Source organism: Brevundimonas sp. DS20 (genome assembly GCF_001310255.1).
Lineage (GTDB): Bacteria > Pseudomonadota > Alphaproteobacteria > Caulobacterales > Caulobacteraceae > Brevundimonas > Brevundimonas aurantiaca.
On record NZ_CP012897.1, the window covers coordinates 2272593 to 2326777 of the forward strand.

Here is a 54185-nt window from a genome sequence, read left to right on the forward strand (position 1 = left end):
TCTGGTCGATCGCGGCGTAGCCGAAATGTCCGGCGGCGAGCGGGCGCGGGTGCTGCTGGCGCGCGCTCTGACGACCGACGCCCCCATGCTGCTGGCGGATGAACCGATCGCGGGGCTCGATCCGGACGCGCAGCGGCTGGTGCTGGAGCGGCTGCGCGCCCGCGCGGACGGCGGCGCCGCCGTGTTGGTCAGCCTGCACGACCTGACCCTGGCGGCGGCCTTCGCCGACCAGGTGATGGTCATGCATCAGGGACAGGTCGTCGCCGCCGCCCCGCCGATGGAGGCGCTGGAGCCGGGCGTGCTCAAAAGCGTCTTCGGCTTGGACGGGCGCTGGGTCGAAACGCCGGACGGGCCGCTGCTGGCGGCCCGTCGGGCTCAGTAGGCGACGTAGGGACGCGGACCCGCAGCGGCGCCGCGCGCAATGTCGGCCGAGGGCGTCAGGGGCGCCGAGCCGCCGTTCAGCCGGGCCTTGTAGACCGCCATATTCTCCATCACCCGCATCATATAGTTGCGCGTCTCGGTGAAGGGGGCGCATTCGATGAAGTCGATGGCGGCGTTGGCGTCGCCGCGCGGGTCGCCGCAGCGGGCGATCCACTGGTTCGGCCGCGCTGGGCCGGCGTTGTAGCCGACCGTGGCCAGCAGCATGGAGCCGTTGTTGGCCGCCATCAGCTCGCCCAGGTGATAGCTGCCCAGGGTCATGTTGTAGTCCGGGTCCCACAGCTGTTCGGCCGAGAAGCTCATGCCCAGGCGACGGGCCACGCCGGAGCCGGTAGAGGGCAGGAACTGCATCATTCCGCGCGCATCGGCCCCGGAGCGGGCCCGGGGGTCGAAACTGGATTCCTGACGTGTGATGGCCTGGGTGAACTCCAGAGGCGCCGCGCCGGCGACCTGTGGCGGTATGCGGACCGGATACATCCGCTCTGGCAGGACAAAGCCCCTCTGGCTGGCCGCACGGCCGACCATCATGGCCGCGAAACCGTCGCCGTAGCTGCGGCTCAAATCCATCAGCAGGGCCAGATCCTCGATCGTGGGGAGGTCGTTGTCGAGTTGATAGGCGAAGACCCGCAGCAGGCTGGTCTCTCCGGTCTCGCCGAGAATCCGAGTGGCGCGAACCCGTTCGTCGGCTTCAAATCGGGCGATGTCCGCAGGGGTAGGCGCCGGATCGCCGGGCAGGGTCAGGGTGGTCATCCCGGCCTTTTCGGCGGCGAGCTGGCCATAGAAGGTCTGCCAGTGCTGGGCGCCGTTGCGATAATAGGCGAGGGTGGCGTCGCGCTCGCCCCGGGCCTCGGCGGCCCGGCCCAGCCAGTAAATAGGCGCGGCCCTGGGTGATCGGAGTTGAGGAGGCGGTGCGCAGGGCCTCGAAATGACGGGCGGCGACTTCGGGCTGGTTCAGCTTGGTCAGGGCGACCCATCCGGCGAAGAACTCGGCGTCCACCATCCGGTCTCCGGAGGTGAAGCCATGGCCGTTCATGGCGTCATAGGCCGCGCGCCAGTTTCCCTGCTGCAGGGCGTCCAGATAATAGTTGCGGCGCTCGGTCCACAGGGTGTTGTCGCCCGCCGTGTGACCCGGCGCCGGCGGCAGATAGGCCAGAAGCGGGAAGGCTTCGGACTGACGGTTCTGAGACCGCAGGATACGAACCCGTTCCAGGACCACGACGGGATCGACGGCCTGTGTCGGGGTCAGGGAAGCGACGACGGCGTCGGGGCTGTAGGCGGTGCGCAGGCTCATGACGGCGTTGGCGACGGCCGCCCGTTCCGGCGAGACGAGGCCCATCATCGCGCGGGTGGCCGGGCCGTGAGGGCCCATCAGCAGCAGATTGAGGCGGGTCTCATGATCCGCCGGGGTCAACCATCCGCCCCAGGCGGCCAGAATGCGCGATTGCGGCGCCTCGTCGAAGGATCGCGTGCGCCACCATTCGCGGATCAGGGCGCGGGCCTCGTCGCGTCGCCCCCTCTGTTCCAGGGCGGTCGCATAGGCGATGGCGCCATCGACCGTGCGGGGCGGTTCCTGCGCGAACAGGGCCAGGGCGGCGTCCGGGCCGACGCCGGACCGGGCCAGCACCTTTTCTGTCGCTTCGCGGCGTGATTCGGCCCTCGGCCAGCCGGCCAGCTCCGTCTGGGCGCGGGCGAGGTCGGCGTAGGACAGCTGTTCGCCCGAGGTGTCGATCAGGGCCCACTGGACCAGTTTGCGCGCTGCGGGATCGCCGATCTGTGAGAGGGCCGACTGGGCGCCCAGCACGTCGCGCGCCCGCGCGGCGGCCAGTCCTTGACGAAACAGCGCCGTGTCCTGATCGTTCAGGACGCGGGTTTGGCCATAGGCGACGCCGGTTTGAGTGACGGAACCATAGGGGACGGCCTGCGCCGGCGCCGCGTCTTGAGGGCTCGGCGCAATCAAGGCGAGCACCGCCGCCAGACTCGTCGCAATCATGATCTTTCCTGTTCTCATTCATCCCGGTTGCGGCGAAGCCGCTGGCGACCTAACGTCTCGCGCTCTCAAGACAGAGGTCCTGGACGTCCGTCCATCGCCCCTCCCCAATTAGGCTAGCTAGTCCCATGACCGCCCCCTTGTTCAAGGGCGTGATCACCGCCCTGATCACACCACTTCATGACGGAAACGTGGACGAAGCCGCATTCGCCACGCTGATCGAGCGTCAGATCGCCGCAGGCGTCAGCGGTCTGGTGCCCGTCGGCACGACAGGCGAGGGCGCCAGTATGGATCTGGACGAGCACAAGCATGTGATCGAACTGTGCGTGCGGCTGGTCGCCGGCCGCGTTCGCGTCATCGCCGGAACCGGTTCGCCCTACACCAAGGAAGCCATCGACCTGACCCGCCACGCCAAGACGGTCGGGGCGGACGGCGCCTTGGTCGTGACGCCCTATTACATCCGCCCGTCCCAAGCCGGGATGGCGGCGCATTTCGAGGCCATAGCGGACGCCGTCCAACTGCCCATCCTGCTTTACAACGTGCCCGCGCGAACCGGCGCGGACCTGGCGAATGAGACGGTGGCGCGATTGGCGGCTCATCCGAACATCGTCGGCATCAAGGACGCCACCGGCGACATGAGCCGGGTCAGCTGGATGCGGGCCGAGATCCAAGAGCCGTTCGACCTGATCTCCGGCGATGACTCCAGCTATTTGGGCTATCACGCCCATGGCGGGGTCGGACTGATTTCGGTGGCGTCGAATGTGGCGCCCGAAGCCATGGTCGCTTTGCACAATGCGGCGGCGGCCGGCGACTATGCCGCAGCGCGGGATTGGCAGGACCGTCTGATCGGCCTGTGTAAGGCGCTGTTCCTCGATAATTCTCCCGCCCCGACCAAATACGCCCTGGCCCGGCTGGGCCTGTGCCGGGAAGAGGCGCGCTTGCCGCTGTCGCCGACCGCCGACGCGGTCAAGCCGGCCATCGACAAGGCCATGGTCGAGGCGGGCGTGATCTGATGGCGCCCAAGCCGCAGCCCAAGTCCAAGGTCATCGCCGAGAACCGCCGCGCGCGCTTCGACTATTTCCTGGAGGACAATATAGAGGCGGGGATTCAGCTGCTGGGCACCGAGATCAAGGCTCTGCGCGACGGTCGGGCCAATATCGCCGAAAGCTATGCGGCGGTTGAGGGGCGAGAGATCGTCCTGATCAACGCCGACATTCCGCCCTACAAACAGGCCAACCGCTTCAATCACGAGCCCCGCCGGCCGCGCAAATTGTTGCTGCATCGCAAGCAGATCGACAAGCTGATGGGGGCGGTGCAACGCGACGGTCAGACCATCATCCCGCTGAGGCTCTATCTGAACGAAGCGGGCAAGGCGAAGTTGGAGATCGCCCTGGCCAAGGGCAAGAAGCTGCACGACAAGCGCGAGGCCTCGGCCGAACGGGACTGGCAGCGCGACAAGGCGCGGCTGATGCGGGACAAGGGCTGAGCCCCGTCGCCGTCGCCTAGCTGAGAGGGCGGGCGTCCATCACGCCGGGCAGGTCGGAGACTCCTCGGCTCATCTGGCCGCCGGCGGAGGGGGCGACCAGACCCCCTGTCAACAGCGTCAGCACCGTGAAGGCGACCACGACCACGGCTGCGATCAAGGCCAGCCTGCGCTCGGCTGGGGTGAAGAGTCGATCGGTCGTGCGTTGCATGGTTCAGCCTCCCTCCCCTCGAGAACGCAGCGGCGGGGCCTCAGTTCCGCCTCAATTGGATCCTGCCGGATTGGTGCGACACCTCCGCGACAGCACGGTCAGGCTTCTATGATCGACCGGGCGCGATTGAACACCGCTTCGAACATGTCCGGGGTCAGGCGACCCGTGTTCGTGTTCAATCGGGAGCAGTGATAGGAGTTCAGGATCACATAGCCTCCGGCCTCGCCCTCGGCCCCATGCCCCGCCGGCATGGCCGAGGCGGGGCGGCCGAACGCCTTGAGGATGTTGCGGCGAGAGACGTCGCCCAGGGTGATGATGACCTTAAGATTGGGCAGAAGCGCAAGTCGGTCGATCAGGAAAGGACGACAGGTCGTCTCTTCGACCGGCAGGGGCTTGTTGCCGGGCGGGGCGCAGCGGACGGCGTTGGTGATCATGCAATCGACCAAGGTCAGATCATCGTCGCCGTTCGGCTCATAGGTTCCGGTCGCGAAGCCGGTCTTCTTCAGCGTGTCGTACAGCAGCCATCCGGCGTGGTCGCCCGTGAATGGACGGCCGGTGCGGTTGGCTCCCGTGCGGCCCGGCGCCAGGCCGGCGACCAGAAGCCGCGCCTGAGGGTCGCCGAAGGAGGGGGCGGGGCCGTTCCACCAATCCGGATTCTGGCGGGCGTTTTCCTGGCGATAGGCCACCAGTCGCGGGCAGAGCGGACAGTCGCGGGGCGGCTCGGGCGTTAGGCTCATTGCGCCGTCGCCGACTTGGGTCGGCCGAAGTCGGCCATCAGATCGTTCAGGTCCAGGAAGGCGTCCGCCTGACGGCGCAGTTCGTCGGCGATGTGGGGCGGCTGAGTCTTCTGGGTGGAGATGACCGCCACCCGCACGCCCTTGGCCTGGACGGCCTGGACCAGCCGTCGGAAGTCGCCGTCGCCCGAAAACAGCACGACATGATCCAGCGCCGGCGCCAGCTCCAGCATGTCCACCGCGATCTCCATGTCCATATTGCCCTTGATCCGGCTATGGCCGGCCGTGTCCGTGAACCGCTTCACCGGCTTGGTGACGACGGAAAAGCCGTTGTAGTCCAGCCAGTCCACCAGGGGTTTTACCGGTGAGAACTCTTCGCCCTCCACCACCGCGGTGTAATAGTAGGCGCGGATCAGGATGGATTTCTCGCGAAACCAGTCCAGCATCCGCCGGAAGTCCATATCGTGTTGCAAGGCGCGGGCGGCGGAATACAGGTTGGACCCGTCGATGAAGATCGCCAGGCGGTCGGTGGGATGAAACATGGTCGAGGCCGTCGAAAGAGATGAAATGAGGGACGAAAGGCGAGGGGCGCCGGTCGATATGAGAATCGACGCCGCACTCGACCTGAACGCCGCAGTCATCGTGGCGCTGGGCTGTAATGACAAGGGGGCCTGGTCGTCTTGCCGCGAGGCCCTGGAGGCGGCTCTGGCGCGGTTTCGCACGGAAGGGATCGACATCATCGCCCGGTCGTCCTGGTGGTCGTCGCTGGCATGGCCCGATCCGCAGGATCCGCCGTTCCTGAACGGCGTCGTGATCGTGAGCACCGCCCATGATCCCCATGATCTGATGGCGGCCCTGGGCCGGATCGAAGACGCCTTCGGGCGGCGTCGGTCGGCGCGCAACGCGCCGCGCACCTTGGATCTGGACCTGATCGCCTACGGGCGACTGATCGGCGACCTGAACGGCCTGATCCTGCCGCATCCCAGGGCGGCCGAGCGCAGATTCGTCATGGGGCCGATTGCGGAGATTGCGCCGGACTGGGTGCATCCCGCCGGCGGCGACGCCGCAGCCCTTGCCGGGGCCGCAGGGGTCGGCAAGGACGCTCATCCCATCTGACGCCGTAGTTTCGCCGCTCTGGCGTTGCAAAACAGCGACCATATCTGTATTTGACGCGGTTCTCCCCCGCGTTCGAGGAATTTCATGGCCCGCGTCACCGTCGAAGACTGCATCGAGAAGGTTCCGAACCGCTTTGGTCTGGTGCTGATGGCGGGTCACCGCGCCCGCAGCATCGCCAACGGCGCCGCCCTGACGATCGACCGCGACAATGACAAGAACCCCGTGGTCGCCCTGCGCGAGATCGCCGATGACACGGTGGCGCCCGATGAACTGCGCGAGACCATCATCACGACGCTGCAACGCGTCGATGAGCGCACGGAGGCCGAGGACGAGGCGGAAACCGTCGCCCTGCTGGCCGAGCCGCAGCACATGAACATGGCCGAGGCCGAGCTGATCCGCGCCCTGCAAAGCGACCGGGACGGCGGTCAGGAGGAGCGCTACTGACGCCCGAGGGAGCCCCAGGCGTCACTATCCTGCCGGCGCGGACCGAGACGGTTCCGCCGGCGCCCCAAGCTGCAGACAAAATCGAGCCGGCGAAAGACATGGCGCCGCTCAAGCGCGCGCCGATCCTGCGTCAGTTCGAACTGATCGAGGCCGTCAAGGCTTATGATCCGACCGCTGACGAGGCGCTTCTCAATCGCGCCTATGTTTATGCGATGAAGATGCACGGCTCGCAGCTGCGGGCTTCAGGCGATCCCTATTTCGCCCATCCGATCCAGGTCGCGGGCATATTGACCGACTATCGGCTGGACACGGCGACGATCGTCACGGCCCTGCTGCATGACGTCGTCGAGGACACCTCGGCCACACGCGAAGACATCGCCCAGATGTTCGGGGAAGAGGTGGCCGTCCTGGTCGAGGGCGTGACCAAGCTGAGCCGGCTTGAGCTTCAGGCCGAGCATACGCGCCAGGCCGAAAACCTCCGCAAATTCATTCTTGCGATCAGCCGGGACGTGCGGGTCCTGTTGGTCAAGCTGGCGGACCGCCTGCACAACATGCGGACCCTTCAGTACGTCAAGCCGGAGAAGCGTGAGCGCATCAGCCGCGAGACGCTTGAGGTCTATGCACCCCTGGGGCGGTCGATCGGCATTCACTCCATTGCTTCCGAGTTGGAAGAACTGGCCTTCACCCATCTGAATCCGACGGCCAAGACGGCCATCGAACGTCGGCTTGAGGCGTTGAAGCTGGAGCATGGTCACGCCATCGAGGGCGTGTCGGACGAGGTGGAGCGGGTGCTGTCGGAAGCCGGGGTGCCGGCGCGGGTTTTCGGTCGGCAGAAGACGCCTTATTCCATCTGGCGCAAGCTGCAACGCAAGTCCGTCGGGTTTTCGTCCCTCTCCGACATCTATGGATTCCGCGTCATTCTGGAGGCGGAGGACGACTGTTACCGCGCGCTTGGCGTGATCCACCGGGCCTGGCCGATGGTGCCGGAACGGTTCAAGGACTTCATCTCCACGCCCAAGTCGAACAACTACCGCTCGCTGCACACCACGGTCGTGGGGCCGCGCGGCTTGCGAATCGAAATGCAGCTCCGCACCGAGGCTATGGACCGCGTCGCTGAGGACGGGGTGGCGGCCCACTGGCGCTACAAGAACCATTCCTACGGTTTCGATCATGAAGCCATGGCGACGGGAGGCGGCCGCGATCCCTTGCAGAACCTGCGCCACCTGGTTCAGGTGATCGAACATGGCGAGGGCGGAGAGGACTGGGTCGAGCACGCCAAGCTCGAAATGTACCTGGATCAGGTCTTCGTTTTTACGCCCAAGGGCCGGCTGGTGACCCTGCCGCGGGGCGGCATGCCGCTGGACTTCGCCTATGCGGTTCATACAGAGGTCGGCGACACGGCCGTTGGGGTAAAGGTCAACGGCGAGCTCAAGCCGATGCGGACGCCCTTGCAGAACGGCGACGTGGTCGAGATCATTCGCGGGGCCAAGCGGGAGGTGCCGGCGGACTGGCGTAGTCTGACGGTGACCGGGCGGGCCCGTTCCGCCATTCGTCGTCATATCCGAACCTCCGAGCGTGAAGAGTTCATCAAGCTGGGCCGTGTGGCGCTGGAGCAGACGCTGGCCCGGGTGGAGAAGTCTCTGGCTGACGTCTCGCTGAAGCCGGTTCTGGAAACCCTGGCGGTCGCCTCGGACGACGATGTGTTCGAAAATCTGGGCCGCGGTCGGTTCTCGCCCACGACCGTGGCCGAGACCCTGTTCCCGTCCTTGAAGGGGCGGTTGAAGGCCGGGCCGGAAAAACAGAGGATCGAGGGCGATACGGCGCGGCTGTTCGTTCGCGGGGGCGGACTGACGCCCGGCGTCAGCGTCCATTTTGGCCGTTGCTGCACGCCTGTGCCCGGCGATCGCATCGTGGGCATTCTCGAGCCGGAAACCGGGCTCACCGTCCATACTATCGACTGTCAGGCCCTGGCGGCCTTCGCCGATGACGATTCGGTCTGGCACGATCTGCAATGGACGCCCCAGGCCGAGACGGACGCCGTCGCCGCGGTGCGGTTGAACGCCACCATCCGCAATGCGCCGGGCGTGCTGGGGCAGGTGACCACCCTGATCGGCGAGGCGGGCGGCAACATCATCAATCTGTCGATGGCCTATCGTCAGCAGGACTTCTTTGACGTGACGATTGATGTGGAGGTGGAGGACGCCAAACACGCCACCACCATCATGGCGGCTCTGCGGGCCAATCCTTCGGTCGACAACGTCGATCGCGGGCGCGGCTGAGTCTTTCGCCGGACAGGGCGAGGCGCTAAGACGCCCCGCATGAACACCCAAGACGTCCTCAACGAGTTTCGCGACGCCGGCGCCCTGCGCGAAGGCCATTTCGTCCTGTCCTCCGGTCTGCACAGCCCGGTCTTTCTGCAGAAGAACCTGGTCTTCATGCAGACGGACCGCTGCGAGCGGCTGTGCAAGGCTTTGGCGGACAAGATCGTCGCGACGGTCGGGCCGGTGGATGTGGCCATTTCGCCGGCCGTGGGCGGGATCATTCCCGGCTATGAGACGGCGCGTCACCTGGGCGTCCCGTCGATGTATGTCGAGCGCGAAGGCGGCCAGTTCAAACTGAGGCGCGGGTTTTCCGTCGAGCCGGGCCAGAAGGTTGTGATGGTGGAGGATATCGTCACCACCGGATTGTCGTCTCGTGAATGCATCGCCGCCATCCAGGCGGCGGGAGGCGAGGTGGTCGCTGCAGCCTGTATCGTCGATCGGTCAGGCGGAAAGGCCGATGTGGGCGTGCCCCTCATCGCCCTGGCGTCGCTGGAGGTGCCGGCCTATCCAGCCGACGCCCTGCCGCCGGAACTTGCGGCCGTGCCGGTCGAAGACCCCGGCAGCCGCAGACTTGCGAAATAATGTCCGGCGAAGCGACGTCGGGGCCGGCGAGGAGCTGAAGATGCGCGAACGGGTGAGGCTGGGCGTCAATATTGATCATGTCGCGACGGTTCGGAACGCCCGCGGCGGCGCCCATCCGGATCCGGCCAGAGCGGCGGAGACGGCCCTGGCGGCGGGAGCGGACGGAATCACCGCCCACCTGCGCGAGGACCGGCGCCACATTACGGATGCCGACATCGGCGTGCTGAGCGCGCTCTGCGCTCGCGCAGGCAAGCCGCTCAACTTTGAGATGGCCGTAACCGACGAGATGCTGAGCATCGCCCTGCGCCACCGCCCCCACGCCGCCTGCCTTGTGCCCGAGCGGCGCGAGGAGGTGACGACGGAAGGCGGCTTGGCGGTGGCGGGACAGGAGGCGCGGATCAAGCCTGTCGCCCAGGCCCTGACGGAAGCTGGGATACGGGTCTCGCTGTTCATCGAACCGTCCGAGGCTCAGGTCGAGGCCGCCGCGGCGGTCGGCGCCCAGGTGGTGGAGTTTCACACCGGCCGCTATTGCCACCTGACCGATCCCGGCGAGCGGGAGGTCGAGTTCGAGCGGCTGGCCGCCGCCGCCGCCCAGGCCGACATCCTGGGGCTGGAGGTCCATGCCGGTCACGGGCTCGACTATGAGACCGCCCCAAGGATGTTGGCCATTCCCGAGATTCGGGAGCTGAACATCGGCCATTTCCTGATCGGCGAATCCATATTTGTGGGCCTGGATACAGCGATCCGGCGCATGCGGGCGGCGATGGATTCGGTGAAGTGATCATCGGCGTCGGCGCGGACCTGTCGGACATCCGGCGTATCCAGGCCTCGCTCGACCGGTTCGGCGAGCGGTTCAAACAGCGGTGTTTCACCGACATCGAACGGGCGCGGTCGGATAGGAAGCCGGACCCGGCCTGGAGCTACGCCAAGCGGTTCGCGGCCAAGGAGGCCTGCGCCAAGGCCCTGGGCACCGGCATGAGGGCGGACGTCTATTGGCGCGACATGGGGGTGGTGAACCTGAGGTCCGGGCAGCCGACCCTGGCCCTGACCGGCCACGCGGCCGATCACCTGGCGCGGCTGACGCCGGCCGGACATGAGGCGAAGATCCACCTGACCCTCAGCGACGAACACCCCTATGCGCTCGCCTTCGTGGTGATCGAAGCCTTGCCGCTGTCGTAATCGCGATATACCCGTCACTGGACGACCGCGCGGACGCGGCAAGGGGATGCTTGATCGCATGAGCGAAGATCAAAAGCCGCAGGGCGACGACGTGAACACGAGCGATGCTGCGGGTGCGGCCTCGGCGGGCGACGTCTATGTCTGGACTGAGGGCGACAAGGCGGAGAAGCCTGCGGAGGCGCCTGTCGAGCCGATGACCTCGACGACGCCGGTCGCCGCAAAGCGGCCGGTTTGGAGCGACGACGGCGACGCCCCCTTCGAGGACGCGCCGGCGCCTGCGGCTCAAAAGGCGGACAAGTCTTCCAAGGCCAAACAGGGCGGCGGGGCCGGGGACGAGACGATGGAAATCGTCAAGACGGTCGTCTTCGCCCTGCTGATCGCCATGGTGCTGCGGATCTTCCTGTTCCAGCCCTTCACCATTCCATCGGCCTCGATGGAGCCGAACCTGTATGAGGGCGACTATATCGTCGTGTCGAAATGGTCCTACGGCTATTCGAGACATTCGATCCCGTTCAGCCCGCCGCTGTTCGACGGCAGGATCTTGGGGTCGGCGCCCAAGCGGGGCGACATCGTCGTGTTCAAACTGCCGCGCGACGACAAGACCGACTTCATCAAGCGCGTGATCGGCTTGCCGGGCGATCGGATCCAGATGATCGCCAACAAGCTGTATATCAACGATAAACCTGTTCAGGACGTCGTGGTCAGCCAGCAGGAGATCAACGACATCTTCGGCCCGCGCCCCGTCACCGAGGTTCGCGAGACCCTGCCCAACGGCAAGAGCTTCATGACCCAGGACTTCGGCCCGGGCAACGATCTGGACGACACCCCCGTCTATGAGGTGCCGGCCGGTCACTATTTCATGATGGGCGACAACCGCGACAACTCGATCGACAGCCGCGTCGAACAGTCCAGCGGCGTGGGCATGGTCCCGGCCGAGAACCTGGTCGGCAAGGCGCAGATCATCCTGTTCTCGTGGAAGCCGGGCGCCTCGCTGTTCAAGCCCTGGACCTGGGGCAATGTGCGGCTCGATCGGTTCTTCGACGTTCTGCACTGATGGCGAATACGCGGGCCGAGGCGGTCGCGGCGCTTGAGGCGCAGCTCGGCCATCATTTCCGGGACAAGGCCCTGCTGGATCGCGCCCTGACCCACGCCAGCGTGGGCGAGGGCGCGCCGGTCGGCGTCCATGGGCCCAAGCACAACGAGCGGCTGGAGTTCCTGGGCGACCGGGTTCTGGGCCTGCTGGTGGCGGACAAGCTGTCGCGGGATTATCCGACCGCGGACGAAGGGCAGCTGTCGTCCAGCCTGCACGCCCTGGTCGACAAGACCGCCTGCGCCCGTGTGGGCGAAGCCCTGGGCGTCGGCCCGGCGATGCGGCTCTCGCCGGGCGAGACCAAGACGGGCGGCCGCCGCAAGGCCGGGGTCATCGCCGATGCGGTCGAGGCCATTCTGGCGGCCGTCTATCTGGACGGCGGTCTCGAGGCGGCCCGGACGGTGTTCGACAAGGCTTGGGCGTCGGAATTTGCAGCGCCCCCGTCGCGAACCGTGACCAATCCCAAGTCGGCCTTGCAGGAATGGGCCCAGGGGCTGGGTCGCCCCCTGCCGACCTATCGCATCGCAGATCGGACGGGTTCGGATCATGCACCGACTTTCACCGTCGAGGTGTCCGTTGAAGGCGTGGAGCCCTTGACCGCGCAGGGGCGTTCGCGTCAGGAGGCGGAGAAGGCGGCCGCAACGGCCCTTTTGAAACGTGAAGGCGTCATTTGACCGATATTGAAAACCAGCGGGCGGGCTTCGCCGCCATCATCGGCGCCCCGAACGCGGGCAAGTCCACGCTGGTCAACCGGCTGACCGGGTCCAAGGTCTCCATCGTCACCCAGAAGGTGCAGACCACGCGGTTCCCGGTGCGCGGCATCGCCATGGAAGGCGACGCCCAGATCGTGCTGGTGGACACCCCCGGCATCTTCACCCCGCGCCGACGTCTGGATCGGGCCATGGTCGCCTCGGCCTGGGGCGGCGCCGAGGATGCGGACGTGGTGGTGCATCTGATCGACGCCCAGTCCCACATCAACGCCGAAGGTCGCGAAGGCACGGCGGCGGATCGGCGCTCGGCCGAGGACACCGAGACCATCATCGCCAATCTCAAGGCGACCGGAACCAAGGTCATCCTGGCCCTGAACAAGATCGACGGCATGCGGCGCGACACCCTGCTGGGCCTGTCGCAGAAGCTCTTCGAGAGCGGCGTCTATGAGGAAGTCTATATGATCTCCGCCGCCAACGGCGACGGGGTCGAGGACCTGAAGCAAAGGCTGGCGCGGTCAATGCCCAAGGGGCCGTGGCTCTATCCCGAGGACCAGGCGGCGGACGTGCCGGTGCGGGTTCTGGCGGCCGAGATCACGCGCGAGAAGGTCTATCTGCGGGTCCATGAGGAACTGCCCTATTCGGCGGCGGTGGAGACGACCAGTTTCGAGGAGCGGGCCGACGGCTCGGCCCGCATCGAACAGACCATCTATGTCGAGCGCGAGAGCCAGCGCCCCATCGTTTTGGGCAAGGGCGGCCAGACCCTGAAATGGATCGGCCAGAAGGCGCGTGAGGAGCTGAACGAGATTCTGGGCCGCCAGGTCCACCTGTTCCTGACGGTGAAGGTCGATCCGAAGTGGCAGGATTCGCGGGCGCTCTACGCCCAGTTCGGTCTGGATTTCGACGTCTGAGCGCCCGTGTTTGAAGTGCCGCGTACCCCGGGGGGGCATCCCCGGCTCGTTCTGGGCGTCCTGGGGGCGCTGATCCTCGGCGGCGCCGTCTGGGCCGGATTCTCCACAGCGGTAAGGCCCGTCAGCGACGCAGCGCGCGCCGCCGCTGCGCCCGATACGCCGCCGCGCCCGCCGCTGGTCGTGGTCGAGGACCTGCCTCAGCTGGCCGCGCGGCTGGATCGCGAGGCCGCCGCCGGTCGGTTCATGGGCGGGGTCCTGGTAGCCAGGGGCGACCGGGTTCTGTTCCGTCAGGTCTACGGCAAGGCGAACTATGGGCAGGACCAGGCGCTGAAACTGGACTCGCGGTTCCGGCTGGCCTCGATCTCCAAACAGTTCACGGCGGCGGCTATTCTGCATCTGCAGGGCGAGGGACGGCTGAGCGTCTCGGACCCCGTCTGCAAATGGATCCAGCCCTGTCCCAAGGCGTGGGAGCCGGTGCGGATCAGCCACCTGCTGTCGCACACCTCGGGCATACCGGACCTGATGGCGCGGCCGGGCTGGGGCATGAGGCGCACGACTCCGGCGACCCTGGACGAGCTGACCGAGGATTCGAAGCGGTTCGGCCTGCAGTTCACGCCAGGGACCAAGGTCCGGTACGACAATGCAGGCTTCAACCTGGCGGCGGCGATTGTCGAGAAGGCCAGCGGACGGCCGTATGAAGCCTATATGCACGACACCTTCTTCGGCCCCCTGGGCATGAAGGACAGCGGGCTGGACCTGGACGGCGGCGACCATGGGCTGATTATGGGGTACGCCAACTTCCCCGGCGGGCTGGCGGCCCAGCCGAACGCCAACACCTCCATCGTCGCGGGGGCGGGGGCGGTCTATTCGACGCTGGACGATCTGCTGGTCTGGCAGAGGGCGTTGCACCGCGGCGGTCTGCTGAAGCCGTCCAGCTATCAGCAGATGCTCGCCGACCACGCCCCTGCCGATACGCCGATGGAGCGGGGCCATCCACGCCGCGACTGGGGCTACGGGATTTTCGCGAACCGGCTGGGCGATCAGGTTCGGCCAAGCTTCCAGGATCGCCAAATCTACCACACCGGCAGCTGGGGCGGATTCCGCAACCTGATGCTGTACCAACCCGACGCCGATGTGACGGTGATCGTGCTGTCGAACAACTATCACCTTCGGGATCAGGTCTTCCTGATCAGCCAGCAGGCGATGGCCGAAGCCCTGGGCCGTGACTTCCCCACGACCCTGCACCGCTAGCCTCATCTGAGGCCGTCCTAAAAGCGTCCGCTCCCGTCAAACGGACCGGCGCGGGGCGCAAAGGCTTGCGCCGCCGTATTCAGGAGCGGACGGAAGTGATCCGACCCGCTTCCTCAGGCCGGAAGCATGGACCCAGTGTCGATATAGCGCTGATGCCAGGACAGGGCCTCGTTCAGCAGATGCGGCGACTGGAGACCGTAGGAGCCCTTCAGCGCGCGCTCGAAATAGTCGGTCAGTCCGTCGCGGTATCTGGGGTGGGCGCACTGGGCGATGATCAGCCGGGCGCGCTGTTTCGGCGACAGGCCGCGCAGGTCCGCCAGGCCCTGTTCGGTGACGATGACCTGGACGTCCTGGGTGATGTGGTCGACGTGGCTCGCCATGGGGACGATGGCCGAGATGGCGCCGCCCTTGGCCGTCGAGGGGGTCACAAAACACGAGATGAAGGCGTTGCGCGAAAAGTCGCCCGAACCGCCGATGCCGTTCTGGATGCGCGAGCCCATGACCTGGGTCGAGTTGACGTTGCCGTAGATGTCGGCCTCGATCAGGCCGTTCATGGCGATACAGCCCAGGCGGCGGATCAGCTCGGGGTGGTTGGAGATTTCCTGGGGGCGCAGGATGATCTTGCCGCGGAACTGCTCCATCCGGCTGTTGAGATCGGCCGCCGCCTCAGGGCTGAGGGAGAAGGCGGTGGCGGAGGCGACGGTCAGCTTTCCGGCGTCCAGCAGGTCCAGCATGCCGTCCTGGATGACCTCCGTATAGGCGGCCATCCGCTCGAACGGACTGTCCATCAGGCCCGCCAGGACGGCGTTGGCGACATTTCCGACGCCCGACTGGAGCGGCAACAGGCCGGCGGGCAGGCGGCCCACCCTCACCTCATGTTTGAGGAATTCGATCAGATGGCCGGCGATGGCGCGGGCGTTGGCGTCCGGGGCGGCGAAGGGCAGATTGCGGTCCGGCGCCTCGGTCTCGACGATGGCGACGATCTTGTCCGGGTCGCAGCGCAGGGTCGGCTGGCCGATCAGCTGGTCGGGGCGGGTCAGGGGGATGGGCACCCGATTGGGCGGCAGGGCGGTGCCGTAATAGATGTCGTGCATCCCCTCCAGGGCGGGGTTCTGCCAGGCGTTGACCTCGAGGATCACGCGCTCGGCCCGGTCCAGCCAGGTCTTGTTGTTGCCGATCGACGAGGAGGGGACCAGGGAGCCGTCCTCCTTGATGGCCGAAACCTCGATCACGGCCGTGTCGAGGCTGCCCAGCACGCCTTGCCAGACCATGGGGGCCAGGTGGCTGAGGTGCATGTCCAGATAGTCCATCTGGCCGGAGTTGATCTTCTCGCGGGCGATGGGGTCGGAGTTGTAGGGCAGACGCCGTTCGATGCCGTCGGCCTTGGCCAGGGCGCCGTCCAGCTCGGGTCCGGTAGAGGCGCCGGTCCACAGGTTCAGCCGGAAGGGGGAGCCCGCGTCATGCGCCGCCTCGATCCGCCGGGCCAGGGCCGGGGGGACAAGCTTGGGATAGCCGGAGCCGGTGAAGCCGCTCATGCCCACCGTGGAGCCTGGAGGGATCAGGGCGGCGGCGTCTTCGGCCGACATAAGCTTGGAACGCAGGGACGAACAACGGATGCGCGACATGAACTCTTCAGGGTTACGGCCGGGGAGGGCCTTCAGCGTCTCGGTTAGGCGGCGCCTTGAAGGCGATCCATTCGACCTTGGTCTAGATCGGCCCAGGCGTCCCTGATCTTCGTCAAACCCGCCACGCCTCGATGGAACGCCTCAAGGCCCCGCCGGTTTGCCAGAAAACGACGGAAAGGATCCCCATGAGAGCGCTCGTTCTGAACTGCACCCTGAAACCTTCGCCCCAGACGTCCAGCACCGAGGCCCTCGCCCGGGTGGTGATCGCGGAGCTGGAAAAGGGCGGCGCCGAGGTCGAGCTGGTCCGGCTGGTGGATCTGAACCTCAAGCCGGGCGTGAGGACGGACGAGGGCGAAGGCGACGACTGGCCCTCGGTTCACGCCAAGATTATGGCGGCCGACATCGTCGTCTTCGCCACCCCGACCTGGGTCGGCCAGATGTCGAGCGTCTGTATGAGGGCCCTGGAGCGGATGGATGCCCTGTTCGGGGAAACGGACGACAGCGGCCGGCCCGTCGCCTTCGGCAAGGTGGGCGGCATCGTCATCACCGGCAATGAGGACGGCGCGCACCATATCGTCGCCACCGTGTCCCAGGCCCTGATCGACATGGGCTTCACCATGCCGGCGCAGAGCTGGACCTACTGGCACCTGGGGCCGGGCGCCGGTCCCGACTATGTCGAGACGGATCAGGGCCATGACTATTCCGATCGGGTGGGCCGGAACGCCGCGCGCAATCTGCTGGCCCTGGCCCGTGTTCTGAGGCCCGACACCTACCCCGTTCCCGAAAGCTGAGAACAGGACTAGAACGGGCGGCATGATCATCGCCCTGTTCGCCGTCCTCGCCCTTCAAGCCGCGCCGCCCCCGCCGACGGCGCCGTCGGCGGGGAGCGACAGTATCGGCGCGACCACGAAAGGGGATGCGGACGCAGCGGCCGCGCCCCTGGACCGGATGCACCAGGCTGCGGCGCAGGCGGACGGGGCGACCTACTTCGCCCAGTTCAGCGACACCGCCCGGTTCGTGGGGACCGACGCTTTGGAACATTGGGATATTGCCGCGTTCAAAGCCTACGCCGAGCCGGTGTTCGCCCGCGGCCAGGGCTGGACCTATCGGCCCTCTGACCGCACTCTGATCGTGTCGGGCGACGTGGCCTGGTTCGACGAGAAGCTGGACAACGACAGCTACGGCGCCCTGCGGGGATCCGGCCTGCTGCGGCGGACCAGTCCTGAAGGCGAGTGGAAGATCGAGCAATATGTGCTCAGCTTCACCGTGCCGAACGACCGTGCGCGGGCGGTGGTCGCGCTCATCAAGTCCGACGCCGCCGACTGATGGATTTCCACGAAGAGGCCTTCGTCCTGTCGGCGCGCAGCCATGGCGACACCGGCGCCGTGGTGGATCTGCTGACCGAGACCCATGGGCGGCGCGCGGCCTATGTGGCGGGCGGGGCGTCGCGGAAGATGCGGCCGTTTCTGCAAGCGGGAGCGCGGGTTGTGGCCGACTATCGGGCCCGAACCTCGGATCATCTGGGCGCAGCGCGGCTAGAGCCGGTGGGAGAGGGGCCGAGCGCCCTGTTCGACGACGCCCTGGCCCTGACCGGCCTGGCGGCGGCGGCGGGCGTGGCCCAGGGCGCCCTGCCGGAGCGCGAGCCGCATCCGGGCGTCTTCCTGGCCTTTGAGGCCCTGATGGCGGCCTTCGCCTGGCCCGAGGTCTGGCCGGCGGTCTTCGTCCGGTTCGAGGCGGGGCTGCTGGAGGACCTGGGCTTCGGGCTGGATCTGTCGAAATGTGCGGCGACCGGCGTCACGGACGACCTGATCTATGTCAGCCCCCGCACAGGCCGCGCCGTCAGCCGCGCGGCCGGCGCCCCCTATGCCGACAAGATGCTGGCCCTGCCGCCCTTCATGCTGGGCGCCCAGGCCGGCGTGGACGAGGGCGACGTCAAGGCGGGCTTCGATCTGACCGGGCATTTCCTGGAGCAGTTCGTCTTCCACCCGCAGAACCGGCCCCTGCCGCCGGCGCGGGTGTGGATGCTGGACAAGCTGGGCGAGGCGGGCCGGCTGTAGGATCTGGAGCGTCGCTCCAGATCCCAGGCTTGACGCGGTTCAGGCGACGAGGAAGGCGATGCCGATCTCGCGATGGGGCGTGTAGCGGATCTCATATCCGGTCAGCATGGCGAGCTGCTCTTCCGATTCCGGAGAGAAAAACAGGCCGAGCGAGATCTTCCTGGCGCCCCCCAGCCCCAGCCGCATCGGACCGTTCAGCTTCCAGGTGTCGTACCGCAGGCCGTCGATGAAGCCGGCCCAGTTGCGGAGCGACTCGCACTTCATCTCGACCACAATCTCGTCCGAGGACGGGTTTTCGAAAGGGTTGTTGACCAGGAAGTCGGCGCGCGCCCGGTCGGGATAGACATAGGCTTCGCGCTCGATCCAGGCGTCCTGGACATTGGCGTTGATGTGGCCGGCGATTTCGGCCTGGGCCCAGGCCTCCCAACCGCCGGCGAGCGGCCAGACCAGGCGGATTCGATTGACGTTGGCGCTGGCCCATTGGGTGACCAGATCCATGAAGTTGGCGGTGGAGATCGGCATAGGTGTCGCTTCCGCATTGGCGCTCGCCGGTCGGGCGACGCCGGAGAAGGGCGCGGTGGCTGAGGGACGGACCGAACGGCCTTCGACCATACGACCGAGCAACAACAGGTTGAGCGCTCTCGACATGATGGGATGCTCCCGGTCCCGATTGCACGGTCTGGCCCACCACTCCCGCGTCAGAGCCGCGCCCCGGAAGACTGCGACGCGAGCGGTGGCGTCCCGCACACCCGACGTGGCCGACGGCGTCCTGTGAAACTTGGGCGGGTATTTTCAATCGGCCAGCCTCAGGGCGAGAAAATCAACTGAAGGTGGTTCACGACTTGAGCGCTCAATCGTCAAGGCCGTGAGGTCGCGCTTCAGCGGGGCAAGGCGACCTTCCTCAAAACGGGCCTCGATCCAACGGGTAAGGAGAGAACTGATGGCTATTCCAACTCCGGTGAACGGTCAGATCACCGACGCTGTAACCCAGGCCAATGTGAAGGTCCTGGGCGACGCCCCGGCCATGGCCATGGGCGCGATCTACCAGTCGCTGGCCCATTCCACGGGCATTCTGTACGAAAACGCCGCTTCGTCGCAGCAGCAGCTGGCGATCGCGGCGCAGGCCGCCACCAACCAGGGCGTCATCCAGATCTACAGCGTGGACACCATGGCCGGGGCCGTGGCGACCTCGAAGATCGCCCAGTCCGACACCCCCGACAATATGCTGTCCCTGCTGACCGCCCTGCGCGCCGTCGGCCCCGGCGCCGGCGTCTCCTGACGCTTCACCCTCGCACTGAAAGAAGGATTTGAGACATGGCGCTTCCCACTCCCGTCAACGGCATGATCACCGACGCCGTCACCCAGGCCAACGTCAAGGTTCTGGGCGACGCCCCGGCCATGGCCATGGGCGCGATCTACCAGTCGCTCGCCCACTCGACCGGCATTCTCTACGAGAACTCCGCCTCCTCGCAGCAGCAGCTGGCGATCGCCGGACAGGCCGCGACCAACCAGGGCGTGATCCAGATCTACAGCGTGGACACCATGGCCGGCGCCGTGGCGGCCAGCAAGATCAGCCAGTCGGACACCCCCGACAACCTGCTGTCGCTGCTCACGGCCCTGCGCGCCACCCAGGTCTGAGATCGGCTGACGGGCGACGCGGCCGGCGAGCGTCGACTGTCGTAATCCGCCATCGTTGCGGTCGGGCCCCGGCGCCCGCCGCGCCACCCTTGGGAGGACGACGTGTCCGAGGCCAGCAACAAGAGCGGCGGCGCCGACAAGGGCTCGCCCAACCTCGGCGACTATGAGGACATCCTCAAGCTCGCCCTGGAGCTCAGCCGCAATCCGGCCACCGCGCCGATCGCCGATTCGGTGGCCAGCACCTTGCTGACGGTTATCGGCTCGGGACCCAGCTTTGCGGCGATGCAGAGTTTGGTCGCCGCCAATCAGGCCAGCGGGCTGATGTACCACAACGCCGTGGCCCATCAGCAGACGACCAACATCCTGGGCATGGTGGCGACGATGAACTGCGTCAACGCCCTGATGGACAAGCCGTCCTTCGTGCCCTGGCCAGACATCAATCCGCGTCGAGAGGAGCCGTTCGAATGACGCAGGAGGAGACGCGATCGCCGGACCTGCGGGGTTCGGCCGCCTGCCGGGATGACCTTCTGGTGCTGTGCGGCGGGGCGGGGGTCTGCAACGCCAGCCTGATCACCATCATGGCCTCGGCCGACGCCTTCGCCGCGCGCCTGGCGGCGTCCAGCCAACACGCGGCCGAACTGTCGACCCTGCAACTGCGGCAGCTGGCGACCAGCCTGGCCGAGATGCAGCCGATGCGCGCCGCCCGCGCGGCGGACATGGGCGTCCGCGCCGTTTCGCAGACCCATGCTCAGGCGCCGTCGCCCATGTATGGCGCGCCCGTCGTCACCTGAGCATCTGAAAGAGGGGGAAGGCTTATGACCGACACCGTCAATGCGCAGATCACCGATGCCGTGACCCAAACCAACGTCAAGGTTCTGGGCGAAGGTCCGGCGGAGGCTGTGGCGATCGCCGTTCAGGCGGTGGCCCACGCCACCAGCTTGTCGGTGGAGAACGCCAGCCAGGCCCAGGGCGGCATGCAGCAGATCAACAATGCGGCGGTCGGCGCCCTGATCGCCAAGATTCTCGAAATCCCGGTGGCCTGAGGCATGGCCTATTCACTCGCCGTCAACAGCCGAATCACCGATGCGGTGACGCAACAGAACATGATGGTTCTGGGCTCCGCTTCGACGGTGGCCATGGGCTCGATCTACCAGAGCGCCGCCCATTCGACGGCCATCGTCTTCCAAAATGCGGTTCAAGCCCAGCGCCAGGCCTCCATCTGCGCCCAGGCGGCGACCAACCAGGGGGTGATGCAGGTCTATGAGATGGGCGGCCTCGTCTCGGCGGCGGCCACCGCTCGCGTTGCGGCGCGCCCGCCGGCTTCGAACACTTTGGAGACCGCCGTGATGCTGCTCGTCGCTCTGAAAATGCTGAAACTCTAGATTTGTCAGGATCTGAACCATGGCCGCCGATACGCCCGTCAATTCTCAGGTCACCGACGCCGTCACCCAGACCAACGTCAAGGTGCTGGGCGAGGCGCCCGCCCAGTCCATGGCCCTGGTCTATCAGAGCATGGCTCACTCCATTTCCCTGGCCATGCAGAACGCTCAGCAGGCGCAGGGCGGGCTGCAGCAGATCGGCAACGCCGTCACCTCAAGCGCCGTCACCATGATCATGAACGCCGCGCACAAATAGCGCCGGGCCCTCCTGAAACGAAAGCAGCCGCGCCGTGAGCGAACCCGCCGTCAACAGCCAGATCAAGGACGCCGTCCAGACCTCGACCAACTGGGCCATGGGCTTTGCGCCCCTGGACGCCGGCACGCCGTCCAGCGCCAGCCGCGTCTCTGCCGGCGGGGCCATAGCCTATGACAAGGCGACCCAAGCCGCAGCCTTGGCGGTTCAGGACGCGGCCGATTACCAGCGCAATGTGATGTCGATCAGCACCACCGTCCAAGGCAAGGCGATGGCGATGATGCTGGCCTCCGGCGGCCTGAACGAACCGGCCCTGGTCGCCTACGCCATGGCCCTGGTCAGCGCGTTCGCCGCCCCCATCGCAGCCGGTCTGGCGGCGGAGTCCGTCACCAAGGCCGTCGAGAGCTTCCCCAAGAACTGAAGCCAAACAAAGGAGACTATCGTGAGCCGACTGACCCTGTCCGCAAAGAGCGACGCCCAGGCCGTGATTCAGGAAGCGGAAGCCCTGGAATGGGAGACGCAGCGCGCAATGGAAGACTGGAGCGAGGAGGCCGGAGACGGCTTGTCGCGACCCTCCTTCGCCGCCAGCCAGGAACGCTACCTGGACCTGCGCCGCGCGTCGGAAACGGTTGTGGCCATCCTCTATCAGATGCAGGAGCCGCTTCTCGACGACCCCTACGCCTCATGGGCCGCCAAGCTGATGGTCAAGGCCAAGGGCCTGCTGACCGATATTGAGGAAGGCGAACTGGTCGCCAAGACCACCTTCGTCCCGGCGTCCGGCGACAAGGACTGAGGCGCCCCATGACGAACGATGACGCCGGCGTCGAGCCGGACGCCCCCCCGGCGCCGGCGCGCGATCCCATTGTTCTGGCGGCGCAACAGATGGTGATCGAAATGTTCAACCTGGCCGGCACTCAGCTGCCGGATCTTCTGAAGCTGCAAGATCCGGCGGCCGGTCAGGTGGCCAAGTTCAGCGACGAGATGATCAACCAGCTGAAGGGACAGGTCGAGCGCGCCCTGGGCCTGCCCGCCGCCGATAAGGACAAGACCTCGTGACGGAAGGGGCGGGCCAGCATCTGTATGACGCCATCTCGGCGCAGAAGCACCAAGCCGTCGACAGTTTCGCCGATCAACGCGAACAGTTGAGGAAGGCCGTGGCGGACCAGCGCTTGGCGGCCATGCCGGAGGAGATGCGCCGCGCGGCGCTTGGGCCGTCCGCCCAGGTCAGTCGCGAGATCGTCGATGCCCTGCGGGCGATCATTGCGCAGGAGGTGACGCGACAGCTGGATCTCGCCATCTGCGCGATGCTGGCGCGCGCGGCCGAGACAGAAGAGGGGGCGGCTCTATCGGCCGAGGCGACGCACAGCTGATCTGATTTCCCTCGAATTCGGATCGCACGCTTCACAAAACTCCGGGAAACCCGTTTAAGTTGTATCGCGGGGGTGATGGGGCGGCGACGTCGCATAGACGGCGGGCGGCGCGCTTCTCCGCCAAGGTCGGATCGGTGCGTCGGCGGCCGACTTCAGCCCGATGGGACAGAGGGGTCGGGAAGATGAATGTTGTCCGCCTGTTTCCAGAAAAGGAAACCCAGGAGATCGAACAGATCGCCAAGTCGCCGGCCCGAACCGAACGAGGCTTGCGTCGGGGATTACAGCCGGCCCAGCCTTCGCCGGTCGATGTTCTGGCCAGGGCGGCCGGAGGGCGGCGCGCCGCTTCGCCGCTGACGCCGACGGAGGTCATCGCTCGATCCCTGGAGCGGCCGGCCTCCATGGATCGGTTCTGGGCCATCTGGATGGCGCATCAGACAGCCCTGCGGCAGAGAAGTCTTCGTCTGTCCGGCGGAAATCGCGCCGACGCCGAGGATGCGCTGAGCGCCGCCATGGTGCGGGCCGCCCAGGCTTTTCAGCGGCAACCGGTGGAGAATCCCCGAGCTTGGCTGGTGCGTATACTGCACAACACCTGCATGGACCTGCATCGCCAGAACGCCAACCGAATCCCTATACAGACAGGGGACGCCGATCTGCCGCCGCCGACTGCGGCGGCCTGGGTCAGGGCGGCGCCGTCGCCGGAAGAGGCCCTGTCGCAACAAGAGCGAGACGCCGCCTGGGGCAAGGCCATGAACGCCCTGCCGGCCGCACTGGTCGAACCCTTGCGGCTTCACCTGGACGATTGGGGGGATGATCGGATCGCCGCCCATCTGAACATCAGTCGCGAACTGGTTCGAAAACGACGACAACTTGCCAAGAACCGTCTGCGCCTGTTGCTGGACCTCTAGGCGGGCGTATCGACCAGCACCGCCGGCGACAGGGGGGCGCCTGTGGCCTCTGCCACCAGCTCGGCCGTGCGCGCTTCGATCACGGCTTCCAGGCGCGCCAGGAACTCGTCCTTGTCCAGGCCGACTGGAATGGGGTCCAGAAACTCGAGCGTGGCCGTGCCTGGATGCTTCTCGTACTTCTCTTCGGGCCAGAAGAGGCCGAGGTTGGTGGCCAGCGGCACGACCGGCATGTCGAAGTCGCGATACATATGCCAGACACCTGAGCGATAGCGGTATTTCTGTCCGACCGGGGCGAGGTGACCTTCAGGATAGATCAGGATCTTGCGGTTTTCAGCCCTGGCCTGGGCGGCGCGGGTTGCGAGCGCCTGACGCGCTTCGTGGCCGCCGCAACTGTTGACCACGATCGCCCCAAGCTTTTTCAGAACGCCGCCGAGCAGGGGAAATTTTTCCAGGTGGTCGCCGGTGACGAAAGCCAGATCGTCGAACTGATCATAGGTCGCGAAGCCGTCGCCCCAGCTCTGGTGCTTGGAGGCGATGATGAAGGCGCCTTCTGGCAGCCGTTCCTTGCCCCGCACGTCCAGGCGGATGCCGGCGAAGAGGGCCATGGCCTGCACCATGCGTCGGACGTAGCGGCGGATGACCCAGCCAGTCGGGCCCCGCCCGGGGGCAAGCGCCGCGAAGGCGGCGGCCAAGCCATAGGCGATCGAGAGAATCCAGTAGGCGACGTTGAATGAAAAGCTGCGCATGGATCGATTATTGCGCAGCTGGCCGCGATGTCATGCCCTCAAGCCGCGTTTTCGAGGGCGGGCGCCCGCGTGACGCGATTGCGACCCCCGCGCTTGGAGGCGTAAAGCGCCGCGTCCGCGCGCTCCAGAAGGGCGGCGGGGCTTTCTCCCGGCCGATAGTCGGCAAAGCCGGCCGAAAGCGTCACCTTGCCCAGATCGTCGTTGGTCGAGCGACGCCGCAAGGCTCGGGACGCAACCTCTTCGCGGATGGTCTCCAGCGCCGCCAGAACCGTCCCCGCACCCTCGCCGGGGAAAAGGATGGCGAACTCTTCACCGCCGAAGCGGGCGACGAAGCGATTTCCGCCGCTGAAGCGAGACAGGACGGTCGAGACATAGCGCAAAACCTGGTCGCCCGTCTGATGGCCCCAAGTGTCGTTGAACCGTTTGAAGTGGTCGATGTCGATGATCGCCAGGATCAGCGGCGCATCGCCAGACGCACAGGACTGTTCCAACCGCTCGTCGAAGGCCTTGCGGTTGGCCAGGCTGGTCAGGGCGTCGGTCATCGCTTCGCGCCGGACCTCTTCCAGATGCTCGCGTAGTCGCGCGATTTCCTTGTTGGAGGTCTCCAGCCGCTTTTCCAGGACGGCGGTTTCGCGCCGCGCGCGTTTGGTCGCCGTCGACAGGCCGCCGACCAGCGCTTTCAGCGGCGAGGCGGCGCCGGCGGCTTCAATAGTGTTGGACGCATCCGCCAGGGTGTCGCCATAGTCCGCCTGGGTCTTATGGGCCTTGGCGATGGCGTTGGCGACGCTGGCCAGTTCCCGGTCCAGCACGGCGCCGGCGTCGCGAATCTGCTCCGACAAGCGGCCGCGCGGCAGGAATTCTGCGGCGAGCCGCTCGGACACCTCGTCCGATATGATTGCCGACGCGGCCAGGAGCCGGTCGATCTCGCAGGCGAGCGGGCTCTCGCGGTCGTCAAGGTAATGAAGCCAGAGCTCGAAGTTCAGTCGGGTAGGCCAGACGCCGGCCTTTTCCATCTCGTCGATGACATGGTGCGCGAAGGCGTAAGCCTGAGGCCCTCTGACCGTCGTCTCCAGCTCGGCCGTCATTCTACGCTCCAACCCCCTTCTAGAGTTTCGCAGGACATTAGATGTCTATCCGTAACACCGGGTAAACAGCAGACGGGGAGAGGGCGTAAATCAGCGGGGATCAGCCGTGAATGATCACCGGTCGGCGTAGGAAGGCGGGTATGTCGTCGCCGAAACCCTTGACCCCGGTCCGCTCGCGCTCCTCCGGCCGGCGTTCGCCGCGGCGATCGGACTGGCGCAGTTGAGGCTCGAGTTCCGCACGGGCGGGACGATCCGAATCGACAGAAACCGGCTCGGAGAGGGTCGCCTCGACCGCTGGCGGAGGCGCGGCCTCCGGCTTGGTCTTGCGGCGGCTGCGAGAGCGGGCCGGAGCCTCGGCGGTCTGCGCTTCGGTCGGGATTTCCGCAGACGCCACGACGGCCTGTTCCGTCTTGTCCGTTGATCGCGTCCCACCGCGGCCGGTTCTTTCGCGTCCGCCCTTGTCATCGCGCTGGGCGGGCTTCTTGGTCGTGTCGAAATCGACGCCGTCCAGGACCAACTCCTCCGGCTCCTTCTTGATCAGCTTGAGCACCTTATCCAGCGACTTGTCGTCGGCCGGGGTCACGATCATGAAGGCCTGTCCCAGACGGCCGGCCCGGCCCGTGCGGCCGATGCGGTGCACATAGTCGTCGGCGTGGTGCGAGACGTCGTAGTTGAAGACGTGGCTGACGTCGGGAATGTCCAGACCGCGCGCGGCGACGTCGGACGCCACCAGAATCTTCAGCGCCCCCGAACGGAAGTCGGCCAGGGTCTTCATCCGGTGCGACTGATCCAGGTCGCCATGGATGGGGGCGGCGTCGAAGCCATGAGTCTTCAGCGACTTGGCGACGATATCGACTTCCGACTTGCGGTTGCAGAAGACGATGCCGTTCTTGACGTCCGACCGCTCGATCATGGCCCGCAGAGCGGTGCGCTTGGCCTTGGGGTCGCTGGTGGGGATGCGAACCAGATATTGGGTGATGGTGTCGGCGGTCTGGGCGGGACGCGAGACCTCGATCCGGGTCGGATCCTTGAGGAAGGCGGTCGTCAGGCGGGTGATCTCCGGCGGCATGGTGGCCGAGAAGAACAGGGTCTGGCGACGCGGCGGCGTCAGTTTGAAGATCCGTTCGATGTCGGGGATGAAGCCCATGTCGAGCATCCGGTCGGCTTCATCGACGACCATGATCTCGACGCCCGTCAGCAGCATCTTGCCGCGTTCGAACAGGTCGAGCAGGCGGCCCGGAGTGGCGATCAGGACGTCGACGCCCTTGTTCAGCGCCGCCACCTGGTCGCCCATGGAGACGCCGCCGATCAGCAGCACCCAGCTCAGCTTGGTGCCCTTGGCGTATTTGGCGAAGCTCTCGGCGACCTGGTCGGCCAGTTCGCGGGTCGGGGCCAGCACGATGGCGCGCGGCATCCGGGCACGGGCGCGGCCCGAGGCCAGGCGCTCGACCAGGGGCAGGGTGAAGGCGGCGGTCTTGCCCGTCCCGGTCTGGGCGATGCCCAGGACGTCGCGGCCGGCGAGGGCGACGGGGATCGCCTGTTCCTGAATGGGGGTGGCGGTCGTATAGCCGGTGTCGGCGACCGCTTGCAGGGTCGTGGGCGAAAGGCCCAGTTGGGAAAATTCTGTCATGAATCCTTGGGACGAAAAGCGTCTGCGTGCATAGCAGCGACGGAACCGCCCCTCTTTGGGCGAGCGGGCGGCGCGGATCGCAGACCTGTCCCGAGGCTGGGGGCGATATAGAAGCCCCTCCGACAAAGTCAAGTATTCTCGCTATTTCGGCCTGCTGAAGCGGAATAAATTCCCATGGTCAAGTTGGAGGTCGCTTGACTCCTCGTGGCCTGAAAGAGGCATATAAGAGAACAAAAGGAGAACTGTTGTGCGGTCCGACCGCAAGATCGAAGCCCTGCGCCAACATCTGAAAACCCTGGAGGCAGCCGGTCATCCAGTGGACGACGCACGCTTCGATCTCGGACTGGAGGCGGCTGACCGGCATCTAGGCGGGCTGGCGACCCATGGGCTGCACGAGGTTTACGCCGCGACTACGCCTGATGCGACAGCGGCCCTGGGGTTCGCTCTGGGACTGGTCCGCCGGACGGCGGGCGATCGACCTGTGGTCTGGGGGGTCCAGGCCATGGCCGAACTGGAGACGGGGCGGATCTATGGGACGGGCCTGCGCGAACTGGGGCTGGATCCCGGCCGGCTGGTGCTGGTGCGGGTCAAGGAGACGAAGGATCTGCTGGCGGCGGGAGAGGAAGCCCTGGCCGGTGGAGCCGTGGGAGCGGTGCTGCTGACAGCCTGGGGCGAGAGCAAGGTGCTGAGCCTGACCGCCACGCGTCGCCTGTCGATGGCGGCAGGGCAGGGACGGGCGACTGCACTCCTGACCCGGTTGGCGGCCCAGCCCCAGCCCAGTGCAGCCGAAACGCGGTGGCGGATCAGGGGGGCTTTGTCGCGGGCGCTGGAAGCGGAGGCCCCTGGCCATCCGACCTATGCGGTCGAACTGTTGCGACATCGGCTGGGCGCGCAGCCGAGAAGCTGGATCATGGAGTGGGATCGTGAGCGCGGAATCTTCGAACAGGGCGGGCAGAATGCCGGACATGAACAGCCGCAACGACCGGCGCTATCTGGCGGTCTGGTTTCCCCTGCTGCCGACAGATCGGCTGAGGCGCGAGGAGAGGGGCTCAGACGCTACGGCTGAACCGGCCACCGTGTTGGTGGAAAAGGTGAAGGGCGCGCTCCGTTTGGCCGCTGCAAATGGTTCCGCCCTGGCTCTGGGTCTGTCGCCGGGCATGACTCTGGCGGACGCGCGGGCGCGGGCGCCGAATATCCGCGTGGAGCCGCACCGGCCCGAGGCGGACACGGCCCTGTTGAGACGGGTGCTGCTGGATTTCGGACGCTTCACCCCGATGGCGGCGACGGACGGGCCGGACGGCCTGGCGCTGGATGTGACCGGTTGCGCCCACCTGTTCGGGGGTGAAGAAGGACTGATCCGGGCGGTCGGGGCGCGGGCTGAGGGCGTGGGTCTGGCGACGCGCCTGGCCCTGGCCGGCACGCCCGAGGCGGCGCGCGCCCTGGCCCGCTTCGGTCCTGGCGGAATCTATCAGGGCGAGGACCAGAGCCAGGCCCTGCGTCGCTTGCCGGTCGCGGCGCTGGAAGTGTCGGACAAGGAGATCCAGGCCCTGTCGCGCGCGGGCCTGAAGACCTTGGCGCATCTGGCGGATCGCCCCACGGCGCCCATCGCCGCCCGGTTCGGGACGGCGGCGGCGACGCGGCTGAACCGGGTGTTGGGACGTGAAGACGTCCGCATCCGCCCCGAACGCCCCCTTCCTCTGATTTCCGTCGACCGGGTTCTGGTCGAGCCGATCACGGAGACAGCCGATGTCGAGGCGGTGATCGGCGACCTGCTAGTCGAGGCTATGGACCGGCTGGACCTGCGCGGTCAGGGCGGGCGTGCGTTTCAGGCCGGCTTTTTCCGCCTGGACGGAGAGGTGCGCCACATCACCGTGCGGACGGGCCGCCCCAGTCGCGACGCGGCGGCTGTGCTGCGCCTGTTTCGCGAACGGCTGGCCAATCTGGCGCGACCACTGGAGCCCGGTTTCGGCTTCGACCAGATGCGTCTGTCCGTAACGGTCGCCGATCGCCTGGCCTCGCGCCAGAGGGGATTTGAGGCCGCCCCGTCGACCGCCGAAGATCTGGGGCGACTGATCGACCGGCTGACCGCGCGCCTGGGACCGGAGGCGGTCAGCCGGTTCGAGCCGATAGAGTCGCACTGGCCCGAACGCGCCGTCCGCCTGAGCCCGGCCGCCCATCCCCCAGCCGACCATCCCTTGGGCGAGATCGCCGCCTGGTCCGAACCGGACCCTGCCGACCCGCCGCTGCGGCCGTTGCAGATATTTGATCCGCCCCAGCCGGTTCTGGCCACGGCGGAAGTGCCCGATCATCCGCCGAACCGCTTCATCTGGCGGCGGGTGGACCACCGGCTGGTCCGGGTCGAAGGCCCCGAACGCCTCGCGCCCGAATGGTGGCGCAGGGTGCAGGCCCCCCTGGAGCCGACGCGCGACTATTACCGGGTCGAGGACCAGGAGGGGCGGCGTTTCTGGCTGTTCCGTTCCGGCTTCTACGGCGAGGAGCCGGCCCCGCGCTGGTTCCTGCACGGGGTCTTCGCATGACCGCCTATGCCGAACTGGCGACGCGCAGCAACTTCTCCTTTCTGGAGGGGGCGTCTCATCCGAAGGAACTGGTGCTGGCTTCGATCCTGCTGGGCCATACGGGAATGGGTCTGGCCGATCGCAACAGTCTGGCGGGCGTGGTCCGGGCCTGGAGCGCGCTGAAGGCCTTGAGGGAGGAAGGGCTGTCGCCGCCGGAAAAGGTGCGCGAGGGCGGCGGTCCAGGCGAGGTCGGCTGGGTCGAGGATCCGATGAACGACCCGGCCCTGAGCGACCGGGTCAAGCAGCGCGCCCAGGCCTTCAAACTGGTTCTCGGCGCCCGGCTTCGGTTCAATGACGGCGCGCCGGACATTCTGGCCTATCCGGAGGATCGCCAGGGCTGGGCGCGCCTGTGTCGCCTGCTGACGCTGGGCAACAGTCGAGCCAGGAAAGGTCAATGCGAGATCGGCCTGCACGACCTGTGCGCGGCGCCCGAGGGATTGCTGCTGATCGTCATGCCGCCGCCTCGTCTGGAAGGCTTGGAGGCCGTGCTGGCGCGGGTGGTCGCTGCGGCGCCGGGCGCGGTCTGGCTGGGGGCGGCCATGACCCGTTCGGGCGACGACCGGCGACGATTGGCGCGGCTTAAGGCGATGGCGAAGCGGACAGGCGCGACCCTGCTGGCGGTCAATGACGTCCTGTATCATGAGGCCGGACAGCGCGACCTCCAGGATGTTCTGACCTGTGTCCGCGAAGGCGTGACTCTGGAGACGGCAGGGCGACGCCTGGAAGAGAACGCCGAGCGCCGCCTGAAGCCGCCGCGGGAAATGGCCCGCCTGTTCGCCGATGCGCCAGAGGCGGTGGCGGAGACGCAGAATATGCTGGCGCGGGTGAGGTTCGACCTTGAGGATCTTCGCTACAACTATCCCGAGGAGCCGATCCCGCCGGGGTGGTCGTCCCAGGACTGGCTGGCGCACCTGGTCGACCGAAACCTGGACCAGAAATATCCGCAGGGCGCGCCTCAGAAGGTGCGCGATGATCTCGACAAGGAGCTCGCCTACATCCGCGAGCGCGATCTGGCACCCTATTTCCTGACCATCCACGACATTGTCCAGGTCGCGAACGACAAGGGCATTCTGTGTCAAGGACGGGGATCGGCGGCGAACTCGGCCGTCTGCTATGTGCTGGGGATCACCTCGGTCGATCCCAGTCAGCATGATCTTCTGTTTGAACGTTTCCTGTCGGCCGATCGCAATGAGCCGCCGGACATCGACGTCGATTTCGAACATGAGCGACGCGAGGAGATCATTCAGCACATCTACGACCGGTATGGGCGGCACCGGGCGGGCATAGCGGCGACGGTCATCCGTTACCGACCCCGCAGCGCCATTCGCGAGGTCGGCAAGGTCCTGGGTCTGACCGAGGATGTGACGGCGCGACTGGCCGGCAGTCAGTGGGGCAGTTTCGGCAGCGACATGACCGAATGCCACGTCGCCCAGGCCGGACTGGAAGTCGCCAATCCGCAGATCGCGCGCGCCGTCGCCATGACGCGGCGGCTGCTGGGCTTCCCGCGTCACCTGTCACAGCACGTCGGAGGCTTCGTCCTGACCCAGGACCGGCTGGACGAGGTCGTGCCCATCGGCAATGCGGCCATGCCGGACCGGACCTTCATCGAATGGGACAAGGACGACATCGACGCCCTGGGGTTGATGAAGGTCGATATTCTGGCGCTGGGGATGCTGACCTGTATCGCCAAGGCGTTCGAGTTGATGCGGTCGCTGGGGGTGGTGGACCTGCGGCTGGATACGGTTCCCGACGAGGATCCGGCCGTCTACCGCATGCTTCAGGAAGGACGGTCCATCGGGGTCTTTCAGGTGGAGAGCCGGGCGCAGATCAACATGTTGCCGAGGCTGAAACCCGCGACCTTCTACGATCTGGCCATTCAGGTGGCGATCGTCCGGCCGGGACCGATCCAAGGCGACATGGTGCATCCCTATCTGCGTCGACGCCAAGGTCTGGAGGCGCCGGACTACGCCCGACCCGGCCTGCCGCACGATCCGGACGAGCTGAAGAAGGTGCTCAAAAAGACCCTGGGCGTGCCCCTGTTTCAGGAGCAGGCGATGAAGGTCGCCATGGTGGCGGCCGAGTTCACCTCGGCCGAGGCCAATGGTCTGCGCAAGGCGATGGGCACCTTTCGAGGCGACGGGACGCTCTGGAAGTACGAAGAGCGAATGGTCGGTCGGATGATCGCCCGCGGCTACGACCCCGCTTTCGCGCAAAGATGTTTCGAACAGATCAAGGGCTTTGGTTCGTACGGCTTTCCCGAGAGCCACGCGGTGTCGTTCGCCAGGCTGGTCTACATCTCGTCCTGGATCAAATGTCATCACCCGGCGGTGTTCGCCTGTGCGTTGCTGAACAGCCAGCCGATGGGCTTCTACGCCCCGGCCCAACTGGTGCGGGATGCGCAGGAGAGCCCGCAGAAGGTCGAGGTGCGTGCGATCGACGTGAACCACAGCCTCTGGGACAATAGGCTGGAGCCGACGGCGCGGGGGCCGCACTATCCGGCCTTACGCTTGGGGATGCGGCAGATCGACGGGTTCAAGGAAGTCTGGGCGGATCGGATCGTCGCGGCGCGGGATGCGCCCTTCGCGGATGTCGAGGAAATGGCGCGGCGGACGGGTCTGGAGGCGGCCGCGATGCGGAAGCTGGCGGATGCGGACGCGTTTCGATCGATGGGGCTGGATCGACGCGAGGGGTTGTGGGCGGTCAGACGCTTGCCGGACGACGAGCCCCTGCCGCTGTTCCAGGCGGCGCGGGCGCGGGAGCTGGGCGTCGAGGCGGCGGCGAACCTGCCGCTGATGCCGCTGAAGGAGCATATCGCCACCGACTATCAGACGACGCGCCTGTCGCTGAAGGGGCACCCGATGCAGATCCTGCGGCCGATGTTCGACGCCGAGCGGGTGCTGAGCGCCGAGGCGGTCTACGCCAAGAGGCACGGGGCGCTGGTGAAGACGGCGGGGGTGGTGCTGGTGCGCCAGAGGCCCGGCACGGGCAACGCCATCTTCGTGACCCTGGAGGACGAGACCGGGGTGGTGAACATCCTGCTGTGGGCGCGGCTGTTCGAAACCTTCCGGCGCGAGGTCATGGCCGCGCGGCTGATGGAGGTGGAGGGCACGGTCGAGAAGAGCGTCGAGGGCGTGCTGCACCTCATGGCGCGGCGGGTGATCGATCGTTCGGCCGAGCTGGGGCGGCTGTCCGAGGACTATGACCTTGAGGTCGAGCTGTCGCGGGCGGATGCGGTGAAATATCCGCAAGGCCCGCGCAGCCCGACCGGCCGGCATCCGCGCGACGTCCGAATCTTGCCGGGGTCGCGCGACTTTCACTGACGGACGTCAGCAGGTGGCGGGGGCCGCCACCGCTGTCCGCTTGCGGCTTAGGAAAAGGACCAGCAACAGGCCCAGTCCGGAAGCGACGGCTCCGGCCAAGGACACGGCTGGATAACCGAGGCCTCCTGCGATGACCGCTCCGCCCACGGCCGCGCCGATGGCGTTGCCCAGATTGAAGGCGCCGATGTTCATCGCCGAGGCCAGGTTGGGCGCATCGCCGGCGGCGCCCATGACCCGCACCTGGAGCGGCGGCACCAGGGCGAAGCTGGCGATCCCCCACAGGAAGACCAGGATCGAGGTCGGGACCGCGAACGGCATGGCGACAGCGAAGGCGACCAGTATGGCGGACAGGGAGGCCAGGGTCACGATCAAGGTCCGGTCCACGGACTTGTCCGCGAACTTGCCGCCCAGCCAGTTGCCGAGCGTCAGGCCCAGCCCATAGGTCACCAGCATGGCGGTGACGAAGCCGAGCGAGGCGTGGGTCTGCTCGCGCAGGATAGGGGCGATATAGGTGAAGACGGTGAACATGGCGCTGGAGCCGATCACCGTCAGGGCCAGTGCCGCCAGCACGGAGCCGCGACTGAGGACGCGCAGCTCGGCGGCGGTGTTCCCGCCGGTCGGGGCGGGCAGGTTGGGCAGGGTCAGGCGCAGGGCGGCCATGACCCCCACGCCGATGGCGGCGATGCCCCAGAAGCTGGCGCGCCAGCCCAGGGCGTCGCCGGCCCAGGTCGCCAGGGGCACGCCGACGACATTGGCGATGGTCAGGCCCATGAACATGGCGGCGACGGCGCCCGCCTGACGGTTCGGCGGGACCAGGCCGGCGGCCACGATCGAGCCGACGCCGAAGAAGGCGCCGTGGTTCAGCGAGGTGATCACTCGGGCGACCAGCAGCATCGAATAGTCGGTCGAGATCGCCGACAGCAGATTGCCGACGGTGAAGATGGCGGCGAGACCGATCAGCAGGGCTCGGCGCGGCATGCGGCCTGTGGTCAGGGTCATCAGCGGCGCGCCCAGCATGACGCCCAGGGCATAGGCGCTGATCAGCAGGCCGGCCGTGGGAATGGAGACGCCGAGATCGGTGGCGATGACGGGGAGGAGGCCCATCGGGGCGAACTCGGTCACGCCGATACCGAAGGCGCCGGCGGCGAGGGCGAGCAGGGGAGGATTGAGTTTCATGGTTGTCCTTCGGCGATGTCCTTGTCCAGGCGCACAGATGGACGGCGATCCGCGCGAGCGTTAGGCAGGCTTCAGGCCAAAGATTTTTGATCTAGACGCACAGATGCAGACAACCGGCGTGGACCGCGCGAGAGAGATGGAAGTGTTTGCTGCGGTGGCGCAGAGCGGCAGTTTTTCGGCCGCAGGCCGTATGCTGGATTTGACGCCGTCAGCGGTCAGCCGGACCATCGACCGGATCGAGGCGCGGCTGGGCGTGCGGCTGATGCTGCGGACCACGCGGGTGCTGACGCTGACGGCGGAGGGCCAGACCTATCTGGCGGCGGCGCGTCGGATCCTGGCCGATCTGGACGATGCCGAGCGGGTCATCTCCGACCAAGGGGCGCCGCGCGGACGGGTCAGGGTCAGCGCGTCCCTGGCCCACGGTCGCCAGCGTGTCGTGCCCCTGCTGGGCGAGTTCGCCCGCCTGTATCCGCATATACTAATCGACTTCAACCTGACCGAAGTCGTGGTCGATGTGGCGGCGGGCCAGGCCGATGTCGCCATCCGGTTCGGACCGCTGGCCGACAGTCCGCTGACGGCGCGCCGACTGGGCGAGACGGGGCGGACCATTGTCGCCTCGCCGGAGTATCTGGCGCGACGGGGCGCGCCGCAGGTCCCGGAGGATCTGCACGATCACGACTGTCTGAACTTCAATTTCCGTCGGGCCGAGCCGGTCTGGCCCTTCCGGCGCGACGGCCGGGATTACGCCCTGACGGTGAGGGGACCGATCGAGGCCAACAATGGCGAGACGCTGACGCAGCTGGCGCTGGCCGGCGTTGGGGTGACGCGAGTGGGCAATTTCAGCGTGGCGGACGCCATCGAAACGGGGCGGCTTGTCCCGCTGCTGGAAGCCTTTAATCCTGGTGATCGCGAGCCGATCCACGCCGTCTTTGTGGGCGGCGCCAATATGCCGGCTCGGGTAAGGGTCTTCGTGGACTTTCTGGCGGAACGGCTGCGCTGAACCGGAAATCGCCGGACGAGCGGACCCGTCCGGCGAGCTTCAGTCTCGACTGCGATTTGAACTCAGCGCTTGCCGAAGATCAGATCGCCCAGCTTGGCGAAGAAGCTCTTTTCTTCCGCCTTCGGCGCGGCGGCCGGGGTCGGAGCGGCGGGCTTGGGCGTTTCGACCGGCTTCGGCGCCGGAGCGGCGGCGGCCGGCGCAACGACCGGAGCGGGCGTCGGCGCAGCGACGACGGCCGGGGCGGCAGGCTTGGGCGCAGCGGCCTTGGCGGCCGGCTTCGCGGCTGTGGTCTTGGCGGCGGGCTTGGCTGCAGCGGGCATGGACGCCTTGGGCGCAGCGGCCTTCACCGGCGCAGCCTTGGCGGCCGGAGCGGCCTTGGGTTTGGCGGCCGCCTTCGGTGCGGCCTTGGGCGCAGCGGTCTTCGCAGCGGCGGCCTTGGCGGCCGGCTTCGCGGCCGGGCCTTGGGCGCGGGCTTGGGGGCCGCAGCCTTGGGGGCGGCCGTCTTGGCCGCAGGCTTCGCAGCGGCGGGCTTGGTCGCCTTGGGCGCGGCGGTTTTCTCGGCGACGGCCTTCACAGCGCTCGACTTCGGCGCGGCTTTAGGCTTGGAAGCGGCGGTCGCCGGTTTCGGCGACGCAGGTTTAGACGTAGACGGTGACTTGGCCATGTATTCCCCGACCCCTCGGTTAGTTAAAAAGCCCGGCGGCGTCGGGAGGACGAAGCGCCGGATCGCAACGATTCGCCATCTTAGCGGTGTTTGAGAAATGTCCGAGTCCGCAGTTCAGATAATCGCACGCGGTTCGCGCGACAGCGCCGAGGCCGCCGCCGCCGCCATCGACGCCGATCCCATGCTGGAGGGGGCGACCTATTCCATCCTGGAGGAGGACGAGGATCGCAATCTCTGGCGTATCGACGCCTTCCCGACGACCGAGGACGAGGTCGAGGGTCTGAAGGCGACCCTGGCCGACTACGCCGTGACCGTCACGGTCGAGAAGCTGGCCGACGCCGACTGGCTGGCCATGTCGCTGTCGGGCCTGCCGCCGGTGCGGGCCGGGCGCTTCTTCGTCTATGGGGCCCATGACGAGGGACGGGTTCCGCCGAACGCCGTCAATCTGAAGATCGACGCCGGCGCCGCCTTCGGCACCGGCCACCACGGCACGACGGTCGGCTGTCTGGAAGCCTTCGACGACCTGCTGAAGCGGGAGCGGTTCGAGCGGGTGCTGGACGTCGGCTGCGGCACGGGCGTCCTGGCGATCGCGGCGGCCCGCACCGGCAGCCGGATCGCCATCGGCACCGACATCGACGCCCCTTCGGTGCGGATCGCCAATGAGAACGCCGCCCTGAACCAGGCCCACGCCAGCTTCGTCCACGCCTCGGGCCTGAACGACCAGCGGGTGAGAAAGCACGGACCCTATGATCTGGTCTTCGCCAACATCCTGGCCCCGCCGCTGGTGGCCCTGTCGCAGGACATCAAGACGGCGCTGAGCCTGGGCGGGGTCGCCATACTGTCGGGCCTGCTGCGGACCCAGGAACGTCGGGTGACGGCGGCCTATACGTCGCGCGGATTCCGTCTGGAGAAGCGCATCCATCACGACGCCTGGAGCGCCCTGGTGCTGCGGCGAATGGGCTGAGGAACGAGAGACGAGATGATGCGCCAGACCTTCGACGAGACCACCGATCCGTCCTTCGGGGCCAAACACCTGCCGCTGTTGCGCGCCGAGATGGCCAAGCAGGGGCTGGACGGCTTCCTGATCCCGCACGAGGACGAACACCAGAACGAATATCTGCCCGACGCCAACGAGCGGCTGGCCTGGGCCACCGGCTTCAACGGCTCGGCCGGGGCGGCCGTGGTGTTCCAGGACCGGGCCAGCATGTTCACCGACGGCCGCTATACGGTGCAGGTCAAGGTCCAGACCGATCCGGCCCTGTTCGAACGGCGCGACCTGAACGACGTCGCCGCCTATCTGGAAACGGCCAAGCCCGGCCAGGTAATCGGCTATGATCCGCGTCTGCACAGCCCGGACGCCCTGGTCCCGCTGAAGGCGGCGGCCCAGAAGGCGGGGGCGGAGCTGAAGCCGGTCGAGGCCAATCCGCTGGACCTGGCCTGGGGGGCGGATCGTCCGGCCCAGCCGACCGCCCCGGTCGTCCCGCACGAAGATGTCTATTCCGGCGAGGCCCATGCGGCGAAGCGGGCGCGGATCGGTCGGGCCGTGGCGGACGCCGGCGCCGAGGCCGTGGTTCTGACCGCGCCCATGTCGATCGCCTGGCTGTTCAATGTGCGCGGCGGCGACGTGATCCGCTCGCCGTTGCCGATCGGCCAGGCCGTGCTGGAGGCCGACGGCAAGGCGCGCCTGTTCCTCGATCCGGCCAAGGTGACCAATAAACTGCCCGGCTGGCTGGGCGACGAGGTCCAGCTGGAGGCGCCCGAGCGGCTGGGCGAGGCGCTGGATGGTCTGGCCGGCAAGAAGGTGATGATCGATCCCGCCCTGTCGTCCGCCTGGTATTTCGACCGGCTGGAGCAGGCGGGGGCGACGGTGGTGCGGGCCATGGACCCCTGCGCCGTTCCGCGGGCCGCCAAGAACGCGGTCGAGATCGAGGGGAGCCGACGCGCCCATATCCGCGACGGCGCCGCCCTGGCCAACTTCCTGCACTGGGTCGACACGGTCGCCCAGCAGACCCTGCCGGACGAGCGCGAGGTGGTGGAGACCCTGGAGCGGTTCCGCGAGGCGACGGGCGCCCTGAAGGACCTGAGTTTCGACACCATCGCCGGGGCCGGGCCGAACGGCGCCCTGCCGCATTACAAGCCGGTCGGGGCCACGATCCGCAAGATCGAGAAGGGCTCCCTGCTGCTGGTGGACGGCGGGGGCCAGTATTTGGACGGGACGACCGACGTGACCCGCACCATGGCGGTGGGCGAGCCGACGGCGGACCAGCGTCACAAGTTCACCCTGGTGCTGAAGGCCCATATCGCCATGGCGACCATCCGCTTCCCGGCGGGGACCAGCGGCATGGCGCTGGACGCCATAGCGCGGGCGCCGATGTGGGCGGCGGGGCTGGATTACGACCATGGGACCGGCCACGGCGTCGGCTCCTATCTGGGCGTCCACGAGGGGCCGCAGCGGATCGCCAAATGGGGCACCAGCCAGCCGCTGCTGGAGGGGATGATCCTGTCCAACGAGCCCGGCTATTACCGCGAGGGCCATTGGGGCGTCCGCATCGAGACCCTGCAGGTGGTGACGCCGGCCGTGGTTCCCGAGGGCGGAGAGCGGCCGATGCACGGGTTCGAACAGCTGACCTTCGCCCCGATCGACCGCAAGCTGATCGACGTCGATCTGCTGACCCCGGACGAGCGGGCCTATGTCGACGCCTATCACGCCGAGACCCTGGCCAAGGTCGGCCCCCTGGTCGAGGGCGAGGTGCGGGCCTGGCTGGAACAGGCCTGCGCCCCGCTCTGAACTTACAGGTCGAAGGCGCGGGATCGCCGCCGCAGGTGGGTGACGGGAACGGGCAGGTCCGCCAGGGCCGCCCGGGTCGCCGCGTAGCCTGAGGCGACCGGCTCCTCATAGGCCTTCCAGTCGCGGATGTCGGTCCCGCCGGTTCGCGGCAGGATCAGGACGTCGGCGGCGGCGCGCGACTGCTCCATCTCGGCGTCGGTGGTGATGGTGGCCGAGCGCATCAGGATGGAGACGATGGGCGGGCCGGCCTTCCAGGCGCCCGACAGCACCCATTTCCACCAGGAGGGGGGATTCTCCAGGGCGGCCGGATCGACGCCGCGGGTCTGGGACATGTCCACGCCGATGATGGGGCCGTTGTTCAGCTGGCGCATCACGCTGGTGGGGAAGTTCTTCAGCACCGCCCCGTCCACCAGAACCTGGCCGTCCATGACCACGGGCGGAAGGACGCCGGGAATGGCGATCGAGGCGCGCATGGCCCGGCGCATCAGGCCCGCGCGATGAACCTCGATCCGGCCGGACGTCAGGTTGGAGGAGACGCAGAAGAAGGGCAGGCAGAGATCGGCCAGATCGGTGTCGCCATAGGCCCGCTCCAGCAGCCGGGCCACCTTGCGGGCGCGCGACATGGCGATGATGGGAAAGGCCAGGTCGGACAAGGGGTCGGATTCGACGAAGGCGCGACGGATCTCGAAGTCCAGCCGCTCGAACGACCAGCCCATGGCCGGTCCGGCCGCCACCACCGCCCCCATGGAGGCGCCCCCGACGAAGTCGATGGGGACCCGGGCCTCCTCCAGGGCCTTGATCGCCCCCATGTGGCAATAGGCCCGCGCCCCGCCGCCCGATAGGACCAGGCCGACCGCCGTGCCCGTGATGACGCGGGCCATGCGGTCTGAATCGGTCTCGACTCCCTCGACGCAATGGAACCAGCGGTCCGGCTGGAGCACATTGAGCCAGACGCGAGTGTTGGCCGGCCGGTTCATGCGCGGATCGCGCAGCAGGATCAGATCGGTCAGACGCCGGCCGTCGCCGAAGCCCATACGCCGGGGCAGATCCGACGGCGGGGCCAGAAGCCCGCTGCCGACGATGAACAGGCGATCGACCTGGCGGGCGCACAGCTCGGCCCAGGCCTTCTGGTCCAGTTCGGCGACATAGAGGACATAGTCGTGGTCGTCCTCGACCCGGCTGAACCATTCGGCGGCCGAGCTGAGAGCCGACTGATCGATCACCTTGCAGGTGAAGCCCATGGCCTGGACGCCCGCCGCGATCCGTTCGACGAAGGCGCGGATCGGGCGCGGGCGGGCCGAGACGAAGCCGAAGACGCTGGGCTCGGCGGCGCCCACGGCCCGCTCGCGGGCGCGATGGATCATCAGGCGCGACAGTTCGACCAGCAGATCCGGCTCGGATCGAGCGGCGTCGAAGAAGGCTTCGCGCGGCAGGGCCAGGATTTCGGTGTCGCGCAGGGCGACCACGTCCGCGGTGTGCGGGGTGCCGGCCACCATGGCCATTTCGCCGACCGGCTCTCCGGGCCGGATGACGCCGACCAGCTGGGGCGGCTGATCCGTCTCGACGTGAAACACCCCCAGCCGGCCCGAGCGGACCAGATAGAGGGTGTCGGACGGATCGCCCGCCGCAAACAGCCGCTCGCCCCCGGTCAGGGCGAACCAACTGGCGCGATCGATCATCGGTCCTTCGAAGATGCGCGCCAGGGCGACGGCCAGGGTGTCGGGACGAAGCGGAGCCATGGCGTCTTGTACGGCAGATAAGGGAGGAGGTGAAATGGCGCGAAAACGCCTTTCAACCGATCGCGACGCCTGACAAAAGGGGCGAATGCCCCACGCCATTCCCTCGACCGCTGTCCTCGACGCGCTGAAGGCCGCCCTCGGCCCTGGCGGCTGGACCCAGGATCCAGAGGTCATCGCCCCGTCCCTGACGGAGTGGCGAAACCGCTGGACGGGTCATACGCCTATTCTGCTGACGCCGCGCTCGACCGAGGAAACCGCCAAGGCGATCGCCATCTGCGCCCAGTCAGGCGTGGCCGTCACCCCCCAGGGCGGGGGCACGGGCCTGGTCGGGGGACAGATCCCGTTCGGCGAGGTGTTGTTGTCCCTCAAGAAGATACGGGCAGTGCGCGACGTGACCCCCTTGGACGACGCCATGACGGTGGAGGCGGGTCTGACCCTGCTGGAGGCCCAGCAGGCGGCGGCGGCGGCCGGACGGGCCTTTCCGCTCAGCCTGGCGGCCGAAGGCTCGGCGACGATCGGGGGGGTGATCTCCACCAACGCCGGCGGCACCCAGGTGCTGCGCTACGGCATGATGCGGGACCTGGTCCTGGGCCTGGAGGCGGTCCTGCCGAACGGCGAGATCTTTCACGGTCTGAAGCGGCTGCGAAAGGACAATACCGGCTATGATCTCAAGCAGTTGCTGATTGGTGCGGAGGGCACCCTGGGCGTCGTCACTGCGGCCACCCTGAAGCTGTTTCCGATCATGCGGTCACGCGCGGTCGCCGTGGTCGCCCTGGAAACGGCTGCGGCGTCCATCGAATTGCTCGCCCGCGCCAAGGCTGAGACCGGCGGCGGGGTCGAGGCCTTTGAGTTGATGAAACGTCTGGGCATGGAGCTGGTGCTAAAGAACATCCCCGACACCCGCGAACCGCTGGACACGACGCCGAATTGGTATGTGTTGATCGAGATCGCGTCCGGGACGGCGGGGGGCGCCGAGGCCCAGATGGAGCGGCTGCTGGAAGTCGCCTTTGAGGAGGGGCTGATCACCGACGCCGCCATAGCGCAGAACGATGCGCAACGCGCCGCCTTCTGGCGGCTGCGTGAAGAGCATTCAGCGGCCCTGAAGCCCGAGGGCGGCGGGTGGAAACACGATGTCTCCGTCCCGATCAGCCGCATCGCCGAATTCATCGACGAGGCCACAGCGGCCGTCGAGCGCTTCCATCCCGGCGCCCGTGTCTCGGTGTTCGGCCACGTCGGCGACGGCAATCTGCACTACGACATCCTGCCCGGCGTCGGCGAGGATGTGGCGGCCTTTATCGGCCGCTGGAAAGAGGGCTCGCAGGTCGTTCACGACGTCGTCGGGCGTTACGACGGCTCAATCTCGGCCGAACACGGCCTGGGTCGGCTGAAGACCGAAGAGGTCAAACGCTACAAGTCGCCGCTGGAGATCGAGACCATGGCCGCCATCCGACGCGCCATCGATCCGCAGCGGATCATGAACCCCTCAGTTCTCTTCTAGACGGACAGGGCGACGATGAGCCTGCGTGACCTGGACGGCTGGACCGTCCTCTTCGATCTGGACGGCACCCGGGCGATTCCGCTCCGGATCTGGTTGGAACCCTGAACCGTCTGCTGGTCGAGGAGGGATTGCCCCCTGCGCGACCCGAAGCGGCGAGGACCTTGATCGGCTCGGGCGCGCGCGCCCTGTTGGCGCATGGGTTCGAGGCGGCCGGCGCCGATGTGGAACGGGCCCGGTCCGATGCGCTCTTTGAGCGGTTCCTGGTCGATTACACCGCCCATATCGCCGACGGCTCGCGGGCGTTCGAGGGTGTCGTCGAGACCTTGGAACGCCTGGCCGAACGCGGCGCAGTCTTGGCGGTCGCCACCAACAAGCGGTCGGACCTGTCTGAACTGTTGCTGGACCGGCTTGATCTTCGCCGCCATTTCCTGGCCGTCGCCGGCCCCGATCGGGTCAGCGCGCGCAAACCCTCGGGCGCGCATCTGAAAGAGGCTGTGGCGATGGCGGGCGGTGACCCGGCCCGCGCGATCATGGTCGGCGACGCCGCGCCCGACGCCGAGGCGGCCCGCGACGCCGACATGCCCTGCATCCTGACCACCTTCGGCTACACGCCCGTGCCGGTGGACACCCTGGGCGGAGACGTCCTGATCGACGCCTTCGAAGACGTGGAAGAGGCGATCGACGGCATTCTGGCCGAGTTTTACGTAAGGCGGGCCCTTAAGGTCTGAAAGAGCTGCGCTTAAGCCTGTACGCAGGAAAACTGCGCCACGTTCGGGGACGACGACGGTTGCGGAACGGGGGGGCGATGGACAGATTGGCCCATCCCAGCCGAAAGCCCCCTTCATGATCTCCCGCTTCTTCCAGATTCCGCTTTGGCAGCGCACCTTCGCGGGCCTCGCCCTGGGGGTGATCGCCGGCCTGATTCTGCGTGAACGCGCCGAGACCTGGCTGCAGCCGATCGGCGACGTCTATCTGAACCTGATCCGCATGGTGGTGGCGCCCCTGGTGCTGTTCACCATCGCCAGCTCGATCGCCAAGTTGGGAGAAGGGGCGGGGGCCGTCCGCCTGGGCGTGCGCACCCTCGTCTGGTTCGCGATCACGTCGCTGCTGGCCGTGCTGGTCGGTTTCGCCTTCGGCCATCTGATCAATCCGGGCGTGGGCCTGTCGAACCTGCCGCTGGGCGAGGTCAAGGAAAGGGTCATTCCGACGCCGCTGGAGGTGCTGATCGGCGTCGTCCCCACCAATCCCTTCGCCGCCTTGGCCGAAGGGAAGGTGTTGCAGATCATCTTCTTCTCCGCCCTGGTCGGCATGGCTCTGGTCGCGCTGGGCGACCGGGCCCAGGGCGTGCGGCGACTGGTGGACGAGGGGGCGGCCGTCATATTCCGCATCACCCGCTGGGTGATCCAGTTGACCCCCATCGGCGTCTTCGGCCTGATCGGCTCCGTCGTCGGCGGCTATGGCTGGGAGGCGCTTCTGCCCCTGCTGAAGTTTATCGGCGCCATCTACGCCGCCTGCCTGTTCCACATACTGGTCGTCTATTCGGGGCTGCTGAAGCTCCACGGCCTGAAGGTCGTCAGCTTCTTCCGCGGCGCCTTCGCGGCCCAGCAGACGGCCTTCGCCACCTCGTCGTCGCTCGGCACCCTGCCGATCACCTTGCGTCAGACGGTCGAGCGGCTGGGCGTGCCCCAGGCTTACGCCGCCTTCGCCGTGCCTCTGGGCGCCAATGTGAAGATGGACGGGTGCGGCGCCATCTATCCCGCCATCGCCTCGATCTTCATCGCCCAATATTTTCAGATCGACCTGACCCTGACCCAATACATACTGATCGGCCTGACTGCGGTCTTGGGCTCGCTGGGGACGGCGGGGGTTCCGGGAACCTCGATCGTCATGCTGACCCTGACCCTGTCCACCGCCGGCCTGCCGCTGGAAGGCATCGGCTATATCGTCGCCATCGACCGGGTCATCGACATGATGCGGACGGCGACGAACGTGACCGGTCAGATGCTGGTCCCGGTCTTGGTGGCCAGGGAGGAAGGCATTCTGAACGTCGATATCTATGACGGCCACGTGGCCTGGCTGCCCGGCGATCCGGAGGCGGAGACGCCCGAAGCCGTTCAGGCGGCCGGAATCTGAAACGGACGCTTGCGCCGCGCGAGCGACCGGGCTATGTCGCCGCCTCCGCAAGGCATGGATGCGTAGCTCAGCGGGAGAGCACCTCGTTCACACCGAGGGGGTCACAGGTTCAATCCCTGTCGCATCCACCATCTTTTCCCTCATAGACGCCTTGCAGCCCAGCTTGCGAACGCGACGAGAGTGTCGATGCCGCAGATCAACGACACGGTTCATATCCGCTTCTCGCTCAGAGGTTTGGGCGGGCCCTTCTGGCAGACAAACGCCACCATCGCCTCGATCGGCCAGGGGGTGGCGCTGCTGGACGGTCTGGACCGGCAGGTTCCGGCGGCCGTGACGGAGCTGAAGCGCGCCGGGCCGAACCGCTGGACCCTGGACTGGGAAGTCAGAAGCCGGCCTTAGAGCCTGATCGGTTGAAGTGGAATCGCTTCGCGATTCCGCCGAAACCGTGAATCAGGCTCCAGATTAAAGCGAGAGCCTGATCCTCAGACGTCCGGCACGTCGCGTCCCGGCGGCACATTGACGCCCATCGACTTCAGATAGGTCTTGATGTTGCGCGCGGCCTGACGGATCCGATGCTCGTTCTCGACCAGGGCGATCCGCACGAAGCCCTCGCCGTTCTCGCCGTAGCCGACGCCCGCCGCCACCGCGACCTTGGCGTGGGTCAACAGTTGCTTGGAGAACTCCAGACTTCCCAGGTGGGCGAGGGCGGGGGGCACGGGCGCCCAGGCGAACATGGAAGCGGCGGGCTTGGGGATGTCCCACCCCGCCCGCGCGAAACTGTCGATCAGGACGTCACGGCGGCGATGATACAGGGCGCGGTTCTGATCCACGATGTCCTGCGGACCGTTCAGGGCCGCGACAGCGGCCGCCTGGATCGGCGTATAGGCGCCGTAGTCGAGATAGGACTTCACCCGCGCCATGGCGGCGATCAGCTTGCGATTGCCGACGGCGAAGCCGATGCGCCAGCCGGCCATGCTGTAGGTCTTTGACAGGGAGGTGAACTCGATCGCAACGTCCTTGGCGCCCGGCACCTGCAGGATCGAGACGGTCGGCTTGCCGTCGTAATAGAGTTCGGAATAGGCCAGGTCGCTGATGATCCAGAGGTCATTGGCCTTGGCGAAGGCGACGACCCGCTCATAGAAGGCCAGATCGACCGTCTCCGCCGTCGGGTTCGACGGATAGTTCATCACCAGAACCTTGGGGCGCGGCACCGTATAGGCCATGGCCCGCTCCAGCGCCTCGAAATAGCGCTCGTCCGGCGTCGTCGGCACGCTGCGGATGGCGGCGCCCGCTATGATGAAGCCGAAGGTGTGGATCGGATAGGAGGGGTTCGGCGCCAGGACGACGTCACCCGGTTCGGTGATGGCGGTTGCCAGACTGGCCAGACCCTCCTTGGAGCCCATGGTGACGATCACCTCGGTCTCGGGGTCGAGATCGACGCCGAAACGCCGGCCGTAATAGTTCGCCTGGGCGCGGCGCAGTCCGGGTATGCCCTTGGAGGAGGAATAGCCGTGGGCGTCCGGCTTGCGCGCCACTTCGCACAGTTTGTCGATGACGTGCGGCGGCGGCGGCAGGTCCGGATTGCCCATGCCGAGGTCGATGACGTCCTCGCCGGCCTGACGGGCGGCGGCTCGCATGGCGTTGGTCTCCGCGATCACATACGGAGGCAGGCGCTTCATGCGATAGAATTCTTCGGACATCGGTCTTTGTGGGTGGAAGATGAAAGGGGGGCGCAAGCGATGCCACCGATGCGCGCTTCATGAAACAGAAAGATGAAGGCCGTCGGGCTTTATCCGCCAAAAACTTGTGACACAGCCTCTCTCGGGCTGCTCCTACGCAAGAAGCTTGCGAGCCGGCCTAGCCGATGAAGACGCGCGGCTCCTCGCCGATACGCGCGGGCGTCGGAGAGCGGTTCTGAGGGCCTCGCCGCCGCCGTACATAGTCGGACAGGCCGCGCACCTCGGCCTCGGCGACCCCGTCGCGCTCCATCAGCCGACGCACGATGGGATCTGACAGCATCTCGTCCAGGGTCAGGTCGTAAGACGTCATGGCGCATCTCCGGCTCACGGTTCGTCCCCCTCCGACGAGATGGGGCGGCCCCGTCAGGACGCCAGAGCCAGATGGCGATGTCGTGGAAATTTCACGGTCCGGGCGCGCCAAAACGGCGCCTTTTCCGGCGCCGCCGGCCGAGAATCGGGTCTCCGCCGCAATATCTGTTCGTCTTTTCGTTGTTCCTGCGGCGGCAAGGCCCTATTCTTGCCCGATGACACGCTGGACCCCCGAAAGCTGGAGAACCAAGACCGCCCTGCACATGCCGGCGGACTATCCAGACCCGCAAGCCTTGGCCCTGGTCGAGGACGAACTGCGCGCCCTGCCGCCGCTCGTCTTCGCCGGCGAGGCGCGACGCCTGACGTCGAAACTCTCGCAGGTCGAGCGGGGCGAGGCCTTCCTGCTCCAGGGCGGCGACTGCGCCGAGAGCTTCAAGGAGTTCTCGACCGACAACATCCGCGACACCTTCCGCCTGATCCTGCAGATGGCCGTGGTCCTGACCTTCGCGGGGCGCAAGCCGGTCGTGAAGGTGGGGCGGATCGCCGGCCAGTTCGCCAAGCCGCGCTCTTCGCCTCTGGAAGAGATCGACGGCGTCGAACTGCCCAGCTACCGCGGCGACATCATCAACGGCATGGGCTTCACGGCCGAAGAGCGCATGCCCGACCCCCAGCGTCTGATCCGGGCCTACAACCAGTCGGCCTCGACCCTGAATCTGCTGCGCGCCTTCGCGGGGGGCGGCTACGCCGACCTGTACAACATCCATCGCTGGACCCTGGGCTTTGCGGGCGACAACGCCGCCGGCGCCCAGTACCGCGAGCTGGCCGACAAGATCACCGAGGCCCTGGCCTTCATGGAGGCGGTCGGCGTCACGCCCGAGACCCATCCGGATCTGAGCCGGGTCGAGGTCTTCACCAGCCACGAGGCCCTTCTCCTGAACGTCGAGAGCGCCCTGACGCGGCTGGACGGCGGTTCGGGCGAATGGTTCGACACCTCGGCCCACATGCTGTGGATCGGCGAACGCACGCGCCAGCTGGACGGCGCCCATGTCGAGTTCATGAAGGGGATCAAGAACCCCATCGGCGTGAAGTGCGGCCCGACCATGACGGCCGACGACCTTCTGCCCCTGATCGACGTCCTGAACCCGGACAATGTCTCGGGCCGACTGACGCTGATCGGCCGCTTCGGTCACGACAAGGTCGGCGAGCGCCTGCCCAAGCTCATGCGCGAAGTGAAGGCCTCGGGCCGCAAGGTCATCTGGTCCATCGACCCGATGCACGGCAACACCCTAAAAGCCGGCAACGGCTACAAGACCCGGCCGTTCGACCGGATCCTCAGCGAGGTGCGGACCTTCATCGACGTGGCGGAGGCGGAAGGGGTGCACCCCGGCGGCGTCCACCTCGAGATGACCGGCCAGAACGTCACCGAGTGCATCGGCGGGGCCCAGGCCGTGACCGAGGACGACCTGTCCAACCGCTACCACACCCATTGCGACCCGCGCCTGAACGCCGACCAGGCGCTGGAGCTGGCTTTCCTGGTGGCCGAGCGGTTGAAGTCGGGCCGGATCAGCCGCTCGGAAGCCGCCTGATCGACGGGAACAACGGGGCGACGAGGCCGATGGTCGCGTTCGCCTCGGCCTGGTCCGGCGTCTCGTCGTCGATGCCGACGCCGTTCATGTCGTTGCGCGTGGCCTGAACCACGATCCCGTCCGGTCGCGACAGCACGGTCACGCCCCGGAAATGCAGGCCGTAGTTGGCCTCGGGCTGGGGCGCGAGCCAGGCGATCTGGCCGCGCACTGGGATCATCTCCTTGTCCTCGAACAGGGCCTTAGCGCCATAGCCGGTGCAGTTGACGACGATCTTCTCGAGCAGGGCCGTCAGATCCGCCGGCGTGTTGAAGGCGCGGGTCTCGATCCGGCCGCCCTGGCTCAGAAACTCGGTCTCCAACCGGTGCGCCAGTTCGGCGACGTTGAACTGCATGGCGCTGACCATCCGGGTCTCCCCAACCGGAAAGGGCGAGGCGGAAGCGGGCAGGGGGATGGATCGCGGCGCCAGCCCGTCCAGCCTGTATTCGGCGAATCGGATCGGCTTTATCCCAGGCGCGGTAAGGATCGGCGGCGGTTCGACCGTACGCGGCAGGTCGGCCGCGCCCGACAGCATATAGCGGTCGCTGAAGACGACCGGATCGCCTTCTGTCCCCAGATAGGTTTGGTGAGTGGCGTAGGTCTCGCGCGCCATCTGTTCCCAAAGGGCGGGGAAGTCAGCCGCGACGCGATCAGCGTCGGCGATGCGGCTGTCCGGCGTCCAACTGCCTGTGGCGCGCATGGATCGGGTGAAGGCGGCGCGTTCGCGCGCATAGATGGTCACCCGCGCGCCCATGCGCTGAAGCTGGAGCGCCGACGTCAAGCCGAGGGCGCCGCTGCCGATCACCGCGACCACGGGCGGACCGCCCGCCAGACCCGCCAGGGCCATGGCCTTGCGCGCTGCGATAGCGCTGGAGCCCCAGGACAAAGACCAGCCGCTGCCGCCGTGGCCATAGTTGTGAACCACCTTGGTCTCGCCGACCGCCTCCACGTTCAGGCGCGGGCCTGTCGGGCGAAAAGGACGGGTGCAGACGGTGATGCGTATGATCCGCTCGGGCGTCATCAGGATCGGCGCGATCCGGCGCGGGGCGAACCCTGTCGTCGGCAGGACGGCAGGCGTCGGCGCGCAGCCTGCAAGGGCTCCCGCCAGGCCCGTCAACACGGCCCGACGGTTGGAGCTGGTGATGAGGGACATGAGCGGCTCCGGAAGATGCGAACTGCGACGCTACCCGCACCATGCGCGGCCCGAAAGCACCCCACGATCACATTCGGCTTGTGGGGACGAAAGCGGCGCCGCAGATACGGCGCGAAACGGTCACGGCTCGGACAACTATGCTCCGTCTGATCGGCGGCCAGCAAAGGGAAGGCTTTCGGCGGTCCGTCGGAAGTGATGAATATGGACAAGCCAACACAGCAAGACGACAACCCCGGTCGGGTCGCCTATCAGGGCGCGCCCGGCGCCTTCAGTCATGAGGCCTGCACGGCCCTTCGCCCCTGGGACGAGGCTGTGCCGTTCGAGACCTTCGCCGAGGCCATCGCAGCCCTGAAGGGCGGCGACTGCGACTGCGCCCTGATCCCGGTCGAGAACTCCTCCATCGGCGTGGTCGAACCCGCCGCGACCCTGGTGCGCGACTCCGGCCTTCGCGTGGTCGCCGAAGCCTGGCGGCCGATCCGCCACGCCCTGATGGGACTGGACGGCGCGCGCATCGCCGATCTGAAGCGGGTGCTCAGCCACCCCATCGCCCTGGCTCAGTGCGAACGGACACTGAAGGGCCTGAAGCTGAACGTGGTCGAGCATTTCGACACCGCCGGCGCCGCCCGCGACGTCGCCGAGGCGGGCGATCCGACCCAGGCGGCCATTGCGCCGGTAGGGGCCGCCGAGGTCTATGGCCTGTCGATCCTGCGCAACGATCTTCAGGATTCCAGCAATAACCGGACGCGTTTCGTCCTCCTGGGGGCCGATAGGGCTTGACGGCGCACGGTCTTTGCGTGCTTTAAGGCCGCTCGGATCGCGAACGATCCGCATAACCGGACCCGGACCCATGTCCCGCCAGCGCGCCCTTTCTGTTTCCTTCGACCGTTCGCGCGCGGTGTTCGGCCTCTATTTCGGCTACGGCTTTTACGGCTTTCGATACGCCGGCTGAGGCGTCGGGCGCTCTTCGTCCCTGACTGTCTCGCCGGCGACCGCTCTGGACCAGAGCGGCTGTCCGCCCCTGCACATCGAAATCCTGCCTTTGCCGAAAGCCCGAACCCATGTCCTCTTCCAACGTCCAGATGATCCGACCTGAACAGGTTGAACTGACGCCTGAACAACAGGCCCTGGCCGCCCTGCGCGCCGAGATCGACACCATCGACGATCAGATCCTGGCCCTGTTCGAACAACGTCTCGCCGTCGCCGCCACCGTCGGCCGCGCCAAGGACGCGCCCACGGGCCCCCACACCAAGCTTCGCCCCGACCGCGAGCAGACTGTCCTGTCGCGGATGCTGTCCAAGTGCCGCCCCGAAAACGCCGAGGCGGTCGAACACCTCTGGCGCGAGATCGTCGGCTGGGGGCTGGCGCGTCAGGGCCGGCTGCAGGTCCAGGTCTGGGCCCCGATCGAACCGACCCGCGCCTATGACGGCGCCCGCCTGCGCTTCGGCGCCGCCGCCGACATCAAGATGGTGCGCGACCCGCAGAAGGCCCTGGCCTTCGCCGCCGAGGGCCATGGCGTGGCCGTTCTGGCCATCAATACCGAGGACGCCTGGTGGATGGGCCTTCGCCGTGAATGGTCGATGCTGAGCGTGTTCGACGGTTACGGCGGCGAGACGCCGACGTCTCTGGCCGTCGGCAAGATCGATCCGCCGGCCCTGCCGAAGGGCCGCCGCGTGGTCGTCACCGCCGGCGGAGACGCCGGCGACGGCGGCGGCGCTCGTCGCTGGGGCCTGAACACCCACCACGGCTGGACCATCGCCCTGACCGAGGCGGAACTGACGCCGGGCGAGGCGGAAGGCTGCGTCGGCGCGATCGGCTGACCGCGCCGACATGAAGGCTCAGGAGGCGTGCGCCTTCTGGGCCTTGGTCAGTTCGATCATGCCCTGGGCGGCGCCCATCTCCGGCACGATCTCTTTCGCCCGGTCGGAGATGGCGTCGAACTGGGCCGCCACCTGTTCCGGCGCATCCTCGCCCGAGATGTGGACGCCCTCGGTCAGCGTCACATAGGCGCGTTCGAACCCGCCGGCGCCGGCCGCCAGGATACAGCGGCTGGGGGCCTCCCGGCTCAGCAGATACAGCAGGCCCGGCGTCACCAGCGCCGGATCCAGGGCCTCCAAGGGCAGGGCGGCGCCCAGGTCTTCGGTCATGCGCGTATGGGCCGTGGGCGCCAGGCAGTTGACCCGGATGTCGTTCTTGGCCCCCTCGATCGACAGGGTCTGCATCAGACCGACCAGGGCCATCTTGGCCGCCCCATAGTTCGACTGGCCGAAATTGCCGTACAGACCCGACGACGAGGTGGTCATGACGATGCGGCCGTAGTTCTGGGCGCGCATGATCTCCCACACCGCCTTGGTGCAGTTGACCGCCCCCATCAGATGCACGTCCACGACGAAGCGGAAATCCTCGAGCTCCATCTTGGCGAAGCTCTTGTCGCGCAGGACCCCGGCGTTGTTCACCAGCAGATCGACTCGGCCCCATTTCGCCATGGCCGCCTCCACCATGGTCTGAACGGCGGCGAAGTCGGTGACTGAGGCGGCATTGGCCATGGCCTCGCCGCCGGCGGCCTCGATCTCGGCCACGACAGCCTCGGCGGCGGTGGCGGAACCGCCCGAACCGTCGCGGGCGCCGCCAAGATCATTGACCACCACCTTGGCCCCGCGCGCCGCCAGGGCCAGGCCGTGCTGCCGCCCCAGACCGCCGCCCGCGCCCGTTACAATGGCCACCTGACCGTCAAACCGGATCGTCATCCTATCGTCTCCACCCAAGCACTGGGGCCCTCGGCGCTACAGCCGGCCCCTTGATCCGGTTTTGACGACGCCGGGCGCGGCGCACAAGTCCGGCCTGATCAGCCCGCGCGGTTCTTCACCAGATCCTCGACGACTGACGGATCGGCCAGGGTCGAGGTGTCGCCCAGCGAGCCGATCTCGTTCTCGGCGATCTTGCGCAGGATGCGGCGCATGATCTTGCCGGATCGGGTCTTGGGCAGGCCGGGCGCCCACTGGATCACGTCCGGGGCGGCGATGGGGCCGATCTCGCGACGGACGTGGGCGCCCAGGGCCTTGCGCAGATCCTCGGTCGCCTCGACCCCCTTGTTCAGGGTGACATAGGCATAGATGCCCTGACCCTTGATGTCGTGCGGATAGCCGACCACGGCCGCCTCGGCCACGTCATCGTGCAGCACCAGGGCGCTCTCGATCTCGGCCGTGCCCATCCGGTGGCCCGAGACATTGATGACGTCGTCGACCCGGCCGGTGATCCAGTAATAGCCGTCAGCATCCCGGCGGCAGCCGTCGCCGGTGAAATACCGGCCGGGATAGGTCGAGAAATAGGTGTCGAAGAAGCGCTGATGATCGCCGTAGACGGTGCGCATCTGGCCCGGCCAACTGTCGGTGATGCACAGATTGCCCGAGACAGCGCCGACCAGTTCCTGGCCCTCCGCATCGACGATCTGCAACTCCACGCCGGGCAGGGGCAGGGTGGCCGAACCCGGCTTCAGGTCGGTGGCGCCGGGCAGGGGGGTGATCAGATGGCCGCCCGTCTCGGTCTGCCACCAGGTGTCCACGATCGGGCAGCGCCCGTCCCCGACCACCTCGTGATACCAGCGCCAAGCCTCCGGATTGATCGGCTCGCCGACCGTGCCCAGCAGGCGCAGCGATTTGCGCGACGTGGCCTTCACCGGCGCGTCGCCTTCGCGCATCAGGGCGCGCAGGGCCGTGGGGGCGGTGTAGAAGACCTCCACCTTGTGCTTGTCCACCACCTGCCAGAACCGGCTGGCGTCGGGATAGTTGGGCACGCCTTCGAACATCAGGGTGGTCGCGGCGTTCGCCAGCGGACCATAGACCAGATAGGAATGGCCCGTGACCCAGCCCACGTCGGCGGTGCACCAGAAGACCTCGCCCGGGCGATAGTCGAACGTCAGCTCATGGGTCCAGGCGGCCCAGAACAGATAGCCGCCCGTCGTGTGAAGAACGCCTTTCGGCTTTCCGGTGGAACCTGAGGTGTAGAGGATGAACAACGGATCTTCCGCCTTCATCGGCTCGGGCGGACAGTCGGTCGGGGCCTCGGCCGCCTCGACGGCGTAGTCGATGTCGCGGCCTTCGATCATCGGCACGTCGGCGCCCGTGCGGCGGACCACCAGAACCGTATCGACCTTCACCTTTTCCAGGGCCGCATCGACATTGGCCTTCAGCGGCACGATCTTGCCGCCGCGCACGCCCTCGTCGGCCGTGATGACCAGGTTGGAGCCGCAGTCCTCGATCCGACCGCACAGGCTGTCGGGCGAAAAGCCGCCGAAGACCACGGAATGGACCGCCCCGATCCGGGCGCAGGCCAGCATGGCGTAGGCGGCCTCGGGGATCATCGGCAGATAGATGGTGACCCGGTCGCCCTTCTTGGCCCCGTGGGATTTCAGTACATTGGCCATGCGGCAGACCTGCGCGTGCAGCTCGCCGTAGGTGATGTGACGACTGTCCGCCGGGTCGTCGCCCTCCCAGATGATCGCGGTCTCATCCTTGCGGTGGGGCAGGTGGCGGTCGATGCAGTTGGCGGCGACGTTCAGAACGCCGTCCTCGAACCAGCGGATGCGGAAATCCTCCTTCCTGAAGGAGACATCCTTGATCTTGGTCGGCGCCTTGATCCAGTCGAGGCGTTTCGCCTGTTCGGACCAGAAGGCCTCGGGCGTCTCGCGCGCCGCGATCCGCGCCGCCTCATAGGCTCGCCGATCCATATGGGCCTTGGCGGCGAAGTCTGCGGGAACGGGGTAGAGGTCGGAATCGGGCACGCGAGACGTCTCCAGCATCTTTAGAATCCGTATTTGGCGAACAGGATCAATCGGGTCATGTCGCCGCTCGCGCCGGATTCGATTTCGCGGTCGGCGAACATCAGCTCGGCGCCGACATCAAACGCCGTAACCGGCGACCAGATCAAGTTGGCGTGGACGCTTTGAGCCGACCGGTTGACGGCCAGACCGGTCACGGTCGTGTCATTATCGACCGACTGCGCCGACCAGATCAGGCTGGATCGCCAGCCGGGCGCCCAGACGTGACGATAGGCGGCGAAGCCGGCGACGACGCCGATCGCGTCCAGTTCGCCCGAGGCGTCCAGCACCGCGTCGTTCGAGAAGTTCAGCCCGACGTATCGGCCGATTCCTTCGCCGCCCGTCACCATCAGACGCAGATCGTCCTTGGCGCCGACCTTGATCTTGGTCGAGGCAGACAGACCCCAGCCGGTGGCGCTGGAATCGATGCTGGTCGACGGGTTCTGGTACTTCAGCTGACGCAGCAGACCGGCGAACTGCAGATCCCCCCAGGGCCGCGCCAGGGCGTAGCGG

At 67.1% G+C, this 54185-nt stretch carries 60 protein-coding genes and 1 tRNA gene (2 of these 61 cut by a window edge); 42 read left to right on the forward strand and 19 right to left on the reverse strand.

The annotated features are described in order from the left end of the window. A protein-coding gene (locus tag JL11_RS11125; RefSeq protein ID WP_370513383.1) for an ABC transporter ATP-binding protein crosses the window boundary here: on the forward strand, positions 1–382 show its 3' portion. The gene continues 374 nt to the left of window position 1, outside the view; 382 of the gene's 756 nt are visible here — the last part of the coding sequence; the start codon falls outside the window, past its left edge; it ends in the stop codon at positions 380–382. On the opposite strand, the gene JL11_RS17975 is transcribed toward JL11_RS11125, so the two are convergent. Then, positions 376–1188: a lytic transglycosylase domain-containing protein gene (locus JL11_RS17975; protein WP_224761553.1), complete on the reverse strand. Its 813-nt coding sequence runs from the start codon at positions 1186–1188 to the stop codon at positions 376–378. The two genes, JL11_RS11125 and JL11_RS17975, sit on opposite strands and share 7 nt — an antisense overlap. Further along, positions 1127–2428 (reverse strand): hypothetical protein, encoded by a 1302-nt coding sequence (locus JL11_RS17980; RefSeq protein ID WP_231681279.1) that lies wholly within the window; start codon positions 2426–2428, stop codon positions 1127–1129. Before JL11_RS17980 ends, JL11_RS17975 begins: the two co-directional genes overlap by 62 nt. Before the next feature lie 125 nt (positions 2429–2553). Between JL11_RS17980 and dapA the strand changes: the two genes are divergently transcribed. Then, the gene (dapA, locus tag JL11_RS11135) at positions 2554–3438 is read left to right on the forward strand and encodes a 4-hydroxy-tetrahydrodipicolinate synthase (RefSeq protein WP_054765717.1); all 885 of its coding nucleotides are present in this window, start codon (positions 2554–2556) and stop codon (positions 3436–3438) included. Further along, on the forward strand, positions 3438–3911 hold the full coding sequence (gene smpB, locus JL11_RS11140) for an SsrA-binding protein SmpB (protein ID WP_054765718.1): 474 nt from the start codon (positions 3438–3440) through the stop codon (positions 3909–3911). The genes dapA and smpB overlap by 1 nt, the downstream gene beginning before the upstream one ends. Before the next feature lie 16 nt (positions 3912–3927). On the opposite strand, the gene JL11_RS11145 is transcribed toward smpB, so the two are convergent. The 3 genes from JL11_RS11145 to JL11_RS11155 all read right to left on the reverse strand — a co-directional run bounded on the left by JL11_RS11145 (position 3928) and on the right by JL11_RS11155 (position 5395). After that, entirely contained in the window at positions 3928–4119 is a 192-nt protein-coding gene (locus JL11_RS11145; RefSeq protein ID WP_054765719.1) for a hypothetical protein, read from the reverse strand. 98 nt (positions 4120–4217) lie between these two features. Then, positions 4218–4856 carry a uracil-DNA glycosylase gene (locus tag JL11_RS11150; protein WP_054765720.1) on the reverse strand — a complete coding sequence of 213 codons (639 nt, stop codon included), beginning with the start codon at positions 4854–4856 and terminating at the stop codon, positions 4218–4220. Next, positions 4853–5395, reverse strand: a complete 543-nt coding sequence (locus JL11_RS11155) for a LabA-like NYN domain-containing protein (protein ID WP_054765721.1) — start codon at positions 5393–5395, stop codon at positions 4853–4855. Before JL11_RS11155 ends, JL11_RS11150 begins: the two co-directional genes overlap by 4 nt. 25 nt (positions 5396–5420) lie before the next feature. Between JL11_RS11155 and folK the strand changes: the two genes are divergently transcribed. From folK to JL11_RS11205, 10 genes are all read left to right on the forward strand, one after another. Next, positions 5421–5969: a 2-amino-4-hydroxy-6-hydroxymethyldihydropteridine diphosphokinase gene (folK, locus tag JL11_RS11160; RefSeq protein WP_231681280.1), complete on the forward strand. Its 549-nt coding sequence runs from the start codon at positions 5421–5423 to the stop codon at positions 5967–5969. 84 nt (positions 5970–6053) lie between these two features. Continuing rightward, positions 6054–6413, forward strand: a complete 360-nt coding sequence (rpoZ, locus tag JL11_RS11165; protein WP_054765722.1) for a DNA-directed RNA polymerase subunit omega — start codon at positions 6054–6056, stop codon at positions 6411–6413. 98 nt (positions 6414–6511) lie between these two features. After that, entirely contained in the window at positions 6512–8692 is a 2181-nt protein-coding gene (locus JL11_RS11170; RefSeq protein ID WP_054765723.1) for a RelA/SpoT family protein, read from the forward strand. A 39-nt stretch (positions 8693–8731) separates the two neighbouring features. Further along, positions 8732–9316 carry an orotate phosphoribosyltransferase gene (gene pyrE / locus JL11_RS11175; protein ID WP_054765724.1) on the forward strand — a complete coding sequence of 195 codons (585 nt, stop codon included), beginning with the start codon at positions 8732–8734 and terminating at the stop codon, positions 9314–9316. A gap of 40 nt (positions 9317–9356) precedes the next feature. Further along, entirely contained in the window at positions 9357–10097 is a 741-nt protein-coding gene (locus tag JL11_RS11180; protein WP_054765725.1) for a pyridoxine 5'-phosphate synthase, read from the forward strand. Beyond that, complete coding sequence (acpS, locus tag JL11_RS11185) at positions 10094–10495, forward strand: holo-ACP synthase (protein ID WP_054765726.1); 402 nt, start codon at positions 10094–10096, stop codon at positions 10493–10495. Before JL11_RS11180 ends, acpS begins: the two co-directional genes overlap by 4 nt. 340 nt (positions 10496–10835) lie before the next feature. Beyond that, a complete protein-coding gene (lepB, locus tag JL11_RS11190) occupies positions 10836–11549 on the forward strand; it encodes a signal peptidase I (protein WP_224764416.1) in 714 nt (237 codons plus the stop codon). Then, positions 11549–12259, forward strand: coding sequence for a ribonuclease III (gene rnc / locus JL11_RS11195; protein ID WP_054765727.1), 711 nt, complete (start codon positions 11549–11551; stop codon positions 12257–12259). The genes lepB and rnc overlap by 1 nt, the downstream gene beginning before the upstream one ends. After that, positions 12256–13203: a GTPase Era gene (gene era / locus JL11_RS11200; protein ID WP_054765728.1), complete on the forward strand. Its 948-nt coding sequence runs from the start codon at positions 12256–12258 to the stop codon at positions 13201–13203. Before rnc ends, era begins: the two co-directional genes overlap by 4 nt. A gap of 15 nt (positions 13204–13218) precedes the next feature. Beyond that, entirely contained in the window at positions 13219–14454 is a 1236-nt protein-coding gene (locus tag JL11_RS11205) for a serine hydrolase domain-containing protein (RefSeq protein WP_231681282.1), read from the forward strand. A 113-nt stretch (positions 14455–14567) separates the two neighbouring features. Here the strand turns inward: JL11_RS11205 and JL11_RS11210 are convergent, their stop codons facing one another. Continuing rightward, positions 14568–16079 carry an acetyl-CoA hydrolase/transferase family protein gene (locus JL11_RS11210; protein ID WP_054765730.1) on the reverse strand — a complete coding sequence of 504 codons (1512 nt, stop codon included), beginning with the start codon at positions 16077–16079 and terminating at the stop codon, positions 14568–14570. 185 nt (positions 16080–16264) lie between these two features. Here JL11_RS11210 and JL11_RS11215 point away from each other — a divergent pair, with 185 nt between their 5' ends. Genes JL11_RS11215 through recO form a run of 3 tightly spaced genes read left to right on the forward strand, consistent with a single transcriptional unit; the run spans position 16265 to position 18136 of the window. After that, positions 16265–16870, forward strand: coding sequence for a flavodoxin family protein (locus JL11_RS11215; RefSeq protein ID WP_054765731.1), 606 nt, complete (start codon positions 16265–16267; stop codon positions 16868–16870). Positions 16871–16892: 22 nt separating this feature from the next. Next, positions 16893–17405, forward strand: a complete 513-nt coding sequence (locus tag JL11_RS11220; RefSeq protein ID WP_082382691.1) for a nuclear transport factor 2 family protein — start codon at positions 16893–16895, stop codon at positions 17403–17405. After that, positions 17405–18136, forward strand: a complete 732-nt coding sequence (gene recO, locus JL11_RS11225) for a DNA repair protein RecO (RefSeq protein WP_054765732.1) — start codon at positions 17405–17407, stop codon at positions 18134–18136. The genes JL11_RS11220 and recO overlap by 1 nt, the downstream gene beginning before the upstream one ends. 39 nt (positions 18137–18175) lie before the next feature. Here the strand turns inward: recO and JL11_RS11230 are convergent, their stop codons facing one another. Continuing rightward, positions 18176–18784: a hypothetical protein gene (locus JL11_RS11230; protein WP_152950246.1), complete on the reverse strand. Its 609-nt coding sequence runs from the start codon at positions 18782–18784 to the stop codon at positions 18176–18178. A 292-nt stretch (positions 18785–19076) separates the two neighbouring features. Here JL11_RS11230 and JL11_RS11235 point away from each other — a divergent pair, with 292 nt between their 5' ends. The 12 genes from JL11_RS11235 (at position 19077) to JL11_RS11290 (ending at position 23681) form a co-directional block, all read left to right on the forward strand. Continuing rightward, on the forward strand, positions 19077–19415 hold the full coding sequence (locus JL11_RS11235) for a RebB family R body protein (RefSeq protein WP_054765734.1): 339 nt from the start codon (positions 19077–19079) through the stop codon (positions 19413–19415). Between the two features lie 35 nt (positions 19416–19450). Further along, positions 19451–19774 (forward strand): RebB family R body protein, encoded by a 324-nt coding sequence (locus JL11_RS11240; RefSeq protein ID WP_054765735.1) that lies wholly within the window; start codon positions 19451–19453, stop codon positions 19772–19774. Between the two features lie 102 nt (positions 19775–19876). Then, positions 19877–20242 (forward strand): RebB family R body protein, encoded by a 366-nt coding sequence (locus JL11_RS11245; RefSeq protein WP_054765736.1) that lies wholly within the window; start codon positions 19877–19879, stop codon positions 20240–20242. After that, the gene (locus JL11_RS11250; RefSeq protein WP_054765737.1) at positions 20239–20565 is read left to right on the forward strand and encodes a hypothetical protein; all 327 of its coding nucleotides are present in this window, start codon (positions 20239–20241) and stop codon (positions 20563–20565) included. The genes JL11_RS11245 and JL11_RS11250 overlap by 4 nt, the downstream gene beginning before the upstream one ends. 24 nt (positions 20566–20589) lie before the next feature. After that, positions 20590–20817, forward strand: a complete 228-nt coding sequence (locus JL11_RS11255; RefSeq protein ID WP_054765738.1) for a RebB family R body protein — start codon at positions 20590–20592, stop codon at positions 20815–20817. A 3-nt stretch (positions 20818–20820) separates the two neighbouring features. After that, positions 20821–21156 carry a RebB family R body protein gene (locus JL11_RS11260; protein ID WP_054765739.1) on the forward strand — a complete coding sequence of 112 codons (336 nt, stop codon included), beginning with the start codon at positions 20821–20823 and terminating at the stop codon, positions 21154–21156. 19 nt (positions 21157–21175) lie between these two features. After that, the gene (locus JL11_RS11265; RefSeq protein WP_054765740.1) at positions 21176–21409 is read left to right on the forward strand and encodes a RebB family R body protein; all 234 of its coding nucleotides are present in this window, start codon (positions 21176–21178) and stop codon (positions 21407–21409) included. A gap of 34 nt (positions 21410–21443) precedes the next feature. After that, positions 21444–21827 (forward strand): hypothetical protein, encoded by a 384-nt coding sequence (locus JL11_RS11270; RefSeq protein ID WP_054765741.1) that lies wholly within the window; start codon positions 21444–21446, stop codon positions 21825–21827. Positions 21828–21848: 21 nt separating this feature from the next. After that, positions 21849–22199: a hypothetical protein gene (locus tag JL11_RS11275; RefSeq protein WP_054765742.1), complete on the forward strand. Its 351-nt coding sequence runs from the start codon at positions 21849–21851 to the stop codon at positions 22197–22199. A gap of 8 nt (positions 22200–22207) precedes the next feature. Then, a complete protein-coding gene (locus JL11_RS11280; RefSeq protein WP_054765743.1) occupies positions 22208–22462 on the forward strand; it encodes a hypothetical protein in 255 nt (84 codons plus the stop codon). After that, positions 22459–22776 carry a hypothetical protein gene (locus JL11_RS11285; protein ID WP_054765744.1) on the forward strand — a complete coding sequence of 106 codons (318 nt, stop codon included), beginning with the start codon at positions 22459–22461 and terminating at the stop codon, positions 22774–22776. The genes JL11_RS11280 and JL11_RS11285 overlap by 4 nt, the downstream gene beginning before the upstream one ends. Before the next feature lie 182 nt (positions 22777–22958). Continuing rightward, positions 22959–23681 (forward strand): RNA polymerase sigma factor, encoded by a 723-nt coding sequence (locus JL11_RS11290; protein WP_054765745.1) that lies wholly within the window; start codon positions 22959–22961, stop codon positions 23679–23681. Here the strand turns inward: JL11_RS11290 and JL11_RS11295 are convergent. From JL11_RS11295 to JL11_RS11305, 3 genes are all read right to left on the reverse strand, one after another. Continuing rightward, the gene (locus JL11_RS11295) at positions 23678–24427 is read right to left on the reverse strand and encodes a lysophospholipid acyltransferase family protein (RefSeq protein WP_054765746.1); all 750 of its coding nucleotides are present in this window, start codon (positions 24425–24427) and stop codon (positions 23678–23680) included. The genes JL11_RS11290 and JL11_RS11295 overlap by 4 nt on opposite strands. A gap of 38 nt (positions 24428–24465) precedes the next feature. Beyond that, positions 24466–25512, reverse strand: coding sequence for a GGDEF domain-containing protein (locus tag JL11_RS11300; RefSeq protein ID WP_054765747.1), 1047 nt, complete (start codon positions 25510–25512; stop codon positions 24466–24468). 100 nt (positions 25513–25612) lie between these two features. Continuing rightward, a complete protein-coding gene (locus tag JL11_RS11305) occupies positions 25613–27142 on the reverse strand; it encodes a DEAD/DEAH box helicase (RefSeq protein WP_054765748.1) in 1530 nt (509 codons plus the stop codon). Between the two features lie 247 nt (positions 27143–27389). Between JL11_RS11305 and JL11_RS11310 the strand changes: the two genes are divergently transcribed. From JL11_RS11310 to JL11_RS11320, 3 genes are read left to right on the forward strand one after another with little or no spacing between them, the layout of a single operon-like run. Then, complete coding sequence (locus JL11_RS11310) at positions 27390–28208, forward strand: ImuA family protein (protein WP_054765749.1); 819 nt, start codon at positions 27390–27392, stop codon at positions 28206–28208. Further along, entirely contained in the window at positions 28108–29679 is a 1572-nt protein-coding gene (locus JL11_RS11315; RefSeq protein WP_227975915.1) for a Y-family DNA polymerase, read from the forward strand. The genes JL11_RS11310 and JL11_RS11315 overlap by 101 nt, the downstream gene beginning before the upstream one ends. After that, positions 29676–33038, forward strand: coding sequence for an error-prone DNA polymerase (locus JL11_RS11320; protein ID WP_054765750.1), 3363 nt, complete (start codon positions 29676–29678; stop codon positions 33036–33038). The genes JL11_RS11315 and JL11_RS11320 overlap by 4 nt, the downstream gene beginning before the upstream one ends. A gap of 6 nt (positions 33039–33044) precedes the next feature. On the opposite strand, the gene JL11_RS11325 is transcribed toward JL11_RS11320, so the two are convergent. After that, positions 33045–34214 carry an MFS transporter gene (locus tag JL11_RS11325; protein ID WP_054765751.1) on the reverse strand — a complete coding sequence of 390 codons (1170 nt, stop codon included), beginning with the start codon at positions 34212–34214 and terminating at the stop codon, positions 33045–33047. Positions 34215–34317: 103 nt separating this feature from the next. On the opposite strand from JL11_RS11325, the gene JL11_RS11330 reads away from it, so the two are divergent. Next, entirely contained in the window at positions 34318–35214 is an 897-nt protein-coding gene (locus JL11_RS11330) for a LysR family transcriptional regulator (protein ID WP_054765752.1), read from the forward strand. Positions 35215–35276: 62 nt separating this feature from the next. Here JL11_RS11330 and JL11_RS17745 read toward each other — a convergent pair whose 3' ends face one another. Next, positions 35277–35561, reverse strand: coding sequence for a hypothetical protein (locus JL11_RS17745; RefSeq protein WP_054765753.1), 285 nt, complete (start codon positions 35559–35561; stop codon positions 35277–35279). A 414-nt stretch (positions 35562–35975) separates the two neighbouring features. Here JL11_RS17745 and JL11_RS11345 point away from each other — a divergent pair, with 414 nt between their 5' ends. Both JL11_RS11345 and JL11_RS11350 read left to right on the forward strand, forming a co-directional pair. Beyond that, the gene (locus tag JL11_RS11345) at positions 35976–36842 is read left to right on the forward strand and encodes a 50S ribosomal protein L11 methyltransferase (protein WP_054765755.1); all 867 of its coding nucleotides are present in this window, start codon (positions 35976–35978) and stop codon (positions 36840–36842) included. Between the two features lie 18 nt (positions 36843–36860). After that, positions 36861–38666, forward strand: a complete 1806-nt coding sequence (locus JL11_RS11350; RefSeq protein ID WP_054766940.1) for an aminopeptidase P family protein — start codon at positions 36861–36863, stop codon at positions 38664–38666. A 2-nt stretch (positions 38667–38668) separates the two neighbouring features. On the opposite strand, the gene JL11_RS11355 is transcribed toward JL11_RS11350, so the two are convergent. Beyond that, a complete protein-coding gene (locus tag JL11_RS11355) occupies positions 38669–40405 on the reverse strand; it encodes a patatin-like phospholipase family protein (RefSeq protein WP_054765756.1) in 1737 nt (578 codons plus the stop codon). Positions 40406–40490: 85 nt separating this feature from the next. Here JL11_RS11355 and JL11_RS11360 point away from each other — a divergent pair, with 85 nt between their 5' ends. From JL11_RS11360 to JL11_RS11380, 5 genes are all read left to right on the forward strand, one after another. After that, positions 40491–41903, forward strand: coding sequence for an FAD-binding oxidoreductase (locus JL11_RS11360; RefSeq protein ID WP_054765757.1), 1413 nt, complete (start codon positions 40491–40493; stop codon positions 41901–41903). A 128-nt stretch (positions 41904–42031) separates the two neighbouring features. Then, positions 42032–42631 (forward strand): HAD-IA family hydrolase, encoded by a 600-nt coding sequence (locus tag JL11_RS11365; RefSeq protein WP_442853658.1) that lies wholly within the window; start codon positions 42032–42034, stop codon positions 42629–42631. A 115-nt stretch (positions 42632–42746) separates the two neighbouring features. Continuing rightward, positions 42747–44036 carry a dicarboxylate/amino acid:cation symporter gene (locus tag JL11_RS11370; protein ID WP_054765758.1) on the forward strand — a complete coding sequence of 430 codons (1290 nt, stop codon included), beginning with the start codon at positions 42747–42749 and terminating at the stop codon, positions 44034–44036. Positions 44037–44092: 56 nt separating this feature from the next. Then, positions 44093–44167: transfer RNA gene (locus tag JL11_RS11375), tRNA-Val, on the forward strand. Positions 44168–44222: 55 nt separating this feature from the next. Further along, positions 44223–44435 (forward strand): hypothetical protein, encoded by a 213-nt coding sequence (locus JL11_RS11380; RefSeq protein WP_054765759.1) that lies wholly within the window; start codon positions 44223–44225, stop codon positions 44433–44435. Positions 44436–44518: 83 nt separating this feature from the next. Here JL11_RS11380 and JL11_RS11385 read toward each other — a convergent pair whose 3' ends face one another. Together JL11_RS11385 and JL11_RS11390 are read right to left on the reverse strand one after the other, a co-directional pair. Continuing rightward, a complete protein-coding gene (locus JL11_RS11385) occupies positions 44519–45736 on the reverse strand; it encodes an LL-diaminopimelate aminotransferase (RefSeq protein WP_054765760.1) in 1218 nt (405 codons plus the stop codon). 157 nt (positions 45737–45893) lie between these two features. Next, complete coding sequence (locus tag JL11_RS11390; RefSeq protein ID WP_054765761.1) at positions 45894–46085, reverse strand: hypothetical protein; 192 nt, start codon at positions 46083–46085, stop codon at positions 45894–45896. Between the two features lie 214 nt (positions 46086–46299). Here JL11_RS11390 and JL11_RS11395 point away from each other — a divergent pair, with 214 nt between their 5' ends. Further along, complete coding sequence (locus tag JL11_RS11395; RefSeq protein WP_054765762.1) at positions 46300–47670, forward strand: class II 3-deoxy-7-phosphoheptulonate synthase; 1371 nt, start codon at positions 46300–46302, stop codon at positions 47668–47670. Here the strand turns inward: JL11_RS11395 and JL11_RS11400 are convergent. Continuing rightward, complete coding sequence (locus tag JL11_RS11400) at positions 47648–48859, reverse strand: FAD-dependent oxidoreductase (protein WP_054765763.1); 1212 nt, start codon at positions 48857–48859, stop codon at positions 47648–47650. The two genes, JL11_RS11395 and JL11_RS11400, sit on opposite strands and share 23 nt — an antisense overlap. A 201-nt stretch (positions 48860–49060) precedes the next feature. Here JL11_RS11400 and JL11_RS11405 point away from each other — a divergent pair, with 201 nt between their 5' ends. Continuing rightward, entirely contained in the window at positions 49061–49636 is a 576-nt protein-coding gene (locus tag JL11_RS11405) for a prephenate dehydratase domain-containing protein (RefSeq protein WP_054766941.1), read from the forward strand. 281 nt (positions 49637–49917) lie between these two features. Then, positions 49918–50676 (forward strand): chorismate mutase, encoded by a 759-nt coding sequence (locus tag JL11_RS11410; protein WP_054765764.1) that lies wholly within the window; start codon positions 49918–49920, stop codon positions 50674–50676. A gap of 18 nt (positions 50677–50694) precedes the next feature. Here the strand turns inward: JL11_RS11410 and JL11_RS11415 are convergent, their stop codons facing one another. From JL11_RS11415 to JL11_RS11425, 3 genes are all read right to left on the reverse strand, one after another. Beyond that, positions 50695–51603: an SDR family NAD(P)-dependent oxidoreductase gene (locus JL11_RS11415; RefSeq protein WP_054765765.1), complete on the reverse strand. Its 909-nt coding sequence runs from the start codon at positions 51601–51603 to the stop codon at positions 50695–50697. 98 nt (positions 51604–51701) lie between these two features. Beyond that, positions 51702–53654 carry an acetate--CoA ligase gene (acs, locus tag JL11_RS11420; RefSeq protein ID WP_054765766.1) on the reverse strand — a complete coding sequence of 651 codons (1953 nt, stop codon included), beginning with the start codon at positions 53652–53654 and terminating at the stop codon, positions 51702–51704. Positions 53655–53656: 2 nt separating this feature from the next. Next, positions 53657–54185: the 3' end of a DcaP family trimeric outer membrane transporter gene (locus JL11_RS11425; protein ID WP_054765767.1), read on the reverse strand. It continues 818 nt past the right edge of the window; the window shows 529 of its 1347 coding nt (coding positions 819–1347); the start codon falls outside the window, past its right edge; it ends in the stop codon at positions 53657–53659.

Excerpts from the sequence above, each read along its gene's own strand:
- JL11_RS17975 (WP_224761553.1), bottom strand. The coding sequence starts at position 1,188 with ATGACCACCCTGACCCTGCCCGGCGATCCGGCGCCTACCCCTGCGGAC.
- JL11_RS17980 (WP_231681279.1), bottom strand. The coding sequence starts at position 2,428 with ATGATTGCGACGAGTCTGGCGGCGGTGCTCGCCTTGATTGCGCCGAGC.
- dapA (WP_054765717.1), top strand. The coding sequence starts at position 2,554 with ATGACCGCCCCCTTGTTCAAGGGCGTGATCACCGCCCTGATCACACCA.
- smpB (WP_054765718.1), top strand. The coding sequence starts at position 3,438 with ATGGCGCCCAAGCCGCAGCCCAAGTCCAAGGTCATCGCCGAGAACCGC.
- JL11_RS11145 (WP_054765719.1), bottom strand. The coding sequence starts at position 4,119 with ATGCAACGCACGACCGATCGACTCTTCACCCCAGCCGAGCGCAGGCTG.
- JL11_RS11150 (WP_054765720.1), bottom strand. The coding sequence starts at position 4,856 with ATGAGCCTAACGCCCGAGCCGCCCCGCGACTGTCCGCTCTGCCCGCGA.
- JL11_RS11155 (WP_054765721.1), bottom strand. The coding sequence starts at position 5,395 with ATGTTTCATCCCACCGACCGCCTGGCGATCTTCATCGACGGGTCCAAC.
- folK (WP_231681280.1), top strand. The coding sequence starts at position 5,421 with ATGAGGGACGAAAGGCGAGGGGCGCCGGTCGATATGAGAATCGACGCC.
- rpoZ (WP_054765722.1), top strand. The coding sequence starts at position 6,054 with ATGGCCCGCGTCACCGTCGAAGACTGCATCGAGAAGGTTCCGAACCGC.
- JL11_RS11170 (WP_054765723.1), top strand. The coding sequence starts at position 6,512 with ATGGCGCCGCTCAAGCGCGCGCCGATCCTGCGTCAGTTCGAACTGATC.
- pyrE (WP_054765724.1), top strand. The coding sequence starts at position 8,732 with ATGAACACCCAAGACGTCCTCAACGAGTTTCGCGACGCCGGCGCCCTG.
- JL11_RS11180 (WP_054765725.1), top strand. The coding sequence starts at position 9,357 with ATGCGCGAACGGGTGAGGCTGGGCGTCAATATTGATCATGTCGCGACG.
- lepB (WP_224764416.1), top strand. The coding sequence starts at position 10,836 with ATGGAAATCGTCAAGACGGTCGTCTTCGCCCTGCTGATCGCCATGGTG.
- rnc (WP_054765727.1), top strand. The coding sequence starts at position 11,549 with ATGGCGAATACGCGGGCCGAGGCGGTCGCGGCGCTTGAGGCGCAGCTC.
- JL11_RS11210 (WP_054765730.1), bottom strand. The coding sequence starts at position 16,079 with ATGTCGCGCATCCGTTGTTCGTCCCTGCGTTCCAAGCTTATGTCGGCC.
- JL11_RS11215 (WP_054765731.1), top strand. The coding sequence starts at position 16,265 with ATGAGAGCGCTCGTTCTGAACTGCACCCTGAAACCTTCGCCCCAGACG.
- JL11_RS11220 (WP_082382691.1), top strand. The coding sequence starts at position 16,893 with ATGATCATCGCCCTGTTCGCCGTCCTCGCCCTTCAAGCCGCGCCGCCC.
- recO (WP_054765732.1), top strand. The coding sequence starts at position 17,405 with ATGGATTTCCACGAAGAGGCCTTCGTCCTGTCGGCGCGCAGCCATGGC.
- JL11_RS11230 (WP_152950246.1), bottom strand. The coding sequence starts at position 18,784 with ATGTCGAGAGCGCTCAACCTGTTGTTGCTCGGTCGTATGGTCGAAGGC.
- JL11_RS11235 (WP_054765734.1), top strand. The coding sequence starts at position 19,077 with ATGGCTATTCCAACTCCGGTGAACGGTCAGATCACCGACGCTGTAACC.
- JL11_RS11240 (WP_054765735.1), top strand. The coding sequence starts at position 19,451 with ATGGCGCTTCCCACTCCCGTCAACGGCATGATCACCGACGCCGTCACC.
- JL11_RS11250 (WP_054765737.1), top strand. The coding sequence starts at position 20,239 with ATGACGCAGGAGGAGACGCGATCGCCGGACCTGCGGGGTTCGGCCGCC.
- JL11_RS11255 (WP_054765738.1), top strand. The coding sequence starts at position 20,590 with ATGACCGACACCGTCAATGCGCAGATCACCGATGCCGTGACCCAAACC.
- JL11_RS11260 (WP_054765739.1), top strand. The coding sequence starts at position 20,821 with ATGGCCTATTCACTCGCCGTCAACAGCCGAATCACCGATGCGGTGACG.
- JL11_RS11265 (WP_054765740.1), top strand. The coding sequence starts at position 21,176 with ATGGCCGCCGATACGCCCGTCAATTCTCAGGTCACCGACGCCGTCACC.
- JL11_RS11280 (WP_054765743.1), top strand. The coding sequence starts at position 22,208 with ATGACGAACGATGACGCCGGCGTCGAGCCGGACGCCCCCCCGGCGCCG.
- JL11_RS11290 (WP_054765745.1), top strand. The coding sequence starts at position 22,959 with ATGAATGTTGTCCGCCTGTTTCCAGAAAAGGAAACCCAGGAGATCGAA.
- JL11_RS11295 (WP_054765746.1), bottom strand. The coding sequence starts at position 24,427 with ATGCGCAGCTTTTCATTCAACGTCGCCTACTGGATTCTCTCGATCGCC.
- JL11_RS11300 (WP_054765747.1), bottom strand. The coding sequence starts at position 25,512 with ATGACGGCCGAGCTGGAGACGACGGTCAGAGGGCCTCAGGCTTACGCC.
- JL11_RS11305 (WP_054765748.1), bottom strand. The coding sequence starts at position 27,142 with ATGACAGAATTTTCCCAACTGGGCCTTTCGCCCACGACCCTGCAAGCG.
- JL11_RS11315 (WP_227975915.1), top strand. The coding sequence starts at position 28,108 with ATGAACAGCCGCAACGACCGGCGCTATCTGGCGGTCTGGTTTCCCCTG.
- JL11_RS11320 (WP_054765750.1), top strand. The coding sequence starts at position 29,676 with ATGACCGCCTATGCCGAACTGGCGACGCGCAGCAACTTCTCCTTTCTG.
- JL11_RS11325 (WP_054765751.1), bottom strand. The coding sequence starts at position 34,214 with ATGAAACTCAATCCTCCCCTGCTCGCCCTCGCCGCCGGCGCCTTCGGT.
- JL11_RS11330 (WP_054765752.1), top strand. The coding sequence starts at position 34,318 with ATGCAGACAACCGGCGTGGACCGCGCGAGAGAGATGGAAGTGTTTGCT.
- JL11_RS11345 (WP_054765755.1), top strand. The coding sequence starts at position 35,976 with ATGTCCGAGTCCGCAGTTCAGATAATCGCACGCGGTTCGCGCGACAGC.
- JL11_RS11350 (WP_054766940.1), top strand. The coding sequence starts at position 36,861 with ATGCGCCAGACCTTCGACGAGACCACCGATCCGTCCTTCGGGGCCAAA.
- JL11_RS11355 (WP_054765756.1), bottom strand. The coding sequence starts at position 40,405 with ATGGCTCCGCTTCGTCCCGACACCCTGGCCGTCGCCCTGGCGCGCATC.
- JL11_RS11360 (WP_054765757.1), top strand. The coding sequence starts at position 40,491 with ATGCCCCACGCCATTCCCTCGACCGCTGTCCTCGACGCGCTGAAGGCC.
- JL11_RS11370 (WP_054765758.1), top strand. The coding sequence starts at position 42,747 with ATGATCTCCCGCTTCTTCCAGATTCCGCTTTGGCAGCGCACCTTCGCG.
- JL11_RS11380 (WP_054765759.1), top strand. The coding sequence starts at position 44,223 with ATGCCGCAGATCAACGACACGGTTCATATCCGCTTCTCGCTCAGAGGT.
- JL11_RS11385 (WP_054765760.1), bottom strand. The coding sequence starts at position 45,736 with ATGTCCGAAGAATTCTATCGCATGAAGCGCCTGCCTCCGTATGTGATC.
- JL11_RS11390 (WP_054765761.1), bottom strand. The coding sequence starts at position 46,085 with ATGACGTCTTACGACCTGACCCTGGACGAGATGCTGTCAGATCCCATC.
- JL11_RS11395 (WP_054765762.1), top strand. The coding sequence starts at position 46,300 with ATGACACGCTGGACCCCCGAAAGCTGGAGAACCAAGACCGCCCTGCAC.
- JL11_RS11400 (WP_054765763.1), bottom strand. The coding sequence starts at position 48,859 with ATGTCCCTCATCACCAGCTCCAACCGTCGGGCCGTGTTGACGGGCCTG.
- JL11_RS11405 (WP_054766941.1), top strand. The coding sequence starts at position 49,061 with ATGGACAAGCCAACACAGCAAGACGACAACCCCGGTCGGGTCGCCTAT.
- JL11_RS11410 (WP_054765764.1), top strand. The coding sequence starts at position 49,918 with ATGTCCTCTTCCAACGTCCAGATGATCCGACCTGAACAGGTTGAACTG.
- JL11_RS11415 (WP_054765765.1), bottom strand. The coding sequence starts at position 51,603 with ATGACGATCCGGTTTGACGGTCAGGTGGCCATTGTAACGGGCGCGGGC.
- acs (WP_054765766.1), bottom strand. The coding sequence starts at position 53,654 with ATGCTGGAGACGTCTCGCGTGCCCGATTCCGACCTCTACCCCGTTCCC.